This window comes from Lysobacter sp. CA199 (assembly GCF_052078715.1).
GTDB lineage: Bacteria > Pseudomonadota > Gammaproteobacteria > Xanthomonadales > Xanthomonadaceae > Lysobacter.
Window position 1 is genome coordinate 108,181 of the sequence record NZ_JBQJIL010000004.1, and the last position, 56,308, is coordinate 164,488.

A 56,308-nucleotide genomic window follows, 5' to 3' on the forward strand; every position below is an offset into this window, starting at 1 on the left:
GATCGAGGGCGGCGATCTGACCGGATGCGGCGATGCGGCCGACGATCTGACCTAGCGCCAGGACCTGATTGATAGCGATGGTGACGCGATCGCGCGAGTAGAGGTGGTCGGCCTCCAGCTTGAGCAAATCGCCCAAATTCGGCCCCTCAACGACCGGGGGATACGTGGTCAGAGGCATCAGCGGACACTCCGGTTGAGCGCCGCGCGCGCCTTGACGGCGTCGAGCAGCGGATTGGCGGTCGCCTGCGCATCCGGACCCGTGGGCGAGAGGTGGCTGGCGATTTCGGGCGATTGCGCCCTAAGCGCCAGTAACCGCTGACGTGCGGCCTCGGCGGTGATGCCTTCGGACAGGTAAGCGGCGGTGAGGGCCGGCTGGCCGGCCAGTTCGCACAGCTCGGCGATGGCGAGCGCATCGGCGTGCGCCTGCGCGCGCACGGCGTCGGCGTCGACGGCGGGTGCCGTCGAATCAGGGGTGGACATCGAGAGGGTCTCCAAGTGGAAGGGACGCGCGGACGCGTCAAGTTCGGTGTGCATCTGCTGCACGGCGTCGCTGAGCGTGCCGACGTGATCGGCTAGGCCGGCATCGATCGCGTCCTGGCCGAAGTAGAGCGCGGCCTCGGTCTTACGCACCGCATCGGGCGACAATCCGCGGTGTTCGGCGACGGTCAGGGTGAACAGTTCGTAGAGGCGGTTGACCTCGGTTTGAATCGACGCGCGCGCTTCGGGACTCAGCGGTTCATGCGGGTTGCCATCGTTCTTGCGCGCGCCGGCCAAGATCGGCGTGTAGCTCAAACCCGCACTGGCATCGCGCAGGGATTGATCGACGTGCAAGGCGATCACGCCGATCGAACCAACACCGGCCGTGCGCGTGACAAATACACGGTCCGCCGCGCTGGCCAGGGCATAGGCCGCCGAGAACGCCGCATCGTTAGCGACGGCCCAGATCGGCTTGTGCGACCGCGCCGCGCGTAGCCGGTCGGCCAAGTCGAACACCCCGGCCGCTTCGCCACCGGGGCTGTCGACATCGAGCACGATGCCGCGCACCGCGTCGTCGGCCAGCGCGGCGTCCAGCCGACGCGTGATCGATTGGTAGCTGGTCAGGCCCGAAAGCGCATCCAAGCCGCCGGTGCGCTGCACGAGCGTGCCGTGGATCGGCAGCACGGCGATGCCGCGTTCGTCGGCTAATCGCAGCGCCGCCGAGCTGGGCGGTCCCATCTGCGGCGGTGGCAGCGTTTGCAGGTCAAACTTGGGCGCCAGGACGCTGACGATCACGTCTAATTTGGCGCGCTGAATCAGCAGCGGCGTGTTGAACACGCGCGCCGCCAGGTGGGGCAGTCCGGTCATTGCGTGGGTTTGGGCTCAGGGGTCGGCACGTCGGCCGGCGGTAGGGCGTGCTTGGCGCCATTGCGGGCAACCGCGCGCGGATCGGTATCCAGGACCAAGCCCAGCGCGTCGGCACGCGCGGCGTCGGCCGCGATCTCGCGATCGATGGTCTCGGCGTCGTAGCCCGAACTGGCGATCGCTTCCGAGCGCGAGAGCAGCCCGGCGCGGATCGCCAGGATCATCGCGTTGAACTCCTTCTCCGGATCGACCCAGCTCCAGCCCTGCGGCACCCACTTGCAGGCGCGGTACTGGCGTTTACGGCGGCGATAGCCGGGCAGCTCAATCGCCCGCGACAGCACCGCCGCATCCACGAACGCGCTCCAGATCGGCCGGCACAGCTGAAACACCAGCACGCTGTGCTGGACCATCTCGCAGCGGCGCCGAAACTCCAGCAGTCCGGCGCGGATGGACGAATAATTGACGCCGGTTAGATCACCGGTGAGCTGTTCATAGGTGATGCCCATCGCCGCGGCGACCGCACGGAACTGCGAGCGCAGGAACGCGTCGTAGCTCGCGCCGACGTCGGCGGGTTGGGCGAAGGTGACGCTTTCGCCAGCTTCCAGGATTTGTAGGCTCCCCGGCTCCAAGCCGAGCGGCGCGTTGCCGTGTTCGTCAGGTGGTGCATCGCCGGGTAACGGGTCTTCGGGACCGTCGCGGGTGATGAAGCCGGCAAACATCGCCGCCGTCTTCTTGCGTACCAGCTCGGCGTCGTCGTACTGATCCAACTCATTGAGCTTGACAAGGGCGCGCGCCAGCCACGGTTCGCCGCGAATCTGGCCCGGCCGAAGCGGCCGGAAGACGTGCAGAATTTCCGACGCCGGCACGCGGTAGGTGTCCAGGCCGCCGTGGCGCGACATTGGCGCCATCGCCCCTTCTTGCGGGTGCGACAGGTAGAGGTGATACGCCACGCGTCGGCCGAGTCGATCGAACTCGATACCGGCACGGATCAGGTTGCCGTTGGGCTCCTCGCGGTTGAGGTGCAACGGCAGGTGCTCCGGCTCCAGCAATTGCAGCTGCAGAGGCACCGCCAAGCCGTCTTCAGGCCGGCGCGGGCGCAGGCGCATCAGGCACTCGCCACCTTCCAGCAGCGCGCGGCAGGCCAGCGCTTGCAGGCCGTAGAGATCGGTCAGGCCTGCGGCATCCGCTTCGTCGCACCAGTCCCGCCACAACGCCTGCAACGCTTCGCGCTGGGCCTGATCCGTGATCAACGATTGCGGTTTGATGCCGGTGCCGACCGCGTTGGCGACGAACGCCTCGACCGCGGCGTTCGCCCAGGCGTTGCGGCGGACCAGATCACGCGATCGAATACGCAGCGCATCGCCGGTCGCGAGCAGCGCGGCCACCGCGCCGGGGTTGCCCGGCTGCCACGCGGTCGAACGCCGGCCGGCGCCCGCGACTTCATGCACGGGCGAGCCGCCGAACATCGATGCGCGTAGGCGCGACCACCAGCCCATCTCAGAAGCCCTTGCTCGTGGTCACGCGCAAGCGGCGAACGCGGCGCGGCCGACCTTCGGTACCGGCCAGCGCGGCTTCGATCTCGCGGATTGCGGCCAGCAACTCATCGACGCTGCGGTACTCGACCAGGCGGTCGCCGAAGCTGACGCGGCGCTCGCCGCGAGCAAGCGCATTGCGCAGGGCCTGCAATTGTTCGTGGGTGTAAGGAAGTTGGCTCATCGCATGAAACGGCTCGAAATGACCCGGCGTCGTGGGCGCGGGCCAGAAACAGGAAGGCCGCCCAATGGGGCGGCCTGTGGAGGGGATTGGTTCGTACTGGGCGAGTCGGGCGGCGGGGTGGCGTGGGTGACCCCGAGTGTTCGTTCCATCTCGCGCCAATGGCGTTCTTCGAAGCGATCGACGCCGGCCTGCATCGCGGCGGCGCGGGCCATCACGTAGCAGTCCAGCGCTTCGTTGCGGTCGCGGCGCTTTTCCCATACGCGCTGCGCATAGCCGTGCCGATCTCGTCGGCTGATCAAATGCTCGGCCGTCAGCTGCTGCAAGAACTCGCCATCGATCTTCGGCAAATGAACATAGCCGGCGGGAAACGCCGGTTGCCCATCCGGGCCGATCTCAATCGACAGACGCAGCGCGTTGTAGAACTCCAGCTTGGCGATCCCGCCCGCCACGGCGAACAGCTTCAGGCCGCGTCGCAGTCGCTTGCCGGGTACGCTGACGTCGACCGCGGTCGGTGTGCCGATCAGTGCGGCACCGCTGCCGACGCCCTTCATCGGCAGCAGCCGTGGATCGGCAGCGCCGCGCGCGAACGCATACGCTTCTTGCGTCGCGAAGCCGGTGTCCAGGCCCAGACGGGTCAGCGGCAATAGCGCACCGCTGGCGTGCGTCCATTGCTCCGATAGGATGGCGCCCAACTCGTTCCAGACCGCGGCGCGGGCGGTGTCGCCCATCAACACGCGATGCTCGACCAGCCAAGTCTCCCGGCCGCGCCCGAACGCCCAGATCGAAACCTCGATACGGTCTTTCTGGACGTCGGCGCCACCGGTCAGCAGCAGACCGCCGGCCGGGACGGTGCCGATCCGGTAGTCCTCGCGTCGCTCCAGCAACCGCTCCCAATCCGGCGCTTCGCCTTCCTCTTCCCAGGTCTCGCCCAGCTCGGTGTTTTTGAACGCCTTGAGCGCCGTCGCCGAGCCTTGCGCCGATTCCCAAGCGGCGGCGATGTCGGTCCAGCTGCGCCAGCCGACCGGCGAGTACAACGACGACAGGTGGTAACCGGCCGTCTTGCCGCGGTTCTTCGGCGCGGTCGCAATCCAGCGCCCATCCGCCAGCATCGCAGTCTTGTGGTGCTCGCCGATCGGCTGCTCGCAGGACTCGCAGATGTAGCGGGCCGAACGCGGATCGCCCCAGGTCCAGCGCAGTTGTTCGAACCGCAACCATTGCTCATGCCGGCAATGCGGACATGGCACGAAGTACCGGCGCTGGTCGGACGCGAGGTACTCGCGCTCGATGGTGCTGGCACCGGCAATCGTCGGCGTCGACACCAACAGGATCTTGCGGCGGGTGAAAGTGCGGGTGCGGGCCTCGGCCAGCGCGACGGCATCGCCTTCGCCCTCGACGTCGCGCGGGTAGCCGTCCACTTCATCCAGGAACAAATACCGCACCGGCATCGAGCGCAAGCCGACCGCGCTGTTCGCGCCGGTGAGAACCAGCACGCCCCCGCGGAACTCCTTGGCGAGGATGGTGTTGCCGGCGTCGCGCGCGCGCGAGGGCGCGATGCGTTCGCGAAGCGACGGCGATTCTTCGATCAGCGGATCGATGCGCTGTTTCGAATTGCGCTTGGCCATCTCGACAGTGGGCGCCACGGCCATCATCGGCCCCGGCGCGCAGGCGATGACGTACCCGATCCAGTTGTTGCCGCACTCCGTGCCGCCAACCTGCGCGCCCTTCATGAAGACGATGCGCTCCGTCGCCGAAGCCGGCGACAGGTCGTTCATGATGTCGCGCAGGTAAGGCGTGCGCGCGGTGCGCCAGCGGCCGGGCTCGGCGGACGACGTGCTCGATAGCACCCTGTCGCGATCCGCCCAATCGGAGACATCAAGAAACGGATCGGGCGTCAGGCCGTCGCGCCAGGACCGCGCAACGTCGTCAGAGCCGTCGTACAAGCGTTATTCCAGTCGCGCGTTGAATTCGCCGAGTTCGGCCAGGTGCTGCCGCACCTCGCGCTCCAGCGCGACGTGCATGACATGCGGGTCGATGCCAAGTTCTGCCGCGAGCATCGAACTGATGCGCGCGGGCCAGTTCAGCCAGGCATCGCGTTCGGCGCGCGCCAGCGCGAACACCTGCGCCATTACCTGCGAGCGGTCGATCAGCTCGCCCTTGAGTTGGGCGATGCGCAGCTTGTGGTGCTGCGCTTTGAGGACTTCGTTCGCGGTGCGCGCTTGCGCGTAGGTATTGCCGCCGCTCGGCGCGCTGGCTGGCGCGAACGCGGCTACGTCGTCTGCCCCGGCCGACGCACCGGCGCGCGCCCGCGCGGGCCGCGCAGGCGGCAACACGCGCTCCTCCGGCGCTTTAGTGCTGGCCGCCCATTCGGCATCAGCACGCGCGGGGTTGATGGTGCCGTCCGCCTCAGCGGTAATCCGGCCCGTGGCGATGGCTTTGCGCACGGCGGTATCGGACACGCCGCGATGGCGGCCGTAGGCGCGGATGGAGATTCCCACGATAGAAGAATTCGATTCGGTAGAGCCTCCGCGACCGCCGGCCATCGGCGCAGATCGGGCTTTTGGAAGAGGGAACGCCCCAGCGCCCATCGGGCGCTGGGGACTTACCACTCCCGGCTTACTGCTGACCCAGCGTCGCGTTAACCTCCGCGAGGATGTCGTCCCAATCCGGTTCGGTCGGCAAGTCGACACCGGCCGCTCCGCAAAGCATGGCAACGACCGCCCAGCAGCTTCGGCTCAGCTTGCCAGCCGCCGCCAAATCTTCGGGCACCAACGCGGCGGTGTCGTCGTGCGTCAGCATGTCGTGGATGTCCACTTCGAACTTCGTCAAGCTACGGGTGAGGTTGCCGAAATTACGAAGATGCTCGCTCATGGTGGTTCTTCCTGGGGACGCCGCGTTGTTGCGGCGACGACATGAACGCTTCCTTCCAACACGTTAGCAAGCGGTTTCGCGAACAAATTTTCGGAAGAGGGAACACCCCAGCCTCCAATGGGAGACTGGGGTGCGCGCTCTCGGAGGTTTAGTTATGCGGCGCGCACATCGCCGCCATGATCGCCTGCTCCAAATGACGAATGGCCGCGCGCAGGCTGGGTTGGTACTTGGCGTCCGCCACGTCCCATACCTGCATCAGCCGGGCCTGCTGCACCGCTCGGTTGAGTTGATGCACCGGCAACCCCACGAACTCCGGCTCCAGTCCTTCAAAGCAGCGCGCAATCTCTTCATGCAGCCAGCGCAACGTCATCTCGTCCTCGCACATCTCGCTCGGAACCCAGCGCTTTGCATCCCAGCTACCGGTCTCATCGATGGCACGTTCCACCGGGGCCAGTTCTCTACGGCACTCGGTCACCAATCGCGCAAGGATTTTCGGGTCGAGGCGACGCGTTCGGATCGTATCCGTTCGCTCGGCAAGGATGCTGGCTAGGGCAAAGCAGGCGAACAAGGTTAAGCGGGCGTCGGGCCGTGAGAACGTATGGCCGGACCGCAGTATCCGCTCCACGTAATCGCTGAGGCTTCGAAGCTCGGCGTCGGACATCATGATGCTCTGATTCATGGGCTCGTCCCTGTCAAACCGCGTTGTTGCGGCGGCGTCATGAACGCTTCGGTGGCGGAACATCGCAAGTCAATTTGCGCCGGTCCCGGAACTTAGACAGCACCCAGACAGGCTCGCAGCGGGTGAGGAAGAGGAAATGCCCCAGCGTCCATTGGACGCTGGGGCAGTCGCTCTCAACTCGTTACGTCGCTGCTTGGTTTAACTCCTCGACTACCGTTTCCAGGTCCATGTTCGGTTCGAATTCCAGGGAGCCACGCTCGGCCAATAGCTGGACGATATTCAGGCAACTGGCAACCAGCCGCTTCGCCGCCTCCAACTCCTCGTCACTGAGCCGCTCGGGGTCGCCATCGGCCAAATCTTCCAGGACCTCCTCGCACACCTTCAGGTGTAGCGCAGTGTTCTGAAACCGGCAGTACGACATATTCGTCATCGTTGTTCTCTCAAGTTCGCCGCGTTGTTGCGGCAACGACATGAACGCTTCCTTCGCCAAGGAAGCCAAGCGAATTTGTCGCTTCTTTCGATCTTTCTTTGCTACCAGACAACTACGGGACACCATCGCAAGAAGCTGTCCGCGAGTTGAATTACGCGCGACATGTGCGCGTTATCCGCTTGGCTTCCTGGGCGAATGAAGCCTTCATTCCGCCACACCCACCCGAGCCCGAGGCCAGCATGCAGAACGAGGAACCCGACGACATCGACTTGGCGCGCCTGAAGGCGTGCCTTCGCGGCATTCGACAAACCAACGACGCCTCATTCTCCGAACTCATCGCCTTGGAAGAGTGGCGGGAGGTGGCCATGGTCGAACTTCAACGCCGCGCCGCGCATGCGCTCCGGCTGTTTCCCAGCGACTTATTGGAAAAGATGGCCTTCGACATGGTGGACACGCGCCGCGCCATGGTCGAGGTGTTCGCCGAATCCGGCCCCGACGCGCGCTGAACTTCCCCGCTCGATTGACCCGACGCCTCCGCACTGCGGAGGCGTTTTTCGTTGCGTTCGCGGGCTTCCTGTCCAACAGCTGTCTGCTTCGAAGAACGCTCGTTCTTTATCCGAAAAAGCGCTTGGCTTCGTTGGCGAAGGAAGCGTTCATGCACCCACACCAACGACGGCCACGGAGGCCCAACATGCAAAACCAAACCGAAGCACTCAAGGATTATCTCGGCGGCATGAAGAAGTACAACCGCGCCGCATTGATGCAGCTGCGCGGCATCCACAACTGGCACGCCGCCGCGCAGCACGAACTGGAACGCCGCGCCTACCTCGTCCTCAACACCTTCAACGACGACCTGATGCTCGCCATCGCTAATGGCGAGGTCAACGTCCAACAGGCTATCGACGAAGTGCTCGCCGAGTGATTGACCCGCGCGCCCCCGCCAGCGGGGAGCGCTCAACTCCCAACCTAATCAAACGGAACTCCCATGATTCAGATCACCGACAACCAGCGCGCCCTCCTCCTCCTCGCCGTCCAGACCGGCGGTCGCATCGAGCAATATCCCGACAACCTCAAGGGTGGCGCGCGCACGGCCGTAACCCGCTCACTGGTCCTCAACGAACTGATCACGGCGGATGGTGCGGGGTACGCGCTGACTGCCGCCGGCTACGAGGCGGTCGACCAGCAACCGCCGGCAAGCGGCGAGGTCGACGTGTCTGCCTCTGGCGGCGACCACGACGCGGACGGCCAGAGCGATGAGGACAGCGGCAACGACGAAGCCGATGCCGATACGGCGGACGCGGACGCAGAAGCCTCGGGCAATACGGATGACGCGGAGGAGCAAGATAGCAACGCCGGCGATGCGGGCGATACAAGCCCGCAGACCGCTGCGTCGCCGACGAAGCGCAAGGAAACCCGCATTGACCAAGTCCTCGCTCTGCTGACGCGCCCGCAGGGCGCGACGATCAAGGAAGTGATGGAAGCAACCGACTGGCAGCAGCACTCGGTGCGCGGATTTTTTGCCGGCACCCTGAAGAAGAAAGGCTACACGGTCATCAACGAAAAGATCGACAAGCAAGACCGGGTCTACCGCATCCAAATCGAGGAAGCGGCGACGACCGAAGTCCCCTCCGACGAAGAAGAGTGATGCAGCGCGCGGCCGGGCAACCGCTCGGCCGCGTTGCGGCGAAGAGAATGATCAATCTTGTCCGACACCTTAACGCAACACCACGACGGCGAGGATTCGATCAGATTCCGCTTGGCTTCTTCGCCGAAGGAAGCGTTCATGGGCTCCCAACACGGAGACCGCACCATGAACCCGAACGATACGAACCGCCCCGACCCGCTGCTTGCCTCGCTACCCGATCCGCTGCTCACCTTGGTCGAGGACCAGCTCAGCAACAACGAATCTGCGGGAGACGAGGAACTGCGAAGCTACTTCATCGCTTGCGGTCTGACGACCGAACAGGCGGACCGAGCAGTTCAGTATCGCCCTGCTTACGCGACCGACATCTATTGGGGTAACGCCACGCCCATACGCACCGGCGTTGGACTTCGATACAACCCACGATCGGGCTGGCTAGAGCCAGCGTAATCGCCGGATTTCGACTCGGCGCGCAGATCCTGCGCGCCGCTTTCGTTCTGAGAATGCGCGTTCTTGTCCGACGCCTTAACGCGCTCGATTTATCTGCGCAAAGGCGCGATGAGTGACTTGGCTTCCCGCGCGAAGGAAGCGTTCATGTCGCCACCCCAACCACGGAGCGCATCATGACCGCCACCACTTGCCGGCCCTACCCCGCCGCTGTTCGATTCTCGCGCAAGCCCGCCAATCTGCGCAGCATAATGCGCGAGCACAGCGGCTACCACATCGAGGAGGAGCGCGTGTTCGTCTCCGCCATCAAGACCATGACGTCCGCCGAGTACGACGCGTTTGTGTGTGATCTAAGTCGGACACAGGACTGGATTGCCAGCTTTAAGGGACGCGGCGATCAATGCATCGTGATTCACGCGCCTGCCCGCGTGACCCTTTACATCCGGCCCGAGGGATACGACTACGCGCGTTACGTCGGCCTCGCCGACGCCGACTGAGGCGGGCCAGCGCTGGCGGCGCGCATCGGCGCGACGTCAGCCGCGCAGGGCACGGAGGATTTCGGCGGCGACCTGCGGGACAATCGCGTTGCCGGCGGCGCGCAGTTTAGGAATTCGTCCGGATAGCCCATGAGCCAGAAGACGAATTCCGGATTCAGGTACCCGCCGGCCGGCGAGGGTTCGACTTGTCGACCAAGCATCCCATTGACCGGCGCGCTGCCAATGCTCGATGCGTCCTTGTGATCCCGCGTCGTCGGCGTCGCCCACACCGCCTGCGCCGGTAACGGCAGCGTCGCGCCGCTGCCGAAGCGCTGCCCCGGACCGCCCTTCTCCCCGTCGCTCGCGCGCGGGGTGCTCCACACCGCCTTCGCTACCCCCGGCAGGCCATTGCGCCGCTCGGCCGCAAAGTCGCCGCGCTTCTCCGCGTCGTTCGCCGTCGCGGTCGGCCAGACCCGCTTCGCTACATGCGACAGTTCGATGGTGCGCTTCTTGCCATCCGGCGTCTTGCCGGTCGCCGTCGTTCCCGCTGGCAGACTGCGACCGCCGCTGGGCACCAGCGGCGTCGGCCAAACGCTTTCCGACGATCCAGACGCGGTCGCGTCGGTGCGGGGCGTTGACGGCGCAAGCTGGAACAACAACCGCCCGGCTGGCGTAGCCTTCGCCTTCCAGGTCAGCAAGAACTCCATCGAGTCCCAACGGGATGAGACCAGCAACGTTTTCGCCCAGGAATACAGCGGGTCGCGCCGATGCAACAAGCCGGCGCAGCTCCGGCCAGAGGTGACGGCCGTCCGCCTGCGCGCGCTGTCGGCCGGCGACGCTGAAGGGCTGGCAAGGGAAACCGCCGGTCCAGATTTGCGCTTCGTCCGGCCAGCCGGCGAGCCGGCTGGCGTAAGCGAACCCGCCGATCCCGGCGAAGAAGTGGCATTGGGCGTAGCCGCGCAGGTCGTCTGCGCAAACAGATCGGATGTCTCGGTCATCGACGTCGCCGGGTGGAATTAAACCGGCCGCGATCAGATTGCGCAGCCAATCGCACAGGTAGGGATCAATTTCGTTGTAGTACGCCGGCCGGATCATTCGCTTTCGGCCACATCGGCTTCGCGCGCGGCATCATCGAAGAACACCCCGTCGCTCTGCCGGATCGCGGCCTGGCCGGTATGGTCCTGCCAGCGCCGGACGATCACGTCCGCATACTTCGGGTCCAGTTCGATCAGGCGCGCGCGGCGGCCGGTTTTCTCGGCCGCGATCATCGTGGTGCCAGAGCCGCCAAACGGATCGAGGATCAGATCGCGGGTCTTGCTGCTGTTGCGGATCGCCCGCTCCACCAACGCCACCGGCTTCATGGTCGGATGCAGATCGTTCTTGCTGGTGCGGTCGATGAACCACACATCGCCCTGATCACGCGCGCCGCACCAAAAGCGATCGTTGCCGTCGCGCCAACCATAGAGGATGGGCTCGTACTGCCGCTGGTAGTCGGCGTGGCCCATCGTGAATTTATTTTTGGCCCAGATGATGAAAGTGGACCAGCGACCGCCGGCCGCACGAAAGGCAGTCTGCAACCGGTCCAGTTCCGACGACGACATGGCGATGTAGATCGCGCCCTTCGTCAGCGCCACCATCTGCGTGCAACAGGCCTCCAGGAATGCGCCGAAGTCCGAGCCCAAGTTGTCGTTGAGGATCGGACGATGCTTGCCGCGCAGCTTGTCCTTTGGGTTGTTGGCGTAGTCGACGTTATAGGGCGGGTCGGTGAACGTCATGTCCACTAACTCGTCGCCGAGCAGTGCGGCGTAATCCTCAGCGCTGGTGGCATCGCCGCACAGCACCTTGTGACCACCACAGATCCACACTTCGCCGCAGCGCGAGACCGGATGCTCGGTCGGCTCGGGCACTTCATCGTCGTCGGTCAGACCAGCCTGGTCATCGATCAGCAGGTCGTCCAACTCGGCATCGGTGAAACCGAGCAGGTCCAGATCGAACTCGGCGTCGCGCAACTCAGCCAATTCCAGCTTCAGCAACTCTTCATCCCATCCCGCGTTCTCGGCCAAGCGGTTGTCGGCGATGACGTAGGCGCGCTTCTGCGCCGGGGTAAGGTGGGCCAGTTCAATCACCGGAACCTGCGCAAGCTTCAGCTGGCGTGCGGCGAGCACCCGGCCGTGGCCGGCGATGATGCCGCTGTCGCCATCGACCAAAACGGGGTTGGTCCAGCCAAACTCCACGATGCTCGCGGCGATCTGCGCGACCTGCGCGTCGGAATGCGTGCGCGCATTTCGCGCAAACGGAATGAGCGCCTCGATCGGGCGCAGTTCGATCTGAAGGCTCAAAGGATGTCCGAGTGCGAACCGGGTTGCAGGGACTGCAAACCCGAATAAAAGGATTGACGCTAGCGGGGTTTTGCGGCTGGGCCCCCCGCTCGTTTTGTGCTAGGGGAAGGACCCGCGATTTCTGGCCGAAGGGCGCGACGTGTGCGCGCGTGTTGCGCGCGCGGCTCGGAGTCGGGCACTGGCCGCGGCCTCAAGAGGTGCCGCCGTGTTGCGCGCTGTGCGCGACGTGTTGGGACAAAGTTTGATCCGAACGATGATGTTCGAATCGGGAAGGAAGATCAGCCCGAAGATTCCGATGGTGTCTTGGAAGTCTTCGGGCTGACCCATGCTGGGTGATGCGTCCCCCGACAGACCACGATCAGCATGCCGACTAGGCTAGGGCAAAACCGGGGTGTTTGGGACACCCCGACTGGCCGACTTAGAGGACACAAGAGGACATAAGAGGTCAGGAGCGCAAAGACGTTGGAATTGCCTCCGGTCTGGCATCCGCAAAGCGTGGCAGCGACCCGTTGAGTTGGACCGTCACCACCGCGAGCGCATGCTGCCAGTGTCGCCACGCCGTCTTGCGGATAAGCCCAGTCCGCGTGCAAATCTCGCGCCACGGAACGTACTGCGCCCGCAGCCAGACCAGGCGACGCTGCTCCTCGTCCAGCCACCGCAGCCAGCGCACGGTCTCCCCGAAGCGGTCAATCGCTGCTGGGGATGCGGCGAAGCGCAGGACGATACGCTCATCGGCATAGCCCTCCCACGACTGGCGCTGGATGTTCGGCCAGTACGAGGCGTAACCCTGCACACGCGCCGCCGGCAACCGGCGTGCGGTGATCGCGGCCTCCTGGAATCGGTCCGCAACGGTCTGGATTGTCCACTCAGCCACGGGCCTGCTCCTGCGCCATGGCCCAATGCAGCAGCGCCAGAGCGTCGGCCTCGTTGTCATCAACGGGCTTGTGGCCCAGCCGCTTCGCCGCGTCGATCATTGCGGCCTTATCGGCGTTGCCCTTGCCGGTCGCGAATTTCTTGATCGTGCCGACCGGAACGCCCTGGTACGGAACCGCATGGCGCTCGCACCACGCGGTGAGCTGCGCCAGGAAGCCGCCGTAGACGTGCGCGGCATCGACGCCACGGTGCCGGCGCACTTCTTCGAAATACAGCGTCGAGGGTGCGCCCGCGAAGCGCCACAGGTCATCGAGCCAGCGCACGAAGCGCAGGTAGCGCATGCCGCCGCCTTCGAATCGGCCCACCTTAAAGTGCTCGGTACCGCTCATGGCCTGGCCGGAAAGCCGCAACGCCCAGCCCAGCGTCGTTCCCAAGTCGAGCGCGAGCAGTGTCGGCGAGGCGACCTCGCCGGTCTGGGTGGCGGATGAGGCGGGATTGCTGGTTGATGCGCGTATGTGCGCGCGCACGCACACATAAGGGGGAACCGGCAAACGCGCCTCATCCGCCACCCGCCCTTCCAACTGATTGATTTCATTCATGGCTCGCACCTCCGTACTGCGCAAAGGATTTGGGTTTGAGGCTGAGGCCGGCGAAGTAGCGAACGCCTTTGCCGCCCTTGAACTTGCTGAACTGCCGCGCCGTCAACAGATCGGAGAATCGTTTGATCGAACCAACGAACTCGCCATTGCTTTCGGCCCATTCACGCCAGTCGATGAAAAGGTCCGTCGCGGTACCCCTGGCTTGCGCATGCACATAGCAACGCTCTTCGATCCAGTGACCGAGCGCGTCTTCACCCTCGAAATACTCGTCGGTCGCGTCGATCACACACTGCGGCGCGCGCAGCCCCGTGTGCTGCCATTGCTGGCAACCTTCGATGGCCCACGCCATGATTCCGTCGCGCTCGGCCAGCAATTTCTCCGTCAGCCGGCTGTCGCGTCGGTCGGGCGGGATGGTCACGGTAAACGGCACCAGATGCAGACGCCGCTTCATTGCCTCGTCCACGTTACGGATCGCCGGCTTGTGATTGCCGGCAACCACCAACTTGAACTGCGGGATGTACTCGAAAAAATCCTGCCGCATGAAGCGCGCGCTGATCTTGTCGCCACCAGTAATGGCCTTGAGCTTGGACTCGTTCCACCGCCGCCCTTCCTCGGTCTCGACCGCGGCGACGAAGCGCGCGCCGCGCAGACCGGCCAGTTCGGTCGGGTGGCGCTCACCTCGGCTCTCCATGAACGTGTCCATCGGTGCGTTCGTTGCGTAGTCGCCAAGGATCGTGGCCAAGGTATTCACGAACACCGACTTACCGTTGGCGCCGGTGCCGTACAGGAAGAACAGCGCGTGCTCACGCGTGACGCCGGTCAGGCAGTAGCCGACGACGCGTTGTAGGTACGACGCCAACTCAACATCACCGCCGGTGACGTCGCTCAGGAATCGCCGCCAGGTTGGGCAGTCCCCGTGCGGACTGGCCGTGGCCAGCTTGGTCATATGCTCGCCACGGGCATGGCGACGCATTTCCCCGTCACGCAGATCCACAATGCCCTGCGGCGTGTTCAACGCCCACGGATCGCGGTCCCAATCCTCGGCCCAGGAAGCATGGCGCGGATCGCTGCGGGCCAGACGTTCAACGCCGCCCACGGTCGAAGCCGACGCCAGTTTCGAACGCTGCGTGGGCTTATCGGCAAACGCCTGCGCAGCACGACAGACGCCGCGCACCAAGTGCTGCAGGACGAGCGCCCGATCCGGGTTCCAACGGGTACCGGTCCAACTCAGCCACTGACCCCACGCCGCGCAGTAGCGCCAGTCGTCGGCGTAGTGCCGGGTAAAGGCCAGGCCGAGGCCATCGTCGCTACTCCAGTCCAGGCCGTCGAAGTCGATCGGCGGCGGTGCCGCGTCGTTGCCCGGCGACAGGAAGGTGCGTTCACCCGCGCGCAGGAAGCCGTCGATATCGAAGCCATCTTCGGCAGCGTCAGCGGCATCCCAACCCAGTGGCTTGTCCTCGGGCAGGTGCAGCAACGCGCAGGAATCTGCGCCGGCCTTGAACGCGGCCTGCGCCGCCTGCATCGCGTACTCCCAGCCGGGCTTATCCTTGTCGGGCCAGATCAGCACATGCTTGCCGCACAGTGGCGACCAGTCGGTTTTGTCGATGGGTGCGTTGGCGCCGTTCATGGACGTCGTGGCGCAGGTTCCCCGCTCGATCAACGCGTCGGCCGATTTCTCGCCCTCGACCAGAACGACCTCGTTCGATGCGGCCATGCCGGGCTGGTTATAGAGCGGACGCGGCGTCGGCGCCTGGTGCTTGCGCCGCTTCGGATCCCACGGCCGGTACTGCTTGCCCTCCGGCGGATCGTAGCGGTACACGCAGGCGATCAACTCGCCTTCCGCGCTCAGGTAATCCCAGCGCGCGGTGTGTGGGCCGAGATCGTCCACGGCCGGCTCGGACCGGCGCTTCTTGGACGGCGAGCCCGTCGTCGGTGCCGGCACATTACCCGCCAGCTCGGATGCGCGTTCGAGCACCGCGGCGAAATCGTGGCGCGCGTCCAGTCCGGCCTGCACCGCGATCAGGTCGAAGATGTCGCCGCCCTCGCCGGTGGCGTGGTCGTTCCACAGACCGGCCTTGTCGCCGTCCAAAGCGACCTCCAGGCTGTCCCCGGCGGCGCCGTGGACATCACCGATAGTGAACCGACCGCGGCGAACACGACCGTCGGGATACAGCGACTTCAGCACGCCGTCCAAACGCTGCATAAGCAGCATTCGGACGTCATTGCGCGCAGGGCGTTCGGGCTGCCGAGTATCATCCGGCGGCCCGGCGTCATTGAAATCCATCATGCGGCTTCGGGCCTCCGTTCCAATTCCCGCTGAAGCTGGGCGATCGCTTCGATCGCCCGGCGTGCATGCTTGAACCGTTGCAGCAAAATCGGTTCGTTCCAGTCGAACTCGGTAAGAAATCGGCTCGCAAATGCCTCTGCGCTTCCTTCCGCCTCAAGCAGTTGGCTGGTAATTTGATCCAATCGATTCAGCGTGGCGCGCACGAACTCGGTTCCTGGGACCGCGTGCAGAACGTCCACGCGCGCAGTCCTGGTCCGACTGGCGCTTCGGTTCAGCGATGCAGACAGCTCGCGCTGACGGAGCTTGCGATCATCGATGGCCGCCAGGCGGGCTTGGACCTTCGGGTTCAACGCCACAATCTTGGCGGCTTCATGCACCGAGATCTTCCCGGCATCGACCTTCTCGACCAGCGCAGCAGCGCCTTCGTCCTTGACGCGCACGGCTTTAGCGATGGTCCGGTCGGACACGACGAGCAGCTTGGCTGCCTTTTCCCTCGTCACAATCTCATTCTGCAAATTTGCAGAATCAACAGTGCCCCCCACCTTTCGATTGGCGATACGCGCAGCCACCATAGCCCGCTGCGACTCGTTGAGGTGCCGTCGGGCCAGGTTTTCGCTGATGACGAATGCGGCCGGGTCGCTGCCGGTGTAATCGGAGAACCTCGGGTCGATCCCGCATTCCAGACAGGCACGATAGCGATGGCGGCCATCCAGAATCATCCCTTCATGCAGGATGATGTCGTGCCGCTGGCCGTTCGAACGGATGTCCTCGATCAGTCCGGCAAACGCCGGGGCCACCATGTCGGGGAGAGCCAGGCACAGCGGGTGGTATTGCATCGTCATCAGATCGCCTCCGGAAAGACTTCGTCCGTGCGCGGAAACACAGATCGCCACGACTTGACGACGCGATCTGCCCGTTTCAGATTCCAGGCTTTGATGCAGGCGTGCAGTTGCACACCATCCTTGAGGTGGATGCCCTGCATTCGGGTTTCCATGAGCTTCTCGCGCAAGTGGTAGATCGATTCCCGCGTGGACAGCTGCGCGCCATTGAACAGCGTCACGATGAAATCGTCGGCCGCGTCCTGGTCGATTTGAGCGAAGTACCAGTGCAAGAACATGGCCTTCGCGTGGGAGATCGGCGGATATCGGCGGGGAAGCGACGCGACGAGCCTGCTGGCCGGCTGAACGAAGGGGTGATGCTTCCAATAATCCAGCATCGATTGGTTGGTCGGGCGCGAAGAACTATGAGGCGGCAGGCCTCGGCTATGGTTCACGATCATCGGCAACGCCGCGGCAGCCGTTCGCGCCTCGCTCAGCGCAATACCATCGATGGTCAGGATGTCCGATCCGGTTCGCTGTTTTCCGGTATCGATGACGTCGAACGATCCATCTTCCAGGCCCGTATTGACGACGATCTCGACCTCGGTGTTCGCCCCAACAATCGCGGACAAGCGGTGCTGACCGTCCAGAAGGCGACCGCTCCTGCTGAATTTGATGGACTCGCCGGTACTCTTCCAACTTCCGCCGGCCATGTCATTCGCATACTGCATGACGGCCTTCAAGCGGATAGGGCGATTGCTGCTGTTGCGCGAGAGCCACGCGGACGCAATAGGTGCGCTGACTTTCACGACTTCGATGGAGCACCACTCCCGAGTAGGCAAGGCGATGGCTTCGGCTTCGCAATCGATAGTGACCGGAAGGCTAAGGGGGTTCTGACTCATTGGGCGTCCTCAATCAGTGGGGGTAGTGGTTGTGGATAGGGACCAGCAGCGGTCCTGCCACGGACATTGCCGACAGGTTTGGTGCGTCGGCGTGCTGGAAATGCGGGGCAATAGTTCGGCGGCGTCGCAGGCCCGAAGGATGTGGACCGCACGATCGGACGCGCGCTGCGCTAGGCCGCTATCGAATGGGACGCGCTCGGCGTAGATGGCCATGTCGTCGGCGCAGATCGCGGTGAACAACGCAGGGTGTTCGTGCAAGCCCAGATAGGCTTGGTACAACGCGACCTGCGTTGCGTAGACCGGGCGGCTGGCCGCGAGCCGCTTTTTCTGCAACTCACGGAACGTCTTTACGCCAACGGCCTTGGTTTCCCAAAGCATCGGATAGCGGAAGGTGTCTGGGCCGGCGACGATCACGCCATCGGCGTGACCGCGCACGCGCCCGGCCGCGGTGGAGAAGCCGAATTGCTCGCCGCGCTCATTGCGTGTGCGCAGATCGAAACCGGCCAGGCGCAACCAAGCGGACATCCAGTCTTCGACGCGGTGCCCGCGTGCGAACACGCGCAGCACGCGACCGGGGAAGTGGCGGCCGATGTCCTTGGGCGCATCGAAGTATTGGAACTGCACTCGGCGCGCGCACTCTTCGCCGATGCTTGAGGCGCCCAGGTAGGCGCGCGGCGGCAGGGAGGCCGCCTCGCGCTCCATCGCGGTATCGATCAGCGTGCCTACTTGGTCGGACAGATCGTGCGTGTTGAAATCAAGCATGGTTCGAAGGCGAAATGTGGAAAAGGCCAGGACGAAAATGGCAATGCCAAAATTCAAAAAGGAATCGTGTCGTCCTCGAAGCCGTCGTAAGGCGGCGCGAGCTTGTGGCCGACTGGATTCGACTGCGCGCGGATCGATGTCTCGTAGGCCCGCGTGATGGCCTCGATCACTTCGGTGGCTTGCGCTTGGTTGTATTGGCCGAGTGGGGTATCGAAGCCGATGTGCTCGGCGACCACCGTCAGCGCTTTCAGGCACGCGCGCTGTGCCTCATGGGTTAATGGGTGAGTCACAGGCAAAAGCTCCTCTATCGACGCCGGATCGCTCCGGCATCGGGTGTCGTAGAGTTGGTGGAAGGCGTTCTGACAAGTGATGGAACAGAACGCCCATCGGTACGGCGTGCGCCGCGGATCACCGATCCGGCGGCGCAGGTCCAAATGGCCGAAGCCGCGCGCGGGTCTTCCGCACGCCCAGCAAGGAGTCATGGCGCAGTAGGTGAATCACTGCGCCCACGCGGGACGACCGCTGGCAGATGCAGCGGTCGGGTTCTGCGCTGCCGGCGGCGGCAAAGACCCGCGTGCCGGCACCGGCGCCGCCGCGCCCATCAGCTCTTTGTACTGCGGGTGGTCGGCGGTGATCGGCACCTTGATGACCGCCTTGTCCTCGTTGTCGCGGTCTTTCTCCCAATCGACCTTGCCGACGAAGACCAAGCCGTCGAGATCGCCGAAGCTTTCAATGCAGCGCCCGGCTTGGGCTGCGGCGCTCGTATCTTCGGGATGCAAACCGTAGGCCGAGTTGAGCACGCCCTTGATGAAGCCGCGGCCCATCTGGCCCCACGTCTCGCCTTTGGTGCTGGACAAGCCAATCAGCGACCACAGTTTCTTGCGCGCGTGCTCGCCCTGTAGCACCACGAACTCAGCATTGAGATAGACCGAGCCGGTGTCGCCGCGCGTGGCCCAACCGTGCAGCCATCCTTGAGCCGGGTCGTTGTAGCCGCCGGGCTTGATGGTCATGCGCACCTTGACCAAGGTGCCCTTCGGGATAAGGGCAAACGTCGGGCTTTGGGCGTTGTTGAAGTCGTTCCAATCAGACATAGGGCTCCTCTGAGTTAATGAAGGGTAGTGTCGTTGGGCGCCGCGGCTTCGGGGGCGCCGAGCTTGCGCATCAGCTGGCCCAGGTCCGGGGGCTCGATCATGTCGAGGCGGCCGGAGCGGTCCTTGGCGGGAAAGCCCCAGGGGTTGCCGGTCTGGCATACGAACGCGCGGTACGGCTCACCCTCGGCCGGCTTGATCTCGGCCAGCGTGATCACTTCGTCCACGATGCCCGGCAGCTCGAGTCCGGTCTTCGATCCGTCGATCTGCAGCTCGTAATAGCGCCGGTTGAACTCGTCGGTCCGCTCATCGAGGATGCCGACGAACCAGATGTGCTTGCCGCGCGTGTGCTGGATGTGGGTCAGCCACGCGACCATCTCCTGACCGAGCAGGCCGTAGGCGCCGCGGACATCGGGCTTGTTGGTCTTCTCCGAGAACGCCTGCGGCTGGCCTTTGCACCACTGGAAGCAAAGGCGGCCGGCGACGGTGATCGAGTCGATGAAGAGCGTGCGGTAGCGATCAAGCACGGTGGGGTCGCCATACCGGGCGCAGGCTCGTTCGTAGTGCCACTGGCTGAAGTGCTGGCCGTCGCGCAGGGCCGGGTTCGGTCCGCCTAGGAATACAGCCAGGTCGCGGCAGTCGTCCCAGGTTCGTGGGCGCAGGCTGTCGCCGGGCCAGTTCTTGACCGCGAGATCACCGGCCTCGATATCCACGAACAGCGTCGTCGCCGGATCGAGCTTCCACAGCTGGAAGGTCTTTCCCAAGCCCCAGCGGCCAATGAGCACGCCCTTGACGCCGCGGGTCTCGGCCAAACGCTGATCGGCGGTGATGATCGGCAGCGCCATCAGCGGACGCCCCCTTGATAAAATGCGACGACGATCACGATTCGTTCTCCAGCAGCGATAGGCGATACGTGGGCTTGCCGGTCTTGAGCGTGCGCGCCGCGTCGAAGTTCGCGCGCATCGATGCCGACCACGCGCTGTACTTGGTTTCGCTGATTCGGTAGCTGATCTCCACGAACTCGGTCGGGTCTTCGCCCGCGGCGCGGATGCGCTGGACGATCTGCCCGAGCAGCGCTTGGTCCCATTCGATCTTCTTCGGCAACTCGACGCTGACGCGGATGTCGCCATCGGCGAAGGTCACCGCGCCCGTGTCCTTGCCCGCGGCCGACCGCGCTGCGGCAGCGGTTGCGCTGTAGCGCAGATCCAACGCGCGATCGATCCAGTCGGCATTCGCCTTTGCGGTGGCGACGGCATCGGCGGCCTGCTGCTTCAGATCGACCAGCATGTCGGCGGGGTACTCGGCCAACTCCGACAGCGGCCGACTCAGGCTACGCTCCAACAGCGTCATGCGGCCCCCGTTGCGCTGGGCGCGGCGGAAGACTCGGCACGGTTCGGCCGGCGTTCGAAGCCTTCGATATCGTCCAATCGATAGCGGACCATGCGCGCGATCTTGAAGCTGATCGGCCCGATGCCTTCTTCGCGCCAGCGCCGGATGGTGCGCGGCGCGACGCGCCAGCGGTTCGCCAATTCCTCGGTGGACAGGGTGGGGATGCTCACTGCAACGACTCCTTTTCGTGCGGCGACGCGAGTGCGTCGTCGCGAAAAAGCTTGAAGCAGGTCTGGCTAGCAATGAAAGGTTGCGATGGCTAGATCGGAGGCTAGATCGGGGCTAGCGATGGATAGCGTTGGCTAGCGAAGGCTAGACATGGATAGCGATGGCTAGCGATGGCTAGCGAAGCGCACACGAACATCAGCGCGCATCTGAAACGAACGATGAATCGACTCGGGCGGAACGCTTGATTGGAACGACAAGATGCATCCGTGATATTGCGCACGCAACGAACGGGCTATACGCTCTTGCGTACAACAATAACGGTCTCCTCCCCCAAGGACCCCCTATGAACATTGGACTCGTTCGCCGCGCCGCGTTGGCGCATGCCGCAGCCGCCCACGGCTGTTCCATTTCCCTGCACTCGCTTGCCAGTGATCGGCTGCATCAAGATCGACTGGACATGGCCATTGGCGCCCATCGCGCGCCCAAGCACGACCATCGACTGGATTCGGGGCTACCTCCGATCCGCTGATCGTTCGTAAGCGGAGACACATTCCATCGGGCCGGTGACGGCTTGATCGACGCCTTGCACCCGCGATTTACCGCGGTAAGGGAAGCTTTGCTGTGCTTAAGGATTACTTGAACTGGTTCGACAACGAACCGGACGATCAACTGTTGCCGTTAGATGAGACGCGGCTATTTCAGCGGCTGCTTTCGCTGGGAGCGATGTTCCCGCCGAAGCGCGCCATTACCAGCATGTGCCGGGGTTGCCTTGAGGTGGAGACTCGCCACGTCTATGAGTGTGACGATCATCGTGTGACGTGTTCGAAGTGCAACGGACGTGTCGATCTGTGGCCGCCTTTCGAGGCGATGCAAGTCCGGCACGAATGGTTGCCGCGGGAACTCGCAAAGAAGTTGGGGCAGATCAAACCGGTTGTCCTGCTACCGAACCGCGTCTGGCGCTTGGCGAAGGTGTCCATATGGCGCAAGCCGGTAGTGGTGTACTTGTTGCGCTACGGATCCAGCAGCGATTTGGATCGACTGGCCGATGCGCTCAACGTAGACGACGAACACCGCCAAATCGTGCTCTCGACAAGGCAAGAGCTGCCTGCAGAGGTGGTCGGAAAGAATCGACTTGCTGTCGCACTTGAGCGCGTTGCGCGCCTGGAGCCTGAAGGGCTCGTGTTCGGGTTGCCGAACTTGGCTGAGGTCATTGCTGAAATAGATTCGACACCGACCGTGGGATCGATGCCAGCGCCGAGATGGTTTGAACTCAGTGAAGACGGATCCCGGTTGCGCGTCCAGGGCGAGGAACTAGTCCTGCGCAGGAAGCAGGGCGCCTTCGTCCAGGCCATCGCCGAAGCACATGACGCGGGCCAAGCCAGGCCCAAGCAGTCCTGGGTACTCAAACGATCGGGGTATAGCTCGCAAAATACCAGTCTCGCCCAAATCTGCCGCCGTAAGGAATTTGCACGGTTCATCGACTGGCGCAACGGCGCAGTAGCGATCCGAAAAATACCCCTTCCTAAAGCTAACGGCCGAGAGAACAAATCATGAATCAGGATGCTGACGAGCGGCAGCGCTTGCCGGACGAACGCGTCGTGTCTGCAACTCGCTTGATCGCGGAAGCATTACGGCGACTGCATGCGCGGACACGGGACGCGCGCGGTGTCTTCGGAGAGGTTGGACTTGATAACGCGGGCGAACCGAGGGGTTATACAAACCCCTTGGAGAGCCGTGGAGGCCGACAATGAAAGAGGATGTAATCGAGGCGACTATCGCCGCACAGGTGGCGGCGTTGCCGAGCCTACCTTGGATCGAGTTGAAAACTCGCTGGTTGAAGCATTTCGGCGCGCCACCTGGAGTCAACAATCGGCGGTACGTGATTCGTCGGCTGGCCGATCGCCTCCAGGAAGATGCCTATCGCGCAAGCGGGCACCCACTGGTCGAGGACAACGCCAAGCGCGTGGCCCGCTTGCTGGAGACCGGCAAGATCACGCGTCGAGCGAACGCGCCCGCGCCGACACCGGGGGCGGTACTCACCCGCCTGTACGAAGGCCGGCTCCACCGCGTGACCGTGTTGGCCGATGGCGGGTTCGACTACGAAGGGCGCAGATTCGGCAGCTTGTCGAAGATCGCCAGGGATATCACCGGTACCCGCTGGTCGGGACCCGCGTTCTTTGGGCTGCGCAGCAGCGCCAAAAGGTAATGACATGACTCAGATCACTAACACACTCCAGATCGCAATGTACTGCCACTCGAACCAGCCCGACGCCGGCTACATCGCGTACCAACAACAAGGCATCGCATGGGTCATCGACCGATGCGCTGGCTCGGCCTTCGCCGTGCGCGAATATGCCGATGATGGTTACTGTCCGGAAACGACGGTCCGGCCAGCCTTTCAGCGAATGCTGATCGACGCTGCCAGCGGCTGCATTGATTGCATTGCTGTGACCGATTGGAATCGTCTGGCGACCTCGGCATCGGGTGTGCAGCGACTGCAACGCTTCTTCCAGCGACACGGTGTGCTGGTCGTGGAATGCCGTGTCCGGGAGGGCGTGGTGGTGAGGATCGCGGCATGAGCGCGGTCCAACGGCTGCGCTGCGCCGTGTATGCGCGAAAATCCAACGAGGAAGGGCTGGAGCGGGAGTACAACTCCATCGATGCCCAGCGCGATGCCGGCGCCAGCTATATCGCTGCGCGTCGCAGCGATGGATGGATTCCGGTCCCGGACGACTACGACGAACTGGCGGTGTCGGCGCGCGACATGAACCGGCCGGTCCTGCAAAGGCTGCTTGCCGACATCCGCGAGGGCAAGATCGACGTGGTCGTCGTCTACCGCCTCGACCGGCTCACCCGGTCGATGCGCGACTTCCCGGTGCTGGTCGATCTTCTCGATCAGTACAAGGTCTCGCTGGTATCCATCACCGAGAACTTCAGCACCAAGGATGCGGTCGGCCGCATGACCTTGAACATGATGATGACCTTCGCGCAGTTCGAACGTGAGTTGGCGGTCGATCGTGTGCGCGACAAGATGGTCGCCAGCAAGAAGAAGGGGCTGTGGATGCACGGAATCCCACCGCTGGGCTACGACATCCGGGAACGCCGGCTGGCGATCAACCATGCCGAGGCGGCGCAAGTGCGGTTCATCTTCCAGCGCCTGATCGAGACCGAATCACTTCAGGCGGTGGCCCGCGATACTGCTGGCATGGGGTATCTGAGCAAAGGGTGGACGACGCGCAAGGGTCGTGTCCGGGTGCCGCAGCCGCACGACAAGAGCACGATCCACAAAATCCTGCACAACCGAACTTACCTTGGCGAGTTGAAGCACGGCGATCAGTATTTTACGCAATGCCACCCCGCGATCATTGACGTCGACGTCTGGAACAAGGCGCAGGATCTGTTAGCCAAGAACGCGATCACACGGGGGAACGCCAATCGCGCGCGGGTTCCATTCCTGCTCAAAGGGTTGATTGTCGGTCCTGACCGGCGCGCGCTGACGCCGTACTACACGAAGAAGCGCAGCGGTCGGCTGTATCGGTACTACCTGAGCACCGCCCACATTCACGAAGGTCCCTCCGAGACCACCTTTCCACGGCTCCCGGCGGCCGAGCTGGAAGATATTGTCGTGCGTTACTTACGGCAGATGTTGAACACCCCGGAGATGATCGCTGCAATCGTACCGCAGGCCATCGCGATAGATCCCAAGTGCGATGAGGCACAGGTGGTGGTGGCGATGCGCCAATTCGATCAAGTGTGGGACTCGCTATTTCCACTTGAACAACAGCGGCTGGTGCGCCTGCTGGTGGACAAGATCACTGTCCAGCCGGATTCCATGGAAATTCGCTTCCATCCCAACGGAGTCGTATCCCTCGCCGACGAGTTCGCACGCGAGGAGATCGCCGCATGATGCCCATCGTGAACATCCTTGGCGAAGCGCGCGTCGTCCGGACGAGCGATGGGGCCTTGGCCGTCACCGTGCCGCTGGCCATCAGCCGCCGCGCCGGCCGGCGGCGCTACGGACAGGCACGGGACAGTGACTCGGCGGCGACGGCTGCGCAGTTGACCTCGTTGCAGCGTGCGCTCGCCAAAGGTTTCCGATGGCGCGCCATGCTGGAGTGCGGCGAGGTCGCATCGATGAAAGAAATCGCCGAGGCCGAGTCCACCGATAACAGCTACGTCGGCCGGATCATCAACTTGACGTTACTGGCTCCCGAAATCATCGCAGGCATTCTGGACGATACCGTGCCCGACGTGCAGATCGACCAACTTGGCATCAGCCCACCGTTGCTGTGGTCCGAACAGCGGCGTTTAGTCGGCATCACTGCATCTTTGTAATCCCCCAACCACCACGACAGGAAGTTTCATCATGGCCAACACTGCCGCACTCACCAAAGAGCAAATCGCCCGTATCTCCCGAAAGGAATCAAGAAAGATCATCGAGCCCATGAAGGCCCAACTGGTGCTTCTGCGCAAAACCGTCGCCACGTTAAAGAACGAGCGAGCGCAATTTCGGCGCGAGGTAGCCACGGTCTCCAAAGGCACCGTGCGGTCGGCCACGCCCCAGCTACGGTCAGAGGTGGACGTGGCCGAGGCCGGCACGACGACGCGCCGTTACCGGTTCACTGCGGCCTCGTTCCGCAAGTTGCGCGAGCGCTTGGAACTGACCCGGCCCGAGATGGCGACTTTGCTGGGTTCCAGCAAGCAGGCGGTCTACATGTGGGAGACCGAAGGCTCCCAGCCGCGCGAGGTATTCGTGGCCAAGATCGCCATCGTGAAAGGGCTCACGAAGCAATCGGCACGGCAACTGCTGGAAGCGCATCCGGACGGCCAGCCGTAACCCGCTGACTCGTGTCTGTCTCGCAACGCTCGACACCTATCACGATTTAGCAATTGACCCGCACCGGCCTCTTGAAGACGATATCTCTCCCTTCCGAATGGAATCCGTCCGATGCTTGGAATGCAGTTAGCAGTTCAGTTTGATGCCATCACCCGACGACAGTTGGGGCTGTTCGTGGGCCTCGCGCTCGTAGCAGGTTCGGCCATTGCCGCCCCAGCACCCGAGGCTTTGAGTTTCCCTCCTCATGCAGGCCAGTACTTCGTACTGAAAATCGAAGGCAAGTGGCCTAAGAAAACGATCCACATGAAGCGCGTCGGCTCCAGCGGCACCAGTTTCTTTGTGAGGCAGTACGACTGCGTCAAATGGAAGACGCGTTATATCGCATCCGCAGACACGGTTGAGGATCTGGCGAAGTCGAAGCCAGAGCCACAGTTGTACGAAATTGTGCCCGGTGCGACGGCTGACCACGTCGGGCAGCTGGCCTGTAAGAAATAGAGCGAAACACCTTTTCGCGGCGTGTCCACTTCACGCAAGTTGAAGGGAGCCTCGTCGGAGGCTCCCTTCAATCAATACGTGTCGGAACACGGGTTTTGCCAGCTACTTCGGGAATGCTTTGCCAAAACGCGCGGGGGTAGTCCGATTCCATCTGCGACCGTTCCCACCAATCGGGATTCACTGACTCCACTAATCGGCGCTGCCAGCGATGGGGCCAACGCCGAATCTCGGCGGCCCGTCGGCGTGTCGCCTCCATCGTCTGCATGGGCTCGTACCACACCAAGCAAAAGGCGGCCAAGTAAATATCGTCGGCCGCACACGTTCGCTTGAAATGCGTCTCCTTGACCTCCCGCATCACGTCCGCGAGTAGACCGCCAACGCCGACCACATACGGGCCGACGCGCTGATCGGCAAGCAAGTAAGCCATGTACGGTCCTGTCGTTCCGCTCATCGGACCCCCGATTACCTTGACGGCCCACGGCTCGGGTCATCCGGATTGCGTTGCGATGCCTCCTGCGCCAGTTGCTGCTCGCGTTGCTGGTTGACCGCCTGCGTCTCGCGCAGGGTGTCCTGCATCGCGGGCGGCGGCTCGGAAAGCGATACGCCGGTATGAAAGCCCGGGGTGTGTGCCTCCACCCAAAGCTTGCCGTTGGCTGCGGCGACCAGCTTGATACTGCCTGCGTCATGAATCTCGTTTTGCTTGGCCGCGAGCATCGCCGCCGCCACGGTTTCATCCGAGACGTGGCCGGGCGCACCCGCGCGAATCTTCGCGAACATGGCTTGGTCAGCAGGAGACATGCGCGCCAGATCCTTGGCGTCCATTGCCGGGGCTGGCGTCGCCTGGTCGCGGACTGGCGCATAGTTCGGTTCGCGCTCCTTCGATTGCTCGTCGCTCGGCGCAGTCGAAGGCTCGACTTGACGGCTTGTTTCGATCGGGCGCGCGTTGGGAGGCGATGAAGCCAACGAGGTCGCGGCGGGCTCGACAGTACGCTCGTCGTTGATCGCAGCTGCCATCTCGGCAGGCTTCGCGGCCCTCTCGACGGCGGGAGTCTCGATTGCGACCTTCTCGGCCTTCTGCGATTCAATTTTGGCCTGCTGTGCAACTGCAAGCGCCTGCACCGTGTCGGGATCGACGCTCCCCGTTTCCGGCAGGCCATGGTCGCGCTGGAGTTGTCGAACGGCATGTTCCGTGGGCGCGTCGAAATGGCCTGTGCGCTGCAACGGTGTTTCGTCAGGACCCGCGTAGCCGACCCTTTGCAGGCGGTACTGAAGCATCTCGACGTCGTCACCACGGTCGCCGCGCCGCAACGTGCCGTCGTCCGGCGACGGCGCGGCGTCCGCCGCCACCGGCGGTGCGACCGGAGGGGCGGGCTGGGAAGGCGTTGGAGTCGGCGCGTCGGGCGCGGGCTGCGGCGTGGCGGCCTCATGGCTCGGCTGCGTCGAGGCCAGGACCTCCGGCTTTTTCGGTTCTATGGCCGGCGCCGCGATCGGCGGGGGGGCGCTCGGCTTGGGCGTCGACACCTGTGCCTCAACGACCGGCCGCTGGTTTTCCGCGTCGCGAACTGGCGGCGCGGTCGAATGAGTGACGGGGGCGGCAGGGATGGGAGCAACAGCAACGGTGTCGGTGCGCCGTGCGGCGTCCAACTGCTCGGCGGATGCCTGGGCATCCCCGGCTTGCTTCTGTTCCGGCTGCGGCGTCTGAGGCTGTTCAACCGCCAATTCGGCGGCCACGGCTTTCACTGGCGCAGGCGAAGGTGCCTCAGGTTCGCGCACCACGGGCTTTGGCTGCTTTGGTAGTTGATCAGCGTCAATGGCGCCCACGACAATTTCAGGTTCGCGGTCCGCCGTGCCCCTCACTGCTTGCAGCGCCGTGGCTTGCACATCATCACGCTGCAGACCCAAGCGGTTCGCTTCGCGAACGACCTGCTCTAGGGCCGCATGCTGCTGCGGAGATAAGTTCGCGATCCGAAGCTCCGGCGACTCCGGCGTAGTGGGTGGTGGCGACCGCAAATCAAGCATCGCCATCTGCACTTCCAGCGAACTGGTGACAACGGTATTGCGATTTACGCGGTCGGCATCATGGCTAATGTGCTCGATCGGGCTGTCGACATCGCGCTCACCTTTCGCGTTGAGTCCCAGGTGCAGCGAGGTTTTTAGCGGATCGACGCCATACTCATGCTGAGTGCGCCTGACCGCTTCCAGCGTCGCTTTCATCTGTTCCGGGGTCGCCTGAACCCCGTAGGCTGCGTAGGTCGACAACAAGTCCTTGCGCTCGATGTCCTCCAACGTCGGCGGCTGGCGATCAGGAATCTCGGCGACTTGCTGCTTGTGCTGCGCCAGTTGCGGTTGCAGCACCGCGCGCGTGCTTTCCAACTCCTGACGCAAGTTGCCGGCAGCCACCACGGACTCGCCGTTACGCTGCCACTGCCCATCTCCCGTACGCTGATACAGCTTGCCATCCGAAGCGACGAGCGAATCGTCTCGTAAGGCCGATTGAATGGAGGGAGGCACCTCTCCGAAACGCCTCCAGCCTTCGCTCTGATGCACCATTTGATAGCGAGCAGCCATCGGGGCCGGGCCGTTGGCGAGGTTCTCGCGGATTGTTTGCTGCGATGCCTGATCCAGTTCGGCTGCGCGCTCAGGGCTAGCATGATCAATTCGTAGCATCGGCACGCCGGGCTGTTCAAAGCCCACCACCACCTTACGGTCCCACGCGCCCGTTTGCGGATTGCGCTCCCAGTCGGCGCGACGCAGGCTGGTAGGCTCGTTCTCGGCCGCCGGTTGCGAGTACGGGTTGCGCGGCGGATCCAGCTTCCCGATTGCCAGTTCGGTTGCGACATTGCTGGCGCGGTAATTGAGTTCGTCCGCCTTCTCCGGATCGGCGGAAAACTCCTGTTTCACTGGCTTGTTCTGACCGTCGTCGATCAGGTCGCCCAAAGCCTGCCGCACCCATTGCCGCCCGTTGGACTGCCATTCGACGCCTTGCAGATCGGTATGCTTGAACGTCTTGTAGCTGTCCAACACCTTGGCGACATGCTCGCCTACGTGCGCGCCGGCCACCGCCGCGCCGCCGACAACAATGAAGCCAACGACGCCAGGGCCCGTGCCCACCGCGGTTGCGACCAAGCCCGCCGACGCACCGCCGATCCAGCCACCTGTGCCGCGCGCGGCGTAGTGCGTCAGCTCCGACTGTGCGGCCGACAGATTGTCTTGCGAGAGCAGCGTACTGGCGCGGTCGGCGCTGGCTTTGGCATCCACCACGCTCGCCGCAATACCGGCGACACCGGCTGCCGCCAAGACTTTCGCACCGGGGCTGAGCGGTCTCGGAGGTTCATAAGGCCGGATCTCGATATCGACCTCACCCATAAGCCCATTGCGCTTCGCTGCCATCGAGTCCTCGGCCAGCGGGGCGGTCATCTGCGTCGGAACGCAGCGAGCCGCATCCCGGGTGCAAGACGCGATCTCGGTGATCTGCGCGGCTGTTGTCATCGGATGCGGCCGATGACGGGCCGCAGCGGTAACCGGATCGGTGGGGACCGGGCTTCCGTCGTCCGGCATCAGCTTGATGACCTCGCCAGCAGGCAAGTCACGTTGAGTCTTCGGCAGGTACTGAAATGGGAAGGCTTCTTCGGAACGATGAATCACGTTGAGGCGCGGGTCGTAAGTCTCCGGCAATCGACGCAGTAGCGATTCACTGAAAAGAGCGTCGTGATAATCCGTCATCAGGTTATAGCTGCGCGTGCCCAGACCATTGCGCAGGTAGCTGCCGCCGATGTCTGAATGCGCGCCGGCCACGCTGACGCTCAGAAAGCGCCCGTCTTCCGACAAGCCGGCAGGGATGATGCGATCCACCGGAAACTTACCGCGCCTCTCGTCGGCGGCGTTGATCTGGAAACCGGACACGACCGAAGGCGCCAAGCGCCGGTCTAGGTATTCCATCGCTCCGGTCGGCACCGGGTCGTAGATCCCCACTGACATCGGCGTGTGCCCCGGTGCCTGATGGAAGTGAGGATAGGTTTTCGTTAGGTTGCCCCGTCCGTCTGGAACGTATTCGGGCCGATCTAAATTGGGAATGCCGCGGTCGTGAATCATGCGCGTCAAGATGGGGACTTGGCTGCCCCCTCTGCTAAAACCCTCGGCGTGAACCGTGACCTTCGCGTCTGGATCTTGCCGATAAATTTTGTTCGTCTGCTCGACTATCCGTTCATAGAGGCGCTCGGCAATCGATTCGCTTGTGTAGCCACGCGCCGCGTCGATTTTTTGTTTAATTGGGTCTGTCTGCGTGGCTGGACCGGCTTCATACAGGACCTCGATCTGGAGCCCGGATCTTTTTAGGTCGAAGGCTTGCTCCCTAAATCGCGCTACGTTCGTCGCATAGAGCGGGTCTTGTCCGACGTCGTTTTGGGTGCCATCCATGAGCCCGAATAATAGGTACGAATGCGGGTCCTTGGTGTTTAGCAACGTTGGCACCTTGAACTTGTATAGTTCATCGGCGGCGCGGTCGTAACTCCGAAGATGCTCCGCGGTCGCGGTGTAGTGCGACACGTCGTCCATCGGAAGTCCGTCTTCACCAAGATGGAGGACGTACTTCTTTTTCTTCTTTTCCTCTTCCATGTGGCGACCCTCCGTTAGTAGGTTTTCGTCCAGGCAAGCACCAAATCCCAACGGCTCTTTACGTCTTCGCGACCCGGAATCGGGAAAGACTTGGTCAGTACGTGCGCGCTCATGAAGACATTGATAGTTCGGTTGTTGACTTCCATTAGGATGTCGGGGGCGCTAGTTTTGCCGCCTTCGTATCGCGCCCAGTCTTCGTTGATGTCCTCTTTGGGGACGTTGTGCAGGACGAGTTGACCCGAAAAAATGTCTTTGATGAGATCGATTTCATCATGGTGTTTCGCGCCATCCAGCGAAGTCCATTCGACCTCCACGGGGCTGGGAGGCATCCTCTCGACTCCGACGATGAAATCGGCAGTCCAACGATCCTTCCAGTTCGGCGAAAGTGGCGGGCCAGATGGGCCAAGCAACTCGCGCTCGGGAACAAATTGAAAGTTCTCAAATAGAAGCTTGCAACCAAGGGTGTTGTAAACCATTGCGCCGAACGTGAACTCGTCGAAGGTCAGGGGCCAGGGGAAATCGGCGCTGGCATCAGCAGGGCGAGAGTCTTGAGTCATTGCAGTTCGTCCAAGAGTGGAACATGTTGCAGATTCGAAGGCTGATGTCCTCCGATGCGCGAGTGTCCCGCTCTGCCGTTTGACAGTCGGGCTTGCACTCGCGAGGTGAAGGAATAAGGCATAACTGTCCGTGTTCAATTGTCGTGTCGTACCACTCCTCCTGAGCGGCATCCATTAGGCATCGGGTGCCTGGAGCCAAGGCCATTACACGTGGGCCTAGAACGGTGCACCCTGCGAGGGTGATATGGGTTCGACTCGGCGTCAAGTCTGAACGCGAGCAATGCGACTCAACTCACAACTGATCTTGGATATTTCCAAGAGGATGTGAAGTTGGATCTGCTCAACAGCGACTGCGGGTTACAAAACAGCACATATTGCGCGTGTCCTATTGATCTCAACTCGCTCCTCCTCTAGCCTGCCCTAATCCCTTCAGTGGGCCGTATGGATGCTTTGACCGGGCCGTGGCCGGATTAAGATCAGGGACGAAAAATGAAAAGCAAGAAGCCTTCTCAAGTACGCGTTGCGGTCGCGCTGTTTTACCTCGCATTGGCCCTTACACTCGCTGCTCCTTTCATCGACTCCCCTCTCGGCAGGCGCCCCCCAGGCGCCCTGATCGTCGCGGGTGTGATCGCGGCTCTCTTCACCGTTCTGCTGATCGAATTCATTTCGATCGGTAGAAATTGGGCGCGAATCACGTATCTCGTTCTTACGATCATCTCCCTGCCAGCTCCTTACTTCTATTTGAAACAAGGCGTTTCGGCGAACTATATCGGCGCAGCTTCCGTCGCTGTCCAACTGCTTGCACACGGTGTAGGCCTGTACCTGCTTTTTACGTCGCCGGGTAGATCGTGGTTTTTCCGGTCGCGACAGTGAAATCTCGCCCGATGCTTAAGTATCGCCAGGCTGACAAACCAAGGGCACCAACCAGCTAAGAGGAGCAACTCGATGAAATTGCAGGTGAACCTCACGCATGTGAGGGTGTTGTCCGCCCTATTGCTCGCCACAACAGTCACTGCCCATGCCGGAAAACCAGCTGAAAGCGAAACTGCTACCGACGTGGTCAGTCGATTCCATGACTACTGCGTTTTGCATCGGAAGCACCCAGATAAGCTTGCTGAGGCTATGAAAAGAGCGGGAATCCGTTTATCGCCAGACGAATCAGCTCCTTTCATGTTTGGGCAGCCTGGAGTCGCATGGCGCATGCGTGGCAAGGACTACATCTTTACCTTGGGCCCGCCGCCTTACTCGCGCTGCCATATGCACGTTTTATTTCAGCCAAAAGGCGACATTTCAAAGGCATTCATCTCAGCGGCCGCGAAGCTACCGCGCGATGCGACGATGCGTGAAATACCCTACGTGTTGCCCCGAATGATCGGCTTCATTTGGAACGAGAAGGAATCCGGTTCGGATCCTGCGCGGTCGACAGCGTTATCCCTATCTCCTCCGCCACAGAGTAAGCAGGCGCCGCACGCCTCGCTTTGGCCAGACGCAACCTATTGGCTTCTGGACGCGAGACGTGACCTGGACGAGGAAGAAAAAATCAAAGGTACTTACGTATATCCCGTGGCTCCGCCCGAACCACCGAGGCAACAATGAGCGACGGTTGCCGGACCTAACGCGCCTCCCTGACTGGGGGCGTTATTCGTACCCCGCTCTACCAATGGTCGTGAGTTGCAGCGCGCTTTTTGGTTCAAAAGATCAAAAAAACCGCGTTTCGTAAGTGCCTGAATTTTAAGGGGTGAGCAATGGTCGGCCGACCAATGACTTGGAGAAAAAAGCCAGCAGAGAGGCGAAAATTTCGCCAAATGCCCTGCCTGTGGATAACTCGCCGACCAATGGAAAACGCTGAAAGCCTCGAATAAAAGGCCTTTTTCGTCGTTGCGACGAGGCGTAGAAAAAGTTGAGGCTGGGAGTTTGGCGCGCCTGGAGCACGCGGGGTCCAACTCTCTTGACAGGCTTAAACCGGCTTAAACGGGTCTAAACCGGCTTCTGCGGTCGCCGTTGGCGTCAGCCCCATGGACTGGCAAGTTCCGCGGCGATCAAGCGGCCTCGGCGGTCGAGCCAGCGCGGCGCCACACCCAACCTGATGCACCCGCCGTGCGCAATGACCGGTCGACGCATCGCGTGCATCCGGAATGCCCTGTGCCCAGGCTGATCTGGCGTCAAGTCGTGCGAGCCGCCGCCCCCGCGCGGCGAGACCACGCGCCGGCAATCGGATGGCGCCGAGAGCGGCGAGGTATCCGCGCCCAGAGCATTTGGCGGCCGGCTGAACCGGTCAACCCAGTCCAGCCTCGCGCGCCAGTTCCATCAACTCTAGGTGGCTGTTCACTTCAAGCTTTGCGAACGCGCGCTCCCGGTATGTCCGAACGGAATTGACTGTCAGGTTTAGGCGCTGCGCAGTACTCTTGTTCGTGTGGCCGGAAATCAGCAGATGCACAACTTCAAGCTCTCGTTCGCTCAGGCGATCAAACGCCGATGCTTTGGGCGTCGGCACCGCTTCGTCGAATCGGCGGCCTTCAGCCACCTGGCGAACGGCGCGAATCACGGCCTCACCGGTGTTCTTGTTGACGAAGCCCCAGGCGCCAGCGGATAGCAATTGCTTGGAAACTTGCGGATCTTCGATCATCGTCACCATCAAAACCCTGATCGTGGGATCTTGCTGCAAGAGCGACTGCACCACCCGCAGTCCGTTGCCATCAGGCAAATGGTAATCACACAACACAACATCGGGTCGTAGCCGCAGGCTCGCTTCGATTGCATGTGTGACATTGACTGCTTCCCCTACGACATCGATGTCTGGTGCATCAAGTAGGTGCTTAAGTCCTATGCGCACCAACTCATGATCGTCGACTATGAATACCCGAATCATTCAGCGTCCTGGCCGTTATCAATAACGGGGTGCGACTAAGCCCCAATACTTCTAGAGCTATCAAGTAAATCTTGCGAGAAATGCGGCGGCGTCGCTTTCTTGTAGTCACATGTGACCACAAGGCAATCGGATCGCGCCGCTTCTTGTGGTCGAACGTGACCACAAGATATTTGGGCTCGCCGATTCTTAGCGCCGCGCAGTCTGCGTTCGCAGGCGGCGTCGAGCGCATCGGCTTGTGGTCACTTTCGACCACACGTGTGGTCACATGTGACCACAAGAAAATCAGACTTTTCTTACATCTTTCTAAATTCGCGCATGTCACGCTTGCGTTACACCCGAGAGGGAGGTATCAACGCACCATCAGGCATACGCGCTGCGAGATCGCAGACGTATCGGTGAACAAGGAATGTTGAATATGCCGCGAAAGCACACTAGCCATTTCTATGCCGTCCCCGAGGTCAGTGCGGATGAAGCATCTGCCAGGGTTGAGTTGATTCAGGATCACCGGGTCACGGCTTATGACGGCGTCACAGCAGTTCACCGGCGAGGCAGCGTGGTTGGGTACTGCGCCATGACAGAACTGCCGACCGAAGACTGGATGGCGAAGACGTTCCTTATTGCCGATCACGGCGGTGCGGGGTCGGCGATGGCGCTGGCGGTAGCCGAGCGAAGAAAGCAAAAGGCGGCAGCGGAGCAGACCACGTGCGAGGAACGAGTCCCTCAAGTGGCTCCGATCCAAGCAAGCCCGGAAGCCGATGAGCCATGGCCTCCGGTCAAGGCTGCGTTCGTACACCTCGATCCCATTCGCGAAGAAGCCGTCGCGACTGAACTTCAGGCCGAGCATGCCGACAACATGCTCTGGATATCACGCCTGCCGAGTAGCGCATTAGTTGGAGGCTGGCGAGTTCGAATTACGAAAGGCCCGCGCCGAGGGATACGTCGCATGTTTCTGGACAAGGCGTTCGGTGGCGCTGCCGAGTCGTTTGCCTGCGCGCTTGAGTTCCGCGGCCAGATGCCCGCAATCGCACGCAGGGAATCATTGTAGTTCGTTTGCAGCACCTTAGATACGACAAGGAGTCGGTATGAAGAATTGCAGCAGAGTCATTCGTCGCTCCGTCAGGGGGGCTGCAAGTGTCGCAATAGCTCTGATCGCCCTGCATGGCGGTCAGGCCAGCGCCCAGATGATCACCAAAGACCCCTTCGGGCTGATGGCAAAGATGGAGCAGATCAGCAAAGACGCAGCCGAGTTTGGCAAGAACGCCAAGCGGTGGGAGGAGACGGCCAGTCACTATCAGCAGCAGGTAATCAAACTGCAGCGATTGAACTTCGGGCAGACGAAGATGGAAGACAACTTCCCGCCGCGCGCCGCCGACTACGGCATGGAAGATATGTGTCCTGGGGCAGGCCAGGGCCTCAAAGACCAATTGACCAAGGTCTATCAGCAAGCCATGCCGAAGCTCAACGGCAACGTCGTAAACGAGCAGCAGGCCATCTGCCAGCGCATGGTCTACGCCGAGAACATGAAGTACAACGAATCGGTCAGCATGCTTCGTCGGCTGATGCTTCGTAGCCAAGAATTCGCTCAAATCGAAAGCCAGCGAGACAGCGTAAGCCTGAGTCAAGGTGCTCTGGCCGCGAACGACAATGAAGCCTATCGCTTCGTTGCCCGCAATCAGCTGGAACTGGACTATTGGCAAGCTCGCATGACGGCCTACGACGATTATATCGAAGCGCTCAAGTGGGATCAGGCGCGGCTCGCCAAGCGCGCGCTTGGCGGCAACAAGAACAAGTCACTGCTTGGCAACGTCATCCAAGCCGGCATCCTCGCGGGCGCGCTTAAGAAGTAAGCGTCTTCTTCGCTCACCATATTCGATAGGCATACCATGGATTTGCAACTTTTCGACGGACCGCTAGCTTTTATCGCGGCGAAGGCGGCCGGTGTGCTGGACTTCGCGTTCTACAAGCTAATTAGCGAAAGCTTGACCGAAGAGATCGATGAATTTGGTTTCGCGCTGATGCGCCGAATGATGAAGCTGGTGGCTGCGGTGGGCGTGAGCGTCGGCACGCTCTATTTCATGATCATGGGCTACCGTATTGTTACCGGCCAGTCACGCGAGCCGATGATGGCGCTGGTTGTCGACTCACTTAAAGTCGTCCTATGTCTGGCAATCGCGTCGGGAGCCACACTCTTCAACGGTGATCTGTACAGCGGGCTCACTAACGGCCTAGACATGACGATCCATGAAACTGTTACTGGGATCAAGGGGCATACATCCGCCGATAGCGTGGACCAGCATCTCGGCTACATGCAGATCGCGTTAAGCAGTATTGATGCGGTGCAGGTCGTCGATGGCGATGTCGAAACACGAGAGCAAAAGACTCGGGCACTGTTCTTTGCCGGGTTCGGCACAGCGAGCGTGCCGATGACTGTCGGTGCTCTGATGCTGATGTACAGGTCCATTATGGCCTTCTGGGTCGGTTTGGCACCGTTATTCATCTTGTTCCTGATCTTTCCTCAGACGAAGGAACTGTTCAAGAAATGGCTTCTGGCTGGCATTGCAACCTACTTCGCCATGGCTGCGCTCAGCGCCATGTCCGCCATAGCGTTTAAGCTATTGACGAAGGTTGCGGTTGCGTTCTGGGTCTCGAAAGCGGTAACTGGAATCAGCGGCCTGGACGCGGAAGGCATGTCGACCCTGGCCATTCAGCAGGGTGGGCTCGGTCTGATCTTGACAGCGGTGCTCATCACGGTTCCCCAGGCGGTAGGTATGTTCTTCCACGGGGCCTTGGGAAGCTTCACGCACTTCTCCGCCTTCGGTGGAGGAGCGGCAAGTCAGCCTGGACCGCAAGGGCAGCCACCTGGCTCACACTCGCCTCCGCCGACAAATCGCAGCGAGCCAAGAACCAACCAGACTGCTGCTCCCGGAGACAGTTACAACTCTGGCACACGATATACACCAGGACCGTCGGCCGGGACCGATAACAACAACGAGATCAAGAAGAAATGAATATTAAGTTTGGCGTGCTGGCAATCTTCGTATTCCTGTCCATATCGAACACGGCACTTGCAGAAGGTGGGTGTCCACCCGGCATGGTCCCCTACCGCGGAGGGACGGACCCAAACGCCTGTGGGCCGATGCCTTCCAGCGGGATGCCTGCCGTTCCGAGTGGACCTCAATGGGCATCGCGCTGGGGAGCCATCGCAGCGGACGCCGGCAATGGAGTCATGGGTGCCGTTGATAGCCGGGATAGCAAGCGGGCGGCATCAAAGGAGGCGATCGCTGAGTGCAAGGCGCGTGGCGGAAACAAATGCAAAGTCGCGCTTACTTACCACAACCAATGTGCCGTCACGATTAATGGCAGCACTGGCGCGAATAGCGTAGGAGCAGCATCAGTCGAACGCGCCACGGAAATTGGAATGGAAATGTGTAGAGAGCGCGGTGACAACGACTGCCGCGTGTACTACCAAGCTTGCAGCATGCCCGTTCGAATCAGGTGATTAGCCCACAATTCGTGATCAAAGGACGAGTGCTTCGTGAAAGGGATTGCAGGAAATGGCAGTGGGCGAGTATGGCCCCAGGACAATGGCAGCTTTAGCCGGGTTGCGATCGCGTCAACGCTGAGCATCGTGCTGTCACTGATTTCTCTATATTTTTCGGTCAAGCTGACGCTTCCTTCACTCGCAACCCTGGCGAGGCTGATCTGGCTTCTCGCAATCGCCTTCCATATTTTCGTAGCACTGGAGCAACAGCGCTTCACCACGGAACTGAAGCGATTTCTTCGGGACCGATGGGGCACGGCCGACATTGAGGAATTGAGATCGCTTCGACTCAAAGCGCGCCAGATGTCCAAAGGAGTAATCTGGGCCTGGGTGATTGTAATGCTCATAACGTCGGTCATCTTCGCTATCCGGTACGCGTACCAGATACCCGAATTAATTTCGGTCTTTGCGATCCACATGGTGGTATCCGCAGCTCAAACGACCAACCATATAGCTACGCGGAAATCGATTCGCTGCGAGATAGAGCGAGTCCGAAACATGCAGCCCGCGTGTCGGATGGCTGTCTGACAGGACTTATCACCCACCGACAAGATGCCTCAACTTATGAAAACCATCGATTCTTCTGTGACGACAGAACTTTCCTTAGCTTCTATCGCGAAGTTTCGCTGCCCATGCGCTGAAAAATCTAGCCATCACTGCGATTCCGTCGCAAATCGGCGCTTCCCACGCGCTGCACTAGTTTTTGTGCTGCTCGCAGTCAGCGGATGCTCCAACGGATCAGGAGGAAAAATGCCTACTTACAAACAGAACCCCGCCCCCAAAGATCAGTACGAGCTGACAGTGGTGGTCAGCAACGCTCCTGGCCCCTTCGCTTCGATGAAAGCATCGATGCAATACGACATCACCAACATGGACTGCCTCCCCCCTGCTGAGGTCTTCTCAGGCGTTCAGAAAACGCCGATATCTACGTTCCTTCCGATCCGACTGGAGAAGGTAGACGACTCCACTTACCGGGGCGAAGTTGCGTTGGACGGATTAGTCGATGGAGACTATTTCGGCCATGGCGTGTGTCGGTTCAGCCCTGTAGGCCCGTCATTTCAATTCAAAGCAAGTGGTGCGGAAGAAGAGACGAGATTCGTTGCAAGCCTCGATGCAGGTGACGTGGCCAATACCGCTGAGCAAACAACGTACTACTGGAAAGGCGGCTACCCCAGGGACGAGAAGATCGCAAACTATCCCGATCACGGATCGCCTAGCCCAGAGAAGTTTGTGGAATCTCTGCGCGATCAACTCTTCAGCATTACGATTAAAACTGCCAGGACGGCACAGCCATGAGCACGACTACACAGCAGTATGCAAACTTGGCTCAAGATGCGTACCGGTCACCAGACCTCAGCCGAGAGGAAAATCGCCGTGTCAACATCGATGGCGTCACGTACACCATCCTTGATCATGTCGATAAGAAGTCCGGATACCAGGGAACGATTTATCAACGCGAGTCCACCGGCGAAATAATAGTCGCCCACCGAGGTAGCGAGTTTGATAACCAGCCCATTCTAGACGGCTTGCTTGCGGATGGTGGCATGGTCGCTAAGCGAGCGAATGCGCAAGCTGAGGACGCACTTGAGTTCACGCGATCTGCAATTGAAATAGCTCAGCGGGTACGCGCTCGTGAAGGCGTAGAGCCGCAGGTCACTGTTACCGGTCATTCGCTCGGAGGCTGCCTTGCGCAAATCACCGCCGCCAAATTGAATCTTAACGGCGAGACCTTCAACCCCTATGGCGCCGTCAGCCTCGGAATGCGCATCCCTGAAGGTGGCAGCAATGTTGTCAATCACGTCATGGCTGGCGACGTGGTCAGCGCAGCAAGCAAACACTTCGGAAAAGTTGAGATGTATGCCTCGCCCGTCGAGCTGAACGTGATGAAGGCTGCAGGCTACGAGGACAACGGTAGCCAGTGGGACATCAGACATCCGATCAAGGCTGCGGTAACTGGCAGCGACTCCCATCGGATGCATCATTTCCTAGACGTGGATGGAAATGGCATACCTGACCGATCGATACTTTCGCAACCGCACGCGCGGGAACTCGCCGACCAGCACCGGCCCATGTTCGACAAGTACAGGCAAGACATCGAGAATATTCGCGGCGGGGTTTCTGTGGGTGCTTCAAGTCTCCGCGGCGTTCAGGGTGTGGCGGACGAGATCGGCAGGCTTCTTCCCGAGAAACCTGCTGAAAGCCCTTTCAAAGACGCGCACGGCGTGCTGCCAGCGTCAGAGCACCGCGCAATCGATCCGCGCAATCCCACCCATCCGAACCACTCGATGCACGGCGCCATCCACGCGGGCGTCGAGCACGTTTATGCCCAACAGGCTCTCGCAGTTGGCGATGGTTCCGACAGAACCTCGGCCGCGTTGCTGGTCAACGCCCGCCAGAGCGGCCTGAGTCAGGTCGATCATGTCGTGCCAGGCCGCCAGACGGCCTCGGGCACCGACGTGTTCGCGGTACAGGGCGAACTCCACGACCCAGCCCACAAGCGCGCTCAGGTCAACACCGAGGTCGCCGCACAGATTCCGGTCGAGAAGTCGTTCCAACAGTTGGCCGCGGTCAATCAGCAGCAGACGGCCACCCAGGACCAGCAGACCCAGGAACAAGCCCGGACGCAAGCCGCCCGAACCGCCTAGTTCTTCCAGCAACCCGACCTCAGCCGCACTGCCCCGAAAGGGGCGGCTAGGAGCGCTTTGTGCCTCAATTTCAAACCCCGGCGATGCATTGGAAGCTGCCAGCTTGGTTACGCCGGCTTTTTATCACCCGCCGTGACCGCTCATCGCAGCACGCCGCTGGCCGCTACGAAGCAGGCTTCGTTGCGGCACAGGCGCGATCAATCCTCTGGGGCCTGCGTCCGCCGTCGATGCAGCCTTTGCCGGTGCGCTACGCCTCACCGTCGGCTATCGCGGCAGTTCGTTGGCAATTGCATCGCGCCATCGGCCACCTCAGCGAAGACATCGTCACCACTCAACGCTTCGGTATCACGGCAGCGGTGCGAACGCTATTGGAAGCGGAGTTGAAGGTGCCTCTCGCTTATACGCTTGGTCACGTTCGCCAGAACGGCCAGCGGTTATGCCACACGCCGATCGAAGGGCTGGAACAAATGCTGCGCACTGGAATTGCGTCAGGCGCGCGCGTGAGTTTGCACGCTTGGCTTACCTTGCCTAGCCACGAAGTTATAGATGTCAGCTTCTGGGCGTTGTTCCCGGACCTGAGCTGCGCGGAAGAGCGGGAAATGCGGAGCCTGTTTATGCACCCGGACCAAATGCCGGGTCGATCGTACTGCCCGCAGTGGGTAGGCGACGGGTTCGTCCGTCGCATCGGTGTTTTGAAGGAGTACGAAGGATGGTGACCGCACCGCCTGTGATTTTCCAAGTCGCGTATCGCGGCTCGTTGAACTGGCGCGTAGTCGCTGATGGCGTTGAAAACTATGTGGCGTTCGCGAGCCGTGAAGCATGCATCGCCGCCGCCACGGCGCGTGCGCGCCACCATCACTTGACCTTTGGAGCAACGACCGAGGTTTGGGCGCCACGGCTCGGCGGCGAGGACGAATGCATCGTGCGTTTCATGACGCCCGATAAGCTCGATGCGATGCTTTCGCTCGGCTGGTCCGATGCGAGCGCGCACATGCGCGGCGCCTGCGATGACTACGTGATGCATTTCCCCCGCATCGGTCTGGCGCACCAATGCTAATTCTCATGCGCCGCCCTTTCGAAGCTATTTTGATCGGAAACGAGATCGAGGTCCGCGTACTGCGCGTCAACTGCGGCGAGGTGCGGTTCGGTCTGACCGCTCCGCGCGACGTCGCCATCCTGCGCGGGGAACTGCTGGGTCGGCCCGCCGACCACCCCTCGCGCCAGCCCAAGCTGAAAAATCTTCCGCCCGCCGACGAAGCCCCCCCCCGTTGGTGGAGCGGTAGCTGCGGTGGAGGAGGCTACCCGCCGGCCGATGGGGCCGGCGGGTCGAGCGCAGGTAGCTCTACGAAGATGGATCTGCGAAATGCACGGATGAGTGGGGCCTCGCTCGGTCTATTACTTGCTTCAAGAGCCGCGGTTCGGAGATGATTCGGAGGGGAAGGCACCGGACGCCCTGGATCGTTTCAGCTGCAACGGCTGATCACAAGGATGAATACATGCTTCAAATCTACAATAGCTCGGAGCCGAAGGGCTCGCCCTCGACGTGGTGCTCGGTTGTTCTGTTAATCACGGCAGTGCTTTTCGTACAACCGGTTATCGCTCAGGGTACTGACTGGGCGAACGAATACGCGAAACGGGTGCGATCAACCGAGAACATTTCCCCGTTGAGCGATGAAGCTTTCGGCGACAAGGTGAACCTGTTCAACGGCACCGTGCGTTTCAGCCATGAGCTGATTTCGCTGTCGGGCAATAACGCACTGCCGGTGGCGCTGGGCATCTTCCACGATCCTCACGACGTCACCCAGGGCCATCTGAATGGCGCTTGGGATCTCGACATTCCCTACGTGAGCGCGGTGCACCACAGCAAGAGCTCCGAAGTCAGCGGCTGGGTGCCCATTCCGCCCAACGTCCACAACGGTTATGTCGAGTTTGAGCGCTCGATGTACTGGAGTGGCAATCGTTTGACCGTGAACGGCGGCGGTGGCGGCGATCTTCTCAAGATTCCGGACGATCCCAAGCGGATCAAGCCGAACAACTCGGTGACCTACACCTTCGCCACCAAGGACGGTTGGTTCTTCTCTGAATTGCCCAGCGTCCAGAACGGGCCGGGTAAAGGACTGGTCGGATACGCGCCCGACGGTACCAAGTACACCTTCGACTGGCTCGTGTACCGCCGGTACGGATCGATCAGCCATCCGTGGGGCTACTACGTTTACGACGCGCTGCTACATCGGCATAAGCTCAAGCTTTACGTCACCAAGATCGAGGACCGCTTCGGCAATTGGGTCAAGTACGATTGGGAAATCGATCACCCCAGCCGCATCTATTCCAGCGACGGGCGTGAGATCACGATGACCTACTCGGCGCCCACGCCAGGTCCGTTTGTGGGCAACTACCAAACCAACATTCTGTCGGCGACCGCCAACAATCGAACCTGGACCTTCAGCTATCCCCATTCCGAAGGCGGCAACGTCCTTAATCCCGATGGAACTCAGTGGAAATACGAGGGCCCATGGGTATTCGGAACGTTTCGGCTCGATGTTGCCGACTACGTAAAGGATCCACTAACTGGTCTAATCTTTCCGGACCAACGGCTTCCATGTTCCCCCGGGTCACGGCTCAAAGACATCATCTCGCGTGCTCGTATCACGCACCCGTCGGGCGCAACGGCGGAATACGTCTTCAAGGCGATGCGCCACGGGCGTGCCAGCGTTCCGTACCACTGCCAGACCGGGCTGGATGAAGGCCGCAGCCAGCGTAATCGCTATTCCACGCACTACGACACTTGGTCGTTGATCGAGAAACGGATCTCCGGCGCCAACGTAACGCCACAGACCTATACCTATGCCTACGACGGACTGGGCGAAGGTTATCTGCCCCAAGACGAATCAATTGGAGGTATCGGTCCCGGCTGGAACGCTAGGAATGCCCCACCCGCACCGAATTACAAGACGATTACGGTGACCGAACCCGACGGCACTCAGAACGTCCATACTTTCGGCCGCGATCGCGACATCAACGAAGGGAAATTATTCCGAGTTGAAACGCGCAAGAGCGGCGCTGTCCACAAGACGGTCCAGAACGACTATCTCTCGACCGCGGAGGCGATCAACCAGCCGTTCCCGGAATGGATGGGGTCTAGCGGCGACGAATTCGCCGATCGCTTGCCCAACTCGAACCGTCCGCTGAAGTCGGTGGTGACCACGCAGGACGGCGCCACCTTCAACCGCAGCTACAACAGCTTCGATTCCCAGGCGCGTCCGCTCAACGTACGCAAGTGGGCGATGGGCACGCTGAGCGATCGCAGCCGCAGCGACACCAGCGAATACCACGACGATCTGGCGCTGTGGGTGCTCGGCCAACCCAAGAAGGAAACCAATGTAGACACGGGCCGTGTGGTTTCGGAAACCGTCTACAACGACAAGGCGCAGGCGGTGCAGCGCTGGTCCTTCGGCCGGCTGGTGGAAAGCTACGGCTATCATGCCGACGGCACCCTGGCCACCGTCACCGACGGGCGCAACAACGCGATCTCGCTGAACAACTGGAAGCGCGGCGTGCCGCAATTGATCGGATACCCCGATCAGACCAGTGAATCGGCGGTGGTGGACGACAACGGCTGGATCACTTCGGCGACCGACGAAAACACGTTCACGACGTCCTACGCCTACGATGCCGCCGGCCGCTTGCAGACGATTTCCTATCCGGGCGGCGACACGAACGCTTGGTCCGCGACGACCATGAGCTTCACCCGCCGAGACATCGATGAGCACGGGTTGGCACCGGGCCACTGGCTGCAAAGCACGGTCACCGGCAACCGAAGCAAAAACGTGTTCCTGGACGCGCTGTGGCGGCCAGTGCTGACCCACGAATGGGACAGCGCCGATCAGGCCGGTACCCTGCGCACCACCGCCGCGCGCTACGACGACCAGAACCGACCGGTGTTCTCCAGCTATCCGGGCGCAGGCGTCGCGGCGCCTGCCCAAGGCACGCACACCGAATACGACACCTTGGGTCGCACCACGCTGGTCAAGCAGGACAGCGAACTCGGCCAGTTGGTCACCCGCACGGAGTACCTGCCGCAGTTGATGACGCGAGTGACCAATCCACGGCAGCAGACGACGGTCACCTCGTTCCAGGCTTATGACCAGCCCAGCTACGAGGTCGCTGTCGGCATCAACCATCCCGAGGCCATGTTTAGCGAATTGCACCGGGATCTGTTCGGGTCGTTACAAGCCTTACGGCGGCGGAACGCCGACGGCAGCGTGCAGGTGACGCGTCAGTACGTATATGACGGCCACCACCGCCTGTGCAAATCGATCGAGCCCGAAACCGGCGCGACCGTCGTCGACTACGATGCGGCCGGCAACCTCGCCTGGTCGGCTTCCGGCGTCGCCGCGCCCGCGCCCGACAACTGCAGCCGCGATCAAGCGATCGCCTCCGGTCGCGCGGCCGTGCGCGGCTACGACAGCCGCAACCGAGTCAAGAGCCTGAACTTCCCCGACGGGCGCGGCAATCAGTCCTGGTACTACTACCCCGACGGGCAAATCCAACATATTGTCACCGACAACATCAGCGGTAGCGCGACGGTCGTCAACACCTACGAGTACAACAAACGCCGCCTGCTGACACGAGAGCGCTTGCAGTCCAACGGCATCGATTGGGCGATCGGCCTGAGTTACACCAACGAAGGCAATCTCGACGCGCACACCTTTCCCAACGGTCAAGCAGTCGCCTACGCGGCCAATGCGCTGGGGCAGCCGCGCCAAGCCGGCACCTACGCCAGCGGCGTGAACTACTTCGCCAACGGCGGCATGTCGCGCTTCACCTACGGCAACGGCATCGTCCACACCCTGACCCAAAACCTGCGCGGCTTGGCCGAACGCAGCCGCGACGCCGGCAATGCGGTGGTCCACGACGATAGCTACGACTACGACGCCAATAGCAACGTCGCCGCGATCAGCGACGGCCTACCCGGCGCGCGCGGCAACCGCAGCATGGTTTACGACGGTGTGGACCGTTTGACCGCCGCGACCTCGGCGATGTTCGGTGCGGCCAGCTACAGCTACGACGCGCTCGACAACCTGCGCACGGTCAAGGTTGCCGGACGCGACCATACCTATGTCTATAACGGCTCCAATCATTTGACCAACGTGCAAGTCACCGGCACCAGCCAATCGGTGATCGGCCTGGGTTATGACGAGCAAGGCAATCTGGAGAACAAGAACGGCCAGCAGTTCGACTTCGACTTCGGAAATCGCCTGCGCGATGCCGTCGGCAAGGAGTCTTACCGCTACGACGGCCACGGCCGGCGCGTGCTGTCGACCAGCCAGACCCTGGGCCGCATTGTGTCGATGTACGGCCAGGACGGCGTGCTGCGCTACCAGCGCGATTACCGCAAAGAGAAGGACATCGCGTACATCCACTTGAACGGCAGCCTGGTGGCCCGCGCCACCACGCCGATCGCGCCGGATGTCCCGGTGTTGACCGCGCCCAGCTACGTTTCGCAAAGCAGCTACACCGTGCAATGGACCGCGACGACCACGGCCGGCCGTTACGAGCTGGAAGAGCAAGTCGGCAACGGCGCTTGGCAAGCGCTCTACAGTGGCGGCGAGCGCAGCCGCGCGATCTCGGGCAGGAGCGACGGTAGCTACGGCTATCGGGTACGCGCTTGCAACCCGGCCGGTTGCGGCGGATGGAGCGCTACAGCGATCGTGGTGATGCAACGACCTCCCAGCACCGCGCCCGCGCTGAACGTGCCCGGCACGGCTTTGAACGGCCAGTACAGCGTCAATTGGACTGCCGCCGGCGGCGCCACGGACTACGTCCTTGAAGAAAGCTTCAACAACGGCGCGTGGACGACGGCGTACAGCGGCAATCAACTCAGCAAATCGTTCACGGGCAAACCGTCCGGTGCGTTCGCCTATCGGGTCAAAGGCTGCAACCCCGCCGGCTGTGGACCCGCATCCGCGGTGGGCACCGTGCAAACCCTGTATCCGCCGGGCTCGGCACCCACCATCAGTGCGCCGGGACAAAGCGACGCCGGCAGCTTTACCGTCAGCTGGAACGCGATCGGCACGGCGACGAGCTATCAGTTGGAACAAAGCGCGCTCGGTGGGGGATGGGCGTTGATCCAGGACGCCAACGCAATCAGCCGAGTGATTTACGGTGGCTCCACCGGCACCTATAGCTACCGCGTGCGCGCCTGCAACGCCGCCGGTTGCGGTGCGACCTCGGCGCAAGCCAACGTCTACGTGATCGGCCCGCCGACCGCGGCATCGTCCGTCAGCGTGGCGCCGAGCACCAACACCGGCACCTTCGGCGTCAGTTGGACCGGCGTGGCTACGGCCACCACCTATCAATTGGAAGAAAGCCGCGAAGGCACGGCGTGGACGCTGGTCCACCAAGACGGCAGCGGTGGCACCACCGTGTGGGGCCGCGGCGACGGCCGCTATGGCTATCGCGTCCGCGGTTGCAACCCGGCCGGTTGCGGGCCGTACTCGGATGCGCAGTTCATTACCGTGGATCTGCCGCCGGCGACGCCGACGATCACGTACGCCGATTGGCTGCGCAACACGCTCAACGGCAGGATCGTCAACAACACCTGCACCCTTAGGTGGACGGCCGTCGCGAAGGCGACGAAGTACGAACTGCAGTCCACCAACAATAGCGCCGTGCTGTACAGCGGCACCGCGACGCAGATCGTGTCCGGATCCAACAATCAGTACTGCGTGCCGAGCTATGCAGTACGGGCCTGCGGATCGGGAGGCTGTTCCGCCTGGTCGAGTCCGCCGGTCCCGGCCAACCAACGCACCGTGCCCATGGACTGACCGGAGGACATCGACATGAAATGGATATCCAAGCTTGCAGTGACGGCGGCCCTGACCGCCGCGTCCTTCCTAACCCAAGCGCAGACGGTCGTCGAGTACATCCACACCGATGCGCTGGGCAGTCCAGTTGCGGTGACCGATGCCAATCAGAATGTCATCGAGCGTACCGAGTACGAGCCGTACGGGGCGCAGATCAATCGACCCGTTCAGGATGGGCCGGGGTATACGGGGCATGTCAGTGATGCGGCGACTGAGCTGAGCTACATGCAACAGCGATATTACGACTCGACCCTAGGCAGATTCTTATCGGTCGATCCCGTAACGACTGATTCGTCCGCGGGCGCGAACTTCAATCGTTATAGGTACGCGAACAACAATACGTACAAGTTCACGGACCCAGATGGCCGACAAGCAGTTGAAAGATTCGTCGAACAACACCGTGCGGACATGGAGGCTGGCAATGGCGCGGTTTACGAGCCATTGCAGCCGATTGCCATAGCTGTTACCGCAATCATGGCGGCACCGGTGGTAGTTGTTGCTGTGAAAGAAGCTGGGATGGCGGTACTTGCCCATCCTGGCAAGGTGGCTGTAGCAACAGAAGCGGCGGCCGGTGCTGCTGGTGTGACTGGAACGGGTGCGGCAAGTACACTCAAACCCGGCCCGTTTGCTGGTGCTTCGATTCCTGCTCGTTCAGCCGCTCAGACCTTTAATAATGCAGAGCGAGCAGCTATTAACAAGATTGGCCAAGCGACTGGATGCCACACATGCGGCACGACTACCGCGGGAACGAAAAGTGGGAATTTCGTTCCGGATCATCAGCCTGTATCGAAATTGAATACTGACAATGCCCCCCAAAAACTTTTTCCTCAATGCATCGATTGCTCGCGTCGGCAAGGCGGTGAGGTTCTCCAAGAGAAGCTAAGACAAAAATGAACACGATTACTATTAGCCCGCCGAATTCAATCATTTTCCTCTACGACCAATCCAATGGATCGGTCGAGATTCCGGTCTATACGTCAGGAGAGATTGTCTCTGCCAACATCACATGCATATCAGTGGGAACACTCTCAGCCGCTGATGGCGAAACGACTATCACGCTGACAGATGAAGTACAGGTCATCGACGACACTGGCATGCTGGCTTTTGATGGCCTATTGCATTTGCCTGGATTAGAATTGTCGGTGTGTAGCTCACACAATGAGAGGTTATTGACGATGAAGTTACCAACCTCGCAGGCAAGAGTTCGTATCTTCATAAACGATGATCGCGAGCCGGACAACATTATCGTTCAAGCGCAGCCCGTTTGAATCGTAAGCTATCATTCCGGAATGAAGGCTCAGCTTGTAGGGTCGAGTCGCGACATGCAGTAAGGCCCGCGAAAGCGGGCCTTACTCATTGAACTTTTGATCGTACCGCATGAGCCAGGCACCCTTGCTGATAGCGTTGGCACTGCGTAGCCATACTTAGTCGAGCGGACAGAGCGGGAACGTCGATCGGCGCTCTCGTTTTATGAGCAAGCCAGATAAACGACGAAGTCATTCGACAAAAAACGAAACTCCGTCCAGAGACAGAAAGCCGATCACGCCACTTGACGGCAACGTGATCTGGACCTCGCCATTCACCTTAATGTCGACGCGGGTGGGACCGGCCGTATCGCAGACCACCGGAAAGATGTGCTGGGTAGCGGGCCGAAAGCTGTTCGGCAGCACGAACACCACGTTACCGCCGTTACCCCCCTTGATCAGTCCGCGCAGCTGCACTCGATCGCCATCCCGGCGATATCCTGCGGCGGTATATCCGCCGCCGTAGTTGCTCCACGGGGCGTTCAGTGCCGACGCTTGCCATGCGCCCTTACGTAGGTCAGCCACCATAGCAGTCGTCGTGCGGTGGGTCTGTCCTGCTTGCACGATCGGCACGACCTCATCGCCGGTCAGAGCATTCGCCGCCGATAGCTGCGAGAGTTTCAGATTCGCCATAGTCAATCCGCCACAATGAAGTCGCCCGCCTCAGTGACCAAGTCGTCGCCGACCTCGGTGCGGAGCAGGCCGTTCTTGAAATCGAAGGTGTGGGCCGCTTTTTGCCAACTGCTCAGGCCATCGCGTGTAGAGCCGACCTCCACCCGGAGGCGGTGCGCGCCTTTAAGCGGGGAGGAGTAGGTCGGCACCGTGATAGCGGGCGGGCTGTCTAGCGTTGTACCGGCGATGGCATCCAGCAACCGCACGACGTAGGCGGTGCCCGCTTCGGGGCCGATCGATCCCTGGCCGTGGTCGACCAACTGGTCGGCTTGCAGCTTGCGGTCGCGGTGCGCCCACGCAATCGCCAGATCGCCATCGACCGACGCCGGATACCGTTGGCCGTTGAGCTTCAGGTCGCCGGGCGGGTATGGTCGCGCCTGCCGCTGGACCAACTTGATCGCATCCACGGGCGCCAGTGCCGGGTCCAACTGCGCGCTGGACGTTCGCGTCAGCAACTTGGCCTGCACGGTCTCGCCGACGCTGTAGTCGGTCGGATCGTTCGCTGCGTAATCATCAAAGAACCAGATGCGCGCGCCGACCGCGTGCGGCGCCGGCACGGTGTCCGCGCAGCCACGCGCGAGCGTGGCCGTCTGTGCCTGCGGATCGATCGCGACCACTCGGACCACCTCGTCCTCGATCAGCGCGGCGGTACCGGCGGCGACCTGATCCAGTCCCCGGCCCGATGCCAACTGCACGGCGAACGTGGTGGCCGCCATGGCATCGGCGAGGACCGCGGTCGGGCACCAATCGCCGACATCGGCCTCGGTGTACTCGCCACTGCCCACCCGCGTGGTCAGCACGTAGTTCATCGCCAAGCCGGTCGCCTGCTCCGCGACGGCCAGCACTGCGCCGGCATCGGCTGGAACGGCGGCAAGCGCCGCGGCATTGAGCGTGGTCGCCAGATCCCGGTAGCTCGCTTCGATCAGTCGGCGGTTCGGCGATGGCTGCGGCACACGATCTGGCGGCGTCCACACCGGTCGCTGCGGCTCCAGGTACGCCGTCGCCGGCAGCCCGAACACGTCCTGCACGGCGGCGACGGTGATCGCACCCTCGGCCAGCTTGCCGTCATCGAAGGTGCCGACCCGCAAGACCAGGTTTTCCAGGCCGCGAAACGGATCGCGGATGCGGAACACGGTGCCTGGCGCCAGGATGCCGCCGCGGCGGTCGAAGCGCAGCTTCAATCGCTTGAGCCCGGAGCAGGCGATGGTCAGATCGCGCATGCCCACCCGCCCGGCCAGCTCCGCTGTGGGCAGGCCTTTGTATTGAGTGTTGCTGGAGGCGACGCCACCGGTCGCTTGGATGCCGGCCAGATCTTCGACGCGGATCTGGCGTTCTTCGTCCTTGATCGGGTCGTACCACGTCACGATCAGTTGGTTGATCGCGCCGTCCTGCGCCCCGCCCTCGTCTTCCTCGATCGCCAGCAGGCCGGACTCGTAGTCGAATACCGGCAAGTCCTCGACACGGTAATCGTCACGCAACAGCTTCACCGTCAGTCGGCCGGTGGAACGGTCGGTGTACTGCGCCGCACCGATGTGATCGATGACGACCTGCATGAAGTCGGCGATGGAGGACTGTCGGTTCCACCGCAGGCACAGGCCAAAGCCTTCGGCATGCAGCGTATCGGCGGCGGCGCGGTAGCTCGCTTCGTCCAGCACGCCCCGATCCAAACCGCGCCCCCAATCCCGGTTCGTCAGGCACTCAACCAGGATGTGCGCCGGGTTCATGGCGCGGATCGCGCCGTTCGCGAGCCAGAGCACCGCCTTTTCGGGATACCACGGCGCGCCGTCCCAGCCCATCAATGCGCGCCGTACCCGCATCTTCCACGGCTTCGGGTACGGGTTGTTGGCCGCGATCTGACCGTCGAAGTATTGCGTGGTGACGTTGCGGAAGGCCGGCGTCGGCACACCGTGCAGTGCGCCCAGCGCCGGCAGCACTGCTTGGGCGGCTTCGCCCATCAGCACATCGAGCCAGCCCTTGATCCCGCCTTCGCCCTTATCGCCGCCGAACAAGTCGGGCTTGTTAATGAAGATGCGGCCGGTCTTGGTGATCGACCCTTTCCAGGCTTCACGATCCCCCACTCGGATCTCGACCAGTTCGTCCAGCGGACCGCGCGACAGGCCCATGTGCAGGCCGAACAAGTAGCGATGGCCGACCGTTTGCTTCTTACTGCTGCCCACGCGTGGCCTCCGCACGCGCGAACGCGACCAAGTGCAAGCCCAACGCGTCGCCGGTTGCTTCGATGATGTCGGCGTCGATTCCGTCGCGCACGAACGCGCTCCAATCCAAGCCGTAGTAGGCGAACCATTCGCGCCCTCCTTGGGCGCAGTAGCCCGGCCGCGCGCCGAAGCCCGGTGCGCGGCGTAGGTGATCTAACGTCACGATCATTTTTTGCCCGATTTCTGTTTGATCGGCTGCGTCCGGTACTGGCCGACGCCGAGCACCATCCAGTCCGGCGTCCACACATCGCCGAACACCACCGCCTGCGGGGTGCCCTCGGTGCTTTGCGGGAACTGGAAATCGCCGAACGCGGCAGGCTTGGCTTGTGGTGGTTTCGGCCGTGCGGCGGCCGAGACGAAATAGCTGATGACCCAGATCGCAAGCTGGACCCAGATGTTCATGCGTGCCTCTACAAGTCAGAACAATGGAGTGCCGTCGAACGGCGATTTGCCGGGCAGTCCCGGTGCGCCGCCGTAGTTGGGCGCGTTGTTGAACTTGCCGTGGCAGATCGCCATCGACCGGCCGCAGCCGGGATAGGCGATGACGGCTTGGCCGATGCGTAGCCCGTCGCCGGCACCCAGGAGCACCAAGCGTTCGCCGACATGCGATCGAATGCCGCGGCGCTCCAATCCGGCCTCGCCGAGGTCCCACGCCAGAAAGCCACCGGCAAACCAGCCGTCCGGGTACTGACTGAAAATTCCGGCTGTGACCACGTTGCCAGCGAGCGTCGTCAGCGACGCGGGCACGCGGTGTGCCTCGGGATTCACGCCGCAGTTGCGGTCGTAGAGCGTGTACGGACAGCCACGCGTCCATGCCAATCGCAACCCCGGCTGCCCGAGCGCGGCGTCGAGCGATTGGCAGCGCACCTCGGTGCTTTCCAGCTTTGGCCGGTTGACGCCTGCGATGCGGCCCATCCACACGACACGCGCATCGCCATCGCCCTCGTGGACATCGCGCACCACGACTGCGACCTCGCTCGATGGCGGCAGACCGCGATATAGCCGCGCCACCTCGAAATCACCCGGCGCGGTGATCGTCAGCATGTCGCTGGCGGTGTGGCCCGACTGGCGGATGCCGTCGTCGTGGATGGCGAGCGCGCCGTAGACCTGCGTATCGAGCGCGAAGTCGCGGTCGCCGCCGGTGTAGCGCCAGCGCTTTGCGCCGCGCACGAACTCGTACAGCCGCCGCGGATTGCCCGCGGCGGTCGATCGTTCCAGTTGTTCGTAGGTCATGCTGGGGCGGGGGTGTCTGTATCGGGATCGCGCACAGCGCGCAGGACGATGGAAGCGTCGGCGGCGCCGTCGCTGTCGGTGTGGTGTTCGATTTCGGCCTCGTCGCTGTCGCCGCGGCTCAGCACCAGGAAGCTGATTCGCAGCACGTCGCGCGGGCGCAGATCCACGCCGAGAGGCGCATCGATCGTCAACCGCTCGATGTCATCGTCCAGGGCGACGGCCGCGGTGATCCGGCGATGTAAGGCATCGCCGCCACGCACTTCGATCCGAACGTCGCGTCGGCCCGGCCGCAACCCGGCGAACCGCGCCAGCCCGACGTTGGCCACGTCCAGCGCGGTGGCGGTGCCGGCGACGTTGGCAACCAAGGTCAGGTCATCGGCGTGGGTCGGCCGCCAGACCACGCACTGGCGCCCACGCAGGGTGTACAGCCAGGAGCGGACGCGGGCGTGCTCGACGCGGCCGTGCATGCGCCAGGCATGCGCGTGCGACACCGCCGCCCAATCCGCCGGGTCCATCACGAAGGGGCGGCCGAACTCGTTGTCCAAGGTGAGCAGCGCGCGCTGCCAGCCATTCGATAGCGACTCGGTCTCATCGGGGCGCTGCGCCAGGACCGGGTATCCGCGGTACATCGGCGCATCCGTGATCGCCGGCCATTCGCAGGCTTCGACCACATCGAATCGAGCGCTCACCGAGGCCGCCTGATCCGTCAGGCGTTTGACCTTGGGCGGTTCGGCCAAACGCGCCGTTCGCACCGGATAGACCCGGGTACCGCGTGGCCACGCCTTCGTCGTCGGATGGCGCAGCGTGATCGACGCACCGCCAATGGCTTCGACCTCGGCCACCTCCACATCGAACGCGGTTTTGCCGCGCAGCTGCACTAGACCGCCGACACGGAAGTCGCGCAGACTTGGATCGCAGGCGATGACCTGAATCCCGAGCGCATGGTCGCTGGCCAGCCATTGTCCATCCGGCCAGATCGGCAGCGCCCAAGTCCGACCACCCCAGCCGAACACGGCCAGGTCGAGCAGCACTCGCTCTCGCCCGTCCACGATCATGGTCGCTTCGAACGAACGCCGCGGCGCTGAGCGCAACCCACGGCGCTGCTCGACCTGTGTCGGGCTGGTCAGGATGTCGGTCTTCCACGCCAGCCGTTCCAGAACGCCGCGCGACCAATCGGGCACGAACGCCCAAGCGACGATGCGCTGGCCGGTAATGACGACCGGGATGGCCGCAAAGCCATCGAATTGAAATGCGAGCGTGGCCGCGATGACGGGCGGCCCGTCCGTGCCGACCGCGATCTGCCAAGTGCGCTCCGACAGCGGCGCGAAAGGCAGCGGCGGCGCGCCCGGCGCGGTTAGAACAATGCCTTCGCCGCCCGACAGGGCCGCATCGGTCAGCGTCAGCGCGCGGGCGCGATACGCGTTCCAGGCCCGGACCGCCCGTTGCTGGACGCTGCTGATGTTGCCCAGATTCAGGACCTGAGGCGCGACGTGGATGCGGTCGAAGAAGTCGTCGCCGAACATCGCCTGCGGCGCGCCGACGCGCCGGTCCGCGACATGGATAGGCACATCGACGGTGCGCGGCCCGAAGCCGGGGACGGCTCCGAGTGCGCCGCTGGCCTGACCGTCCCAGAACGGCGGCGAGCGGAAATAGTCGCCCTGACCGCTGAAGGTCAGCGGCCAGAGGCCATGCCACATGAGATGTCCGCTTTCTAGTCGGTGATGCGATAGGCGTACCCGTAGACACCGCTATTCGGGGTGCCGGGCGGGCCGTTCTTGCGATGGACGGGAAACACCTTCCAGCGGTCGGTACCCAGCGCGAGTTCCTCGCCAGGGGCATAACTGTCCAGCCGGATGAAGCGCAGATCGGCCGGATGGCCGATGTCGGAGTACAGCCCGGCGCCGCGCGGCACCGCGCACCACAGCGGCTGTCCCGGTGCACGGCCCGTCAGCGTGCTGTGGCCGGTGTCTTTCAGCAGGTTGATCGGCGCGGCCTTGCCGCGCCAGCCGCACAGCAGCCGGCGCGAATCGGTGGAGTCGCCCATCACCGCATGCCAGCGCGGCGCGATGCCCTCGTAGTCGGCGCGGATACGCGTGCTGGGCGCGGTGTAGTTGTAGTACGTGTCATCGAACGCGACGCTGTGGTACGGCGAATCGGCGCTGTTGATGTAGTTGTTGGAGTAGTACCACTGATTACCGTAGACGTACTGCCCGGTGGTAACGACCCCCGCCGTAATCAGGCGGCCGGTACCAAAGTGCTTGAACGTACCGGCCTGCGTTTCCAGCACGATGTGCAGGTAGGGTTGCGGCGGGATGCGACCGAAGAAATGCACGGCGCTGTACGGTCCTTGGACATAATTTGCCCAGCACACCGCACTGGCGTCGGCTTGAACATCGGGGCTCGCATTGGCGGCGTAACCGGTATGGCCGAACGCACCCAGGAACGGCGGCGGACTGTTACCATCGCCTCCGGTGAGCTGCGACACGAATGTCGCGTGGAAATCGCCGATGTGCAGGCTCAGCGCCTTGCCGGCACCCGCGGCGCGATCACGCAGCCCGTCGATCGTCCAGCCTGCGCCTTGGGCGAACAGGCGCAGTTTGTCGAGCAGCTCATTGGGGTCGTTCGCCGCCGAGGTTGCGTAAGCCATCAGTCCATTCTCAGGGTGAAATAGTTATCGGGCGAAATGCGGAACGTGCTCTGGAATGCGAGCCAAGTCGCGCCATCGTTTTCGATGCGCGACTCCGAGGCGGTGGAGAACCCGGTCGTCCAGGCGCATCCGTCAAACTCGCCCCAACCGTGACGCGGTTGCGTGGCGCCCAGAATCAACGGGAACAGCGGCGATGAACCGTCGAGGTTGTCGCGCAGATACGAGCGATCCCCGCTGGTAGACATCGCGCTGGGATAGACCTTGGCGTAATCGGTGTCGCCGTAGTCGTTCGCGCCCGAGGCGTATCGGTTGCAGTGCAATCGCCAGACGTTGTCGGGATAATTCGCCGCCAGGCCGAAGCGCCCAGGATCGAAGAAGCCGCGGAAGTTGGCGTCGGTCGCGTCGGGCGTTCCGTTCTCGGTCGAACCGCAGGCGCCGATAATCAACGGGTACTCATGGATCGACGGCGGCTCATAGGCGGTCGCGAACCCCAGATAGGCGCTGACATACACCGTGCCGATGCGCGCGACGACTACCACCCGCTGACCGTTGATCGCCAGCCAGTACGCGAACGGTCCGTTGCGCAGGGGAAGATGCCGAAGCCCACTGTTGTTGACTTGGCTGCGCAGGCCCAGCAACGGATTGTGGCTGCGAAAGCCGTACCAGTTCAGGTTGTACGCGGCGCGCGCGGGATCTTCGAACAGCTCAGCGCCGATGAAGATCGACTGCCGGCCATCCAGACCCGGTGCCTTCACGATCCACTGCGCGCGATCCTCGAGTTCGTAGTCAGCATTGACGTCGGTGTGGAACGAGACATCGTTGCACTCCAACGGTCCGGCGCCTGCGGTCGCGGTGATCACCACCCGCCAGAACCGAGCCGGCGGCGAGGCACTATTGACGAGGAAAGTTCGGCGCGCGCGAGCGGCCGGCCAGGTCTGTCCGGCCCACGCCTGCACCCGCGCCCACACTGCGCCGTCGTCGGATCGTT

61 protein-coding genes (2 of these 61 running past the window's edge) are annotated in these 56,308 nt (G+C 62.3%); 27 read left to right on the forward strand and 34 right to left on the reverse strand.

Annotation, left to right across the window (positions count from 1 at the left end):
• The 9 genes from ACTOWJ_RS07715 to ACTOWJ_RS07755 all read right to left on the reverse strand — a co-directional run.
• Positions 1-178, reverse strand: partial view of a head decoration protein gene (locus tag ACTOWJ_RS07715; protein ID WP_441334017.1) — the start only. 215 nt of this gene lie to the left of the window's left edge; the window shows 178 of its 393 coding nt (coding positions 1-178); its start codon is at positions 176-178; its stop codon lies beyond the left edge, outside the window.
• Positions 178-1,344 carry a S49 family peptidase gene (locus ACTOWJ_RS07720; RefSeq protein ID WP_441334018.1) on the reverse strand — a complete coding sequence of 389 codons (1,167 nt, stop codon included), beginning with the start codon at positions 1,342-1,344 and terminating at the stop codon, positions 178-180. The genes ACTOWJ_RS07715 and ACTOWJ_RS07720 overlap by 1 nt, the downstream gene beginning before the upstream one ends.
• On the reverse strand, positions 1,341-2,837 hold the full coding sequence (locus ACTOWJ_RS07725; protein WP_441334019.1) for a phage portal protein: 1,497 nt from the start codon (positions 2,835-2,837) through the stop codon (positions 1,341-1,343). Before ACTOWJ_RS07725 ends, ACTOWJ_RS07720 begins: the two co-directional genes overlap by 4 nt.
• Before the next feature lies 1 nt (position 2,838).
• The gene (locus ACTOWJ_RS07730) at positions 2,839-3,057 is read right to left on the reverse strand and encodes a phage head-tail joining protein (protein WP_441334020.1); all 219 of its coding nucleotides are present in this window, start codon (positions 3,055-3,057) and stop codon (positions 2,839-2,841) included.
• The gene (locus ACTOWJ_RS07735; RefSeq protein ID WP_441334021.1) at positions 3,054-4,997 is read right to left on the reverse strand and encodes a phage terminase large subunit family protein; all 1,944 of its coding nucleotides are present in this window, start codon (positions 4,995-4,997) and stop codon (positions 3,054-3,056) included. The genes ACTOWJ_RS07730 and ACTOWJ_RS07735 overlap by 4 nt, the downstream gene beginning before the upstream one ends.
• Positions 4,998-5,000: 3 nt before the next feature.
• A complete protein-coding gene (locus tag ACTOWJ_RS07740) occupies positions 5,001-5,498 on the reverse strand; it encodes an elements of external origin (RefSeq protein ID WP_441334022.1) in 498 nt (165 codons plus the stop codon).
• A 172-nt stretch (positions 5,499-5,670) separates the two neighbouring features.
• Complete coding sequence (locus tag ACTOWJ_RS07745; protein ID WP_441334023.1) at positions 5,671-5,925, reverse strand: hypothetical protein; 255 nt, start codon at positions 5,923-5,925, stop codon at positions 5,671-5,673.
• Between the two features lie 148 nt (positions 5,926-6,073).
• Entirely contained in the window at positions 6,074-6,604 is a 531-nt protein-coding gene (locus tag ACTOWJ_RS07750; RefSeq protein ID WP_441334024.1) for a hypothetical protein, read from the reverse strand.
• Between the two features lie 181 nt (positions 6,605-6,785).
• A complete protein-coding gene (locus ACTOWJ_RS07755) occupies positions 6,786-7,076 on the reverse strand; it encodes a hypothetical protein (protein WP_441334025.1) in 291 nt (96 codons plus the stop codon).
• A gap of 197 nt (positions 7,077-7,273) precedes the next feature.
• Here ACTOWJ_RS07755 and ACTOWJ_RS07760 point away from each other — a divergent pair, with 197 nt between their 5' ends.
• From ACTOWJ_RS07760 to ACTOWJ_RS07780, 5 genes are all read left to right on the forward strand, one after another.
• A complete protein-coding gene (locus tag ACTOWJ_RS07760; RefSeq protein WP_441334026.1) occupies positions 7,274-7,540 on the forward strand; it encodes a hypothetical protein in 267 nt (88 codons plus the stop codon).
• A gap of 185 nt (positions 7,541-7,725) precedes the next feature.
• Positions 7,726-7,956, forward strand: a complete 231-nt coding sequence (locus ACTOWJ_RS07765) for a hypothetical protein (protein ID WP_441334027.1) — start codon at positions 7,726-7,728, stop codon at positions 7,954-7,956.
• A 63-nt stretch (positions 7,957-8,019) separates the two neighbouring features.
• Complete coding sequence (locus ACTOWJ_RS07770) at positions 8,020-8,679, forward strand: DUF3489 domain-containing protein (RefSeq protein ID WP_441334028.1); 660 nt, start codon at positions 8,020-8,022, stop codon at positions 8,677-8,679.
• 57 nt (positions 8,680-8,736) lie between these two features.
• The gene (locus ACTOWJ_RS07775) at positions 8,737-9,126 is read left to right on the forward strand and encodes a hypothetical protein (protein ID WP_441334029.1); all 390 of its coding nucleotides are present in this window, start codon (positions 8,737-8,739) and stop codon (positions 9,124-9,126) included.
• Positions 9,127-9,299: 173 nt separating this feature from the next.
• Entirely contained in the window at positions 9,300-9,620 is a 321-nt protein-coding gene (locus ACTOWJ_RS07780; protein ID WP_441334030.1) for a hypothetical protein, read from the forward strand.
• Between the two features lie 36 nt (positions 9,621-9,656).
• Here the strand turns inward: ACTOWJ_RS07780 and ACTOWJ_RS07785 are convergent, their stop codons facing one another.
• The 13 genes from ACTOWJ_RS07785 to ACTOWJ_RS07845 form a co-directional block, all read right to left on the reverse strand.
• Positions 9,657-10,694 (reverse strand): DNA cytosine methyltransferase, encoded by a 1,038-nt coding sequence (locus tag ACTOWJ_RS07785; RefSeq protein WP_441334031.1) that lies wholly within the window; start codon positions 10,692-10,694, stop codon positions 9,657-9,659.
• Positions 10,691-11,806: a site-specific DNA-methyltransferase gene (locus tag ACTOWJ_RS07790; protein ID WP_441334032.1), complete on the reverse strand. Its 1,116-nt coding sequence runs from the start codon at positions 11,804-11,806 to the stop codon at positions 10,691-10,693. Before ACTOWJ_RS07790 ends, ACTOWJ_RS07785 begins: the two co-directional genes overlap by 4 nt.
• Positions 11,807-12,383: 577 nt before the next feature.
• On the reverse strand, positions 12,384-12,812 hold the full coding sequence (locus tag ACTOWJ_RS07795; protein WP_441334033.1) for a DUF6362 family protein: 429 nt from the start codon (positions 12,810-12,812) through the stop codon (positions 12,384-12,386).
• Positions 12,805-13,410, reverse strand: coding sequence for a crossover junction endodeoxyribonuclease RuvC (locus tag ACTOWJ_RS07800; RefSeq protein WP_441334034.1), 606 nt, complete (start codon positions 13,408-13,410; stop codon positions 12,805-12,807). The genes ACTOWJ_RS07795 and ACTOWJ_RS07800 overlap by 8 nt, the downstream gene beginning before the upstream one ends.
• The gene (locus ACTOWJ_RS07805) at positions 13,403-15,697 is read right to left on the reverse strand and encodes a phage/plasmid primase, P4 family (RefSeq protein WP_441334035.1); all 2,295 of its coding nucleotides are present in this window, start codon (positions 15,695-15,697) and stop codon (positions 13,403-13,405) included. Before ACTOWJ_RS07805 ends, ACTOWJ_RS07800 begins: the two co-directional genes overlap by 8 nt.
• Entirely contained in the window at positions 15,694-16,539 is an 846-nt protein-coding gene (locus ACTOWJ_RS07810; protein WP_441334036.1) for a ParB/RepB/Spo0J family partition protein, read from the reverse strand. Before ACTOWJ_RS07810 ends, ACTOWJ_RS07805 begins: the two co-directional genes overlap by 4 nt.
• Positions 16,539-17,417, reverse strand: coding sequence for a hypothetical protein (locus tag ACTOWJ_RS07815; protein WP_441334037.1), 879 nt, complete (start codon positions 17,415-17,417; stop codon positions 16,539-16,541). The genes ACTOWJ_RS07810 and ACTOWJ_RS07815 overlap by 1 nt, the downstream gene beginning before the upstream one ends.
• A 9-nt stretch (positions 17,418-17,426) precedes the next feature.
• Positions 17,427-18,236: a PD-(D/E)XK nuclease family protein gene (locus ACTOWJ_RS07820; RefSeq protein WP_441334038.1), complete on the reverse strand. Its 810-nt coding sequence runs from the start codon at positions 18,234-18,236 to the stop codon at positions 17,427-17,429.
• Positions 18,233-18,613 carry a DUF6511 domain-containing protein gene (locus tag ACTOWJ_RS07825; protein ID WP_441334039.1) on the reverse strand — a complete coding sequence of 127 codons (381 nt, stop codon included), beginning with the start codon at positions 18,611-18,613 and terminating at the stop codon, positions 18,233-18,235. Before ACTOWJ_RS07825 ends, ACTOWJ_RS07820 begins: the two co-directional genes overlap by 4 nt.
• A 63-nt stretch (positions 18,614-18,676) precedes the next feature.
• Complete coding sequence (locus ACTOWJ_RS07830; protein WP_441334040.1) at positions 18,677-19,270, reverse strand: hypothetical protein; 594 nt, start codon at positions 19,268-19,270, stop codon at positions 18,677-18,679.
• A gap of 14 nt (positions 19,271-19,284) precedes the next feature.
• Entirely contained in the window at positions 19,285-20,112 is an 828-nt protein-coding gene (locus ACTOWJ_RS07835) for an ATP-binding protein (protein ID WP_441334041.1), read from the reverse strand.
• 34 nt (positions 20,113-20,146) lie between these two features.
• Positions 20,147-20,617, reverse strand: coding sequence for a hypothetical protein (locus ACTOWJ_RS07840; protein WP_441334042.1), 471 nt, complete (start codon positions 20,615-20,617; stop codon positions 20,147-20,149).
• Positions 20,614-20,826: a helix-turn-helix domain-containing protein gene (locus tag ACTOWJ_RS07845; RefSeq protein ID WP_441334043.1), complete on the reverse strand. Its 213-nt coding sequence runs from the start codon at positions 20,824-20,826 to the stop codon at positions 20,614-20,616. Before ACTOWJ_RS07845 ends, ACTOWJ_RS07840 begins: the two co-directional genes overlap by 4 nt.
• A 634-nt stretch (positions 20,827-21,460) precedes the next feature.
• Between ACTOWJ_RS07845 and ACTOWJ_RS07850 the strand changes: the two genes are divergently transcribed.
• From ACTOWJ_RS07850 to ACTOWJ_RS07880, 7 genes are all read left to right on the forward strand, one after another.
• Positions 21,461-22,378, forward strand: a complete 918-nt coding sequence (locus ACTOWJ_RS07850) for a hypothetical protein (protein ID WP_441334044.1) — start codon at positions 21,461-21,463, stop codon at positions 22,376-22,378.
• A gap of 193 nt (positions 22,379-22,571) precedes the next feature.
• Positions 22,572-23,030 (forward strand): DUF2924 domain-containing protein, encoded by a 459-nt coding sequence (locus ACTOWJ_RS07855; RefSeq protein ID WP_441334045.1) that lies wholly within the window; start codon positions 22,572-22,574, stop codon positions 23,028-23,030.
• A 4-nt stretch (positions 23,031-23,034) separates the two neighbouring features.
• A complete protein-coding gene (locus tag ACTOWJ_RS07860) occupies positions 23,035-23,403 on the forward strand; it encodes a recombinase family protein (RefSeq protein WP_441334046.1) in 369 nt (122 codons plus the stop codon).
• Complete coding sequence (locus ACTOWJ_RS07865) at positions 23,400-24,731, forward strand: recombinase family protein (RefSeq protein WP_441334047.1); 1,332 nt, start codon at positions 23,400-23,402, stop codon at positions 24,729-24,731. Before ACTOWJ_RS07860 ends, ACTOWJ_RS07865 begins: the two co-directional genes overlap by 4 nt.
• The gene (locus ACTOWJ_RS07870) at positions 24,728-25,159 is read left to right on the forward strand and encodes a hypothetical protein (protein ID WP_441334048.1); all 432 of its coding nucleotides are present in this window, start codon (positions 24,728-24,730) and stop codon (positions 25,157-25,159) included. Before ACTOWJ_RS07865 ends, ACTOWJ_RS07870 begins: the two co-directional genes overlap by 4 nt.
• A gap of 31 nt (positions 25,160-25,190) precedes the next feature.
• Complete coding sequence (locus tag ACTOWJ_RS07875) at positions 25,191-25,661, forward strand: helix-turn-helix domain-containing protein (RefSeq protein ID WP_441334049.1); 471 nt, start codon at positions 25,191-25,193, stop codon at positions 25,659-25,661.
• Positions 25,662-25,772: 111 nt separating this feature from the next.
• Positions 25,773-26,156 carry a hypothetical protein gene (locus ACTOWJ_RS07880; RefSeq protein ID WP_441334050.1) on the forward strand — a complete coding sequence of 128 codons (384 nt, stop codon included), beginning with the start codon at positions 25,773-25,775 and terminating at the stop codon, positions 26,154-26,156.
• A 67-nt stretch (positions 26,157-26,223) separates the two neighbouring features.
• Here ACTOWJ_RS07880 and ACTOWJ_RS07885 read toward each other — a convergent pair whose 3' ends face one another.
• From ACTOWJ_RS07885 to ACTOWJ_RS07895, 3 genes are read right to left on the reverse strand one after another with little or no spacing between them, the layout of a single operon-like run.
• Positions 26,224-26,583 carry a hypothetical protein gene (locus ACTOWJ_RS07885; protein ID WP_441334051.1) on the reverse strand — a complete coding sequence of 120 codons (360 nt, stop codon included), beginning with the start codon at positions 26,581-26,583 and terminating at the stop codon, positions 26,224-26,226.
• A gap of 35 nt (positions 26,584-26,618) precedes the next feature.
• Positions 26,619-30,770, reverse strand: coding sequence for a peptidoglycan-binding protein (locus tag ACTOWJ_RS07890; RefSeq protein WP_441334052.1), 4,152 nt, complete (start codon positions 30,768-30,770; stop codon positions 26,619-26,621).
• Between the two features lie 14 nt (positions 30,771-30,784).
• Positions 30,785-31,327, reverse strand: coding sequence for a hypothetical protein (locus ACTOWJ_RS07895; RefSeq protein ID WP_441334053.1), 543 nt, complete (start codon positions 31,325-31,327; stop codon positions 30,785-30,787).
• A gap of 489 nt (positions 31,328-31,816) precedes the next feature.
• Here ACTOWJ_RS07895 and ACTOWJ_RS07900 point away from each other — a divergent pair, with 489 nt between their 5' ends.
• Positions 31,817-32,200, forward strand: a complete 384-nt coding sequence (locus ACTOWJ_RS07900; RefSeq protein WP_441334054.1) for a hypothetical protein — start codon at positions 31,817-31,819, stop codon at positions 32,198-32,200.
• A gap of 72 nt (positions 32,201-32,272) precedes the next feature.
• Positions 32,273-32,923, forward strand: coding sequence for an NMCC_0638 family (lipo)protein (locus tag ACTOWJ_RS07905; protein ID WP_441334055.1), 651 nt, complete (start codon positions 32,273-32,275; stop codon positions 32,921-32,923).
• A gap of 679 nt (positions 32,924-33,602) precedes the next feature.
• Here ACTOWJ_RS07905 and ACTOWJ_RS07910 read toward each other — a convergent pair.
• Entirely contained in the window at positions 33,603-34,196 is a 594-nt protein-coding gene (locus ACTOWJ_RS07910) for a response regulator (protein ID WP_441334056.1), read from the reverse strand.
• A 406-nt stretch (positions 34,197-34,602) separates the two neighbouring features.
• Here ACTOWJ_RS07910 and ACTOWJ_RS07915 point away from each other — a divergent pair, with 406 nt between their 5' ends.
• The 13 genes from ACTOWJ_RS07915 (at position 34,603) to ACTOWJ_RS07975 (ending at position 48,516) form a co-directional block, all read left to right on the forward strand.
• Entirely contained in the window at positions 34,603-35,241 is a 639-nt protein-coding gene (locus ACTOWJ_RS07915) for a hypothetical protein (protein ID WP_441334057.1), read from the forward strand.
• 37 nt (positions 35,242-35,278) lie between these two features.
• Entirely contained in the window at positions 35,279-36,043 is a 765-nt protein-coding gene (locus ACTOWJ_RS07920) for a hypothetical protein (protein WP_441334058.1), read from the forward strand.
• 36 nt (positions 36,044-36,079) lie between these two features.
• Positions 36,080-37,204 (forward strand): type IV secretion system protein, encoded by a 1,125-nt coding sequence (locus tag ACTOWJ_RS07925; protein ID WP_441334059.1) that lies wholly within the window; start codon positions 36,080-36,082, stop codon positions 37,202-37,204.
• Between the two features lie 143 nt (positions 37,205-37,347).
• Entirely contained in the window at positions 37,348-37,695 is a 348-nt protein-coding gene (locus tag ACTOWJ_RS07930; RefSeq protein WP_441334363.1) for a DUF4189 domain-containing protein, read from the forward strand.
• 36 nt (positions 37,696-37,731) lie between these two features.
• A complete protein-coding gene (locus ACTOWJ_RS07935) occupies positions 37,732-38,265 on the forward strand; it encodes a hypothetical protein (protein ID WP_441334060.1) in 534 nt (177 codons plus the stop codon).
• A 36-nt stretch (positions 38,266-38,301) separates the two neighbouring features.
• Complete coding sequence (locus tag ACTOWJ_RS07940) at positions 38,302-39,033, forward strand: hypothetical protein (RefSeq protein WP_441334061.1); 732 nt, start codon at positions 38,302-38,304, stop codon at positions 39,031-39,033.
• Positions 39,030-40,382 carry an XVIPCD domain-containing protein gene (locus ACTOWJ_RS07945; protein WP_441334062.1) on the forward strand — a complete coding sequence of 451 codons (1,353 nt, stop codon included), beginning with the start codon at positions 39,030-39,032 and terminating at the stop codon, positions 40,380-40,382. Before ACTOWJ_RS07940 ends, ACTOWJ_RS07945 begins: the two co-directional genes overlap by 4 nt.
• 59 nt (positions 40,383-40,441) lie before the next feature.
• Positions 40,442-41,098, forward strand: a complete 657-nt coding sequence (locus ACTOWJ_RS07950; protein WP_441334063.1) for a hypothetical protein — start codon at positions 40,442-40,444, stop codon at positions 41,096-41,098.
• Positions 41,092-41,439 (forward strand): hypothetical protein, encoded by a 348-nt coding sequence (locus tag ACTOWJ_RS07955; RefSeq protein WP_441334064.1) that lies wholly within the window; start codon positions 41,092-41,094, stop codon positions 41,437-41,439. The genes ACTOWJ_RS07950 and ACTOWJ_RS07955 overlap by 7 nt, the downstream gene beginning before the upstream one ends.
• 5 nt (positions 41,440-41,444) lie before the next feature.
• On the forward strand, positions 41,445-41,810 hold the full coding sequence (locus ACTOWJ_RS07960; protein WP_441334065.1) for a carbon storage regulator: 366 nt from the start codon (positions 41,445-41,447) through the stop codon (positions 41,808-41,810).
• Positions 41,811-42,046: 236 nt separating this feature from the next.
• A complete protein-coding gene (locus tag ACTOWJ_RS07965; RefSeq protein WP_441334066.1) occupies positions 42,047-47,209 on the forward strand; it encodes a hypothetical protein in 5,163 nt (1,720 codons plus the stop codon).
• A 15-nt stretch (positions 47,210-47,224) separates the two neighbouring features.
• Positions 47,225-48,142, forward strand: coding sequence for an RHS repeat domain-containing protein (locus tag ACTOWJ_RS07970; RefSeq protein ID WP_441334067.1), 918 nt, complete (start codon positions 47,225-47,227; stop codon positions 48,140-48,142).
• The gene (locus tag ACTOWJ_RS07975) at positions 48,139-48,516 is read left to right on the forward strand and encodes a hypothetical protein (RefSeq protein WP_441334068.1); all 378 of its coding nucleotides are present in this window, start codon (positions 48,139-48,141) and stop codon (positions 48,514-48,516) included. The genes ACTOWJ_RS07970 and ACTOWJ_RS07975 overlap by 4 nt, the downstream gene beginning before the upstream one ends.
• Before the next feature lie 228 nt (positions 48,517-48,744).
• Here ACTOWJ_RS07975 and ACTOWJ_RS07980 read toward each other — a convergent pair whose 3' ends face one another.
• The 8 genes in view from ACTOWJ_RS07980 to ACTOWJ_RS08015 are tightly spaced (at most 15 nt apart) and all read right to left on the reverse strand, a layout consistent with a single transcriptional unit that may run on beyond the window.
• A complete protein-coding gene (locus tag ACTOWJ_RS07980; protein ID WP_441334069.1) occupies positions 48,745-49,185 on the reverse strand; it encodes a hypothetical protein in 441 nt (146 codons plus the stop codon).
• A 2-nt stretch (positions 49,186-49,187) separates the two neighbouring features.
• Positions 49,188-51,401: a phage tail protein gene (locus ACTOWJ_RS07985; protein ID WP_441334070.1), complete on the reverse strand. Its 2,214-nt coding sequence runs from the start codon at positions 51,399-51,401 to the stop codon at positions 49,188-49,190.
• Positions 51,388-51,603 (reverse strand): hypothetical protein, encoded by a 216-nt coding sequence (locus ACTOWJ_RS07990; RefSeq protein ID WP_441334071.1) that lies wholly within the window; start codon positions 51,601-51,603, stop codon positions 51,388-51,390. The genes ACTOWJ_RS07985 and ACTOWJ_RS07990 overlap by 14 nt, the downstream gene beginning before the upstream one ends.
• Before the next feature lie 2 nt (positions 51,604-51,605).
• Positions 51,606-51,842: a hypothetical protein gene (locus ACTOWJ_RS07995; protein ID WP_441334072.1), complete on the reverse strand. Its 237-nt coding sequence runs from the start codon at positions 51,840-51,842 to the stop codon at positions 51,606-51,608.
• Between the two features lie 15 nt (positions 51,843-51,857).
• Complete coding sequence (locus ACTOWJ_RS08000) at positions 51,858-52,673, reverse strand: phage BR0599 family protein (RefSeq protein ID WP_441334073.1); 816 nt, start codon at positions 52,671-52,673, stop codon at positions 51,858-51,860.
• Positions 52,670-54,370, reverse strand: a complete 1,701-nt coding sequence (locus ACTOWJ_RS08005; protein WP_441334074.1) for a hypothetical protein — start codon at positions 54,368-54,370, stop codon at positions 52,670-52,672. The genes ACTOWJ_RS08000 and ACTOWJ_RS08005 overlap by 4 nt, the downstream gene beginning before the upstream one ends.
• A gap of 14 nt (positions 54,371-54,384) precedes the next feature.
• Positions 54,385-55,320 carry a hypothetical protein gene (locus ACTOWJ_RS08010; RefSeq protein ID WP_441334075.1) on the reverse strand — a complete coding sequence of 312 codons (936 nt, stop codon included), beginning with the start codon at positions 55,318-55,320 and terminating at the stop codon, positions 54,385-54,387.
• Positions 55,320-56,308 carry the 3' portion of a hypothetical protein gene (locus ACTOWJ_RS08015; protein WP_441334076.1) on the reverse strand. The gene runs 586 nt beyond the window's last position, so 989 of the gene's 1,575 nt are visible here — the last part of the coding sequence; the start codon falls outside the window, past its right edge; the stop codon is at positions 55,320-55,322. Before ACTOWJ_RS08015 ends, ACTOWJ_RS08010 begins: the two co-directional genes overlap by 1 nt.

Coding starts and splice junctions, on each gene's coding strand:
- ACTOWJ_RS07720 (WP_441334018.1), bottom strand. CDS start 1,344: ATGACCGGACTGCCCCACCTGGCGGCGCGCGTGTTCAACACGCCGCTG.
- ACTOWJ_RS07725 (WP_441334019.1), bottom strand. CDS start 2,837: ATGGGCTGGTGGTCGCGCCTACGCGCATCGATGTTCGGCGGCTCGCCC.
- ACTOWJ_RS07730 (WP_441334020.1), bottom strand. CDS start 3,057: ATGAGCCAACTTCCTTACACCCACGAACAATTGCAGGCCCTGCGCAAT.
- ACTOWJ_RS07745 (WP_441334023.1), bottom strand. CDS start 5,925: ATGAGCGAGCATCTTCGTAATTTCGGCAACCTCACCCGTAGCTTGACG.
- ACTOWJ_RS07750 (WP_441334024.1), bottom strand. CDS start 6,604: ATGAATCAGAGCATCATGATGTCCGACGCCGAGCTTCGAAGCCTCAGC.
- ACTOWJ_RS07755 (WP_441334025.1), bottom strand. CDS start 7,076: ATGTCGTTGCCGCAACAACGCGGCGAACTTGAGAGAACAACGATGACG.
- ACTOWJ_RS07760 (WP_441334026.1), top strand. CDS start 7,274: ATGCAGAACGAGGAACCCGACGACATCGACTTGGCGCGCCTGAAGGCG.
- ACTOWJ_RS07765 (WP_441334027.1), top strand. CDS start 7,726: ATGCAAAACCAAACCGAAGCACTCAAGGATTATCTCGGCGGCATGAAG.
- ACTOWJ_RS07770 (WP_441334028.1), top strand. CDS start 8,020: ATGATTCAGATCACCGACAACCAGCGCGCCCTCCTCCTCCTCGCCGTC.
- ACTOWJ_RS07780 (WP_441334030.1), top strand. CDS start 9,300: ATGACCGCCACCACTTGCCGGCCCTACCCCGCCGCTGTTCGATTCTCG.
- ACTOWJ_RS07785 (WP_441334031.1), bottom strand. CDS start 10,694: ATGATCCGGCCGGCGTACTACAACGAAATTGATCCCTACCTGTGCGAT.
- ACTOWJ_RS07800 (WP_441334034.1), bottom strand. CDS start 13,410: ATGAATGAAATCAATCAGTTGGAAGGGCGGGTGGCGGATGAGGCGCGT.
- ACTOWJ_RS07805 (WP_441334035.1), bottom strand. CDS start 15,697: ATGATGGATTTCAATGACGCCGGGCCGCCGGATGATACTCGGCAGCCC.
- ACTOWJ_RS07810 (WP_441334036.1), bottom strand. CDS start 16,539: ATGACGATGCAATACCACCCGCTGTGCCTGGCTCTCCCCGACATGGTG.
- ACTOWJ_RS07815 (WP_441334037.1), bottom strand. CDS start 17,417: ATGAGTCAGAACCCCCTTAGCCTTCCGGTCACTATCGATTGCGAAGCC.
- ACTOWJ_RS07830 (WP_441334040.1), bottom strand. CDS start 19,270: ATGTCTGATTGGAACGACTTCAACAACGCCCAAAGCCCGACGTTTGCC.
- ACTOWJ_RS07835 (WP_441334041.1), bottom strand. CDS start 20,112: ATGGCGCTGCCGATCATCACCGCCGATCAGCGTTTGGCCGAGACCCGC.
- ACTOWJ_RS07840 (WP_441334042.1), bottom strand. CDS start 20,617: ATGACGCTGTTGGAGCGTAGCCTGAGTCGGCCGCTGTCGGAGTTGGCC.
- ACTOWJ_RS07855 (WP_441334045.1), top strand. CDS start 22,572: ATGAAAGAGGATGTAATCGAGGCGACTATCGCCGCACAGGTGGCGGCG.
- ACTOWJ_RS07860 (WP_441334046.1), top strand. CDS start 23,035: ATGACTCAGATCACTAACACACTCCAGATCGCAATGTACTGCCACTCG.
- ACTOWJ_RS07865 (WP_441334047.1), top strand. CDS start 23,400: ATGAGCGCGGTCCAACGGCTGCGCTGCGCCGTGTATGCGCGAAAATCC.
- ACTOWJ_RS07870 (WP_441334048.1), top strand. CDS start 24,728: ATGATGCCCATCGTGAACATCCTTGGCGAAGCGCGCGTCGTCCGGACG.
- ACTOWJ_RS07875 (WP_441334049.1), top strand. CDS start 25,191: ATGGCCAACACTGCCGCACTCACCAAAGAGCAAATCGCCCGTATCTCC.
- ACTOWJ_RS07880 (WP_441334050.1), top strand. CDS start 25,773: ATGCTTGGAATGCAGTTAGCAGTTCAGTTTGATGCCATCACCCGACGA.
- ACTOWJ_RS07885 (WP_441334051.1), bottom strand. CDS start 26,583: ATGGCTTACTTGCTTGCCGATCAGCGCGTCGGCCCGTATGTGGTCGGC.
- ACTOWJ_RS07890 (WP_441334052.1), bottom strand. CDS start 30,770: ATGGAAGAGGAAAAGAAGAAAAAGAAGTACGTCCTCCATCTTGGTGAA.
- ACTOWJ_RS07895 (WP_441334053.1), bottom strand. CDS start 31,327: ATGACTCAAGACTCTCGCCCTGCTGATGCCAGCGCCGATTTCCCCTGG.
- ACTOWJ_RS07900 (WP_441334054.1), top strand. CDS start 31,817: ATGAAAAGCAAGAAGCCTTCTCAAGTACGCGTTGCGGTCGCGCTGTTT.
- ACTOWJ_RS07905 (WP_441334055.1), top strand. CDS start 32,273: ATGAAATTGCAGGTGAACCTCACGCATGTGAGGGTGTTGTCCGCCCTA.
- ACTOWJ_RS07910 (WP_441334056.1), bottom strand. CDS start 34,196: ATGATTCGGGTATTCATAGTCGACGATCATGAGTTGGTGCGCATAGGA.
- ACTOWJ_RS07915 (WP_441334057.1), top strand. CDS start 34,603: ATGTTGAATATGCCGCGAAAGCACACTAGCCATTTCTATGCCGTCCCC.
- ACTOWJ_RS07920 (WP_441334058.1), top strand. CDS start 35,279: ATGAAGAATTGCAGCAGAGTCATTCGTCGCTCCGTCAGGGGGGCTGCA.
- ACTOWJ_RS07925 (WP_441334059.1), top strand. CDS start 36,080: ATGGATTTGCAACTTTTCGACGGACCGCTAGCTTTTATCGCGGCGAAG.
- ACTOWJ_RS07930 (WP_441334363.1), top strand. CDS start 37,348: ATGCCTGCCGTTCCGAGTGGACCTCAATGGGCATCGCGCTGGGGAGCC.
- ACTOWJ_RS07940 (WP_441334061.1), top strand. CDS start 38,302: ATGAAAACCATCGATTCTTCTGTGACGACAGAACTTTCCTTAGCTTCT.
- ACTOWJ_RS07945 (WP_441334062.1), top strand. CDS start 39,030: ATGAGCACGACTACACAGCAGTATGCAAACTTGGCTCAAGATGCGTAC.
- ACTOWJ_RS07955 (WP_441334064.1), top strand. CDS start 41,092: ATGGTGACCGCACCGCCTGTGATTTTCCAAGTCGCGTATCGCGGCTCG.
- ACTOWJ_RS07960 (WP_441334065.1), top strand. CDS start 41,445: ATGCGCCGCCCTTTCGAAGCTATTTTGATCGGAAACGAGATCGAGGTC.
- ACTOWJ_RS07970 (WP_441334067.1), top strand. CDS start 47,225: ATGAAATGGATATCCAAGCTTGCAGTGACGGCGGCCCTGACCGCCGCG.
- ACTOWJ_RS07975 (WP_441334068.1), top strand. CDS start 48,139: ATGAACACGATTACTATTAGCCCGCCGAATTCAATCATTTTCCTCTAC.
- ACTOWJ_RS07980 (WP_441334069.1), bottom strand. CDS start 49,185: ATGGCGAATCTGAAACTCTCGCAGCTATCGGCGGCGAATGCTCTGACC.
- ACTOWJ_RS07995 (WP_441334072.1), bottom strand. CDS start 51,842: ATGAACATCTGGGTCCAGCTTGCGATCTGGGTCATCAGCTATTTCGTC.
- ACTOWJ_RS08000 (WP_441334073.1), bottom strand. CDS start 52,673: ATGACCTACGAACAACTGGAACGATCGACCGCCGCGGGCAATCCGCGG.
- ACTOWJ_RS08005 (WP_441334074.1), bottom strand. CDS start 54,370: ATGTGGCATGGCCTCTGGCCGCTGACCTTCAGCGGTCAGGGCGACTAT.
- ACTOWJ_RS08010 (WP_441334075.1), bottom strand. CDS start 55,320: ATGGCTTACGCAACCTCGGCGGCGAACGACCCCAATGAGCTGCTCGAC.